55 protein-coding genes (1 of these 55 only partly in view) are annotated in these 55755 nt (G+C 73.7%); 34 read left to right on the top strand and 21 right to left on the bottom strand.

Annotated elements, in window-relative coordinates; translation table 11 throughout:
- Positions 1–115 precede the first annotated feature (115 nt).
- Both ABT106_RS08555 and ABT106_RS08560 read left to right on the top strand, forming a co-directional pair.
- Positions 116–1042, top strand: a complete 927-nt coding sequence (locus ABT106_RS08555; protein ID WP_351274242.1) for a MurR/RpiR family transcriptional regulator — start codon at positions 116–118, stop codon at positions 1040–1042.
- A 331-nt stretch (positions 1043–1373) separates the two neighbouring features.
- The gene (locus tag ABT106_RS08560; protein WP_351274245.1) at positions 1374–1751 is read left to right on the top strand and encodes a hypothetical protein; all 378 of its coding nucleotides are present in this window, start codon (positions 1374–1376) and stop codon (positions 1749–1751) included.
- Between the two features lie 38 nt (positions 1752–1789).
- Here the strand turns inward: ABT106_RS08560 and ABT106_RS08565 are convergent, their stop codons facing one another.
- On the bottom strand, positions 1790–2164 hold the full coding sequence (locus tag ABT106_RS08565) for a toxin Doc (RefSeq protein ID WP_351274248.1): 375 nt from the start codon (positions 2162–2164) through the stop codon (positions 1790–1792).
- Positions 2165–2362: 198 nt separating this feature from the next.
- Positions 2363–3208: a S1 family peptidase gene (locus ABT106_RS08570; RefSeq protein WP_351274251.1), complete on the bottom strand. Its 846-nt coding sequence runs from the start codon at positions 3206–3208 to the stop codon at positions 2363–2365.
- 595 nt (positions 3209–3803) lie between these two features.
- On the opposite strand from ABT106_RS08570, the gene ABT106_RS08575 reads away from it, so the two are divergent.
- Complete coding sequence (locus ABT106_RS08575) at positions 3804–4307, top strand: hypothetical protein (RefSeq protein ID WP_351274253.1); 504 nt, start codon at positions 3804–3806, stop codon at positions 4305–4307.
- Positions 4308–4430: 123 nt separating this feature from the next.
- Here the strand turns inward: ABT106_RS08575 and ABT106_RS08580 are convergent, their stop codons facing one another.
- Complete coding sequence (locus tag ABT106_RS08580) at positions 4431–5660, bottom strand: sensor histidine kinase (protein WP_351274255.1); 1230 nt, start codon at positions 5658–5660, stop codon at positions 4431–4433.
- A gap of 222 nt (positions 5661–5882) precedes the next feature.
- Here ABT106_RS08580 and ABT106_RS08585 point away from each other — a divergent pair, with 222 nt between their 5' ends.
- From ABT106_RS08585 to ABT106_RS08595, 3 genes are all read left to right on the top strand, one after another.
- Entirely contained in the window at positions 5883–6341 is a 459-nt protein-coding gene (locus ABT106_RS08585; protein ID WP_351274258.1) for a hypothetical protein, read from the top strand.
- A 438-nt stretch (positions 6342–6779) separates the two neighbouring features.
- Positions 6780–6989 carry a hypothetical protein gene (locus ABT106_RS08590; RefSeq protein WP_351274260.1) on the top strand — a complete coding sequence of 70 codons (210 nt, stop codon included), beginning with the start codon at positions 6780–6782 and terminating at the stop codon, positions 6987–6989.
- A gap of 202 nt (positions 6990–7191) precedes the next feature.
- Entirely contained in the window at positions 7192–8520 is a 1329-nt protein-coding gene (locus ABT106_RS08595) for a Gfo/Idh/MocA family protein (protein ID WP_351274263.1), read from the top strand.
- A 9-nt stretch (positions 8521–8529) separates the two neighbouring features.
- Here the strand turns inward: ABT106_RS08595 and ABT106_RS08600 are convergent, their stop codons facing one another.
- Complete coding sequence (locus ABT106_RS08600) at positions 8530–10011, bottom strand: UDP-N-acetylmuramoyl-L-alanyl-D-glutamate--2,6-diaminopimelate ligase (RefSeq protein WP_351274266.1); 1482 nt, start codon at positions 10009–10011, stop codon at positions 8530–8532.
- A 119-nt stretch (positions 10012–10130) separates the two neighbouring features.
- Positions 10131–10283 carry a hypothetical protein gene (locus ABT106_RS08605; protein WP_351274269.1) on the bottom strand — a complete coding sequence of 51 codons (153 nt, stop codon included), beginning with the start codon at positions 10281–10283 and terminating at the stop codon, positions 10131–10133.
- A 207-nt stretch (positions 10284–10490) separates the two neighbouring features.
- Between ABT106_RS08605 and ABT106_RS08610 the strand changes: the two genes are divergently transcribed.
- Positions 10491–11399 (top strand): aldo/keto reductase, encoded by a 909-nt coding sequence (locus tag ABT106_RS08610; protein WP_502979270.1) that lies wholly within the window; start codon positions 10491–10493, stop codon positions 11397–11399.
- Positions 11400–11502: 103 nt separating this feature from the next.
- Positions 11503–12009 carry a DinB family protein gene (locus ABT106_RS08615; protein ID WP_351274274.1) on the top strand — a complete coding sequence of 169 codons (507 nt, stop codon included), beginning with the start codon at positions 11503–11505 and terminating at the stop codon, positions 12007–12009.
- A 69-nt stretch (positions 12010–12078) separates the two neighbouring features.
- On the opposite strand, the gene ABT106_RS08620 is transcribed toward ABT106_RS08615, so the two are convergent.
- Both ABT106_RS08620 and ABT106_RS08625 read right to left on the bottom strand, forming a co-directional pair.
- Positions 12079–12618, bottom strand: coding sequence for an EF-hand domain-containing protein (locus ABT106_RS08620; protein WP_351274276.1), 540 nt, complete (start codon positions 12616–12618; stop codon positions 12079–12081).
- 140 nt (positions 12619–12758) lie between these two features.
- Positions 12759–13235, bottom strand: coding sequence for an SRPBCC family protein (locus ABT106_RS08625; RefSeq protein ID WP_351274279.1), 477 nt, complete (start codon positions 13233–13235; stop codon positions 12759–12761).
- Between the two features lie 153 nt (positions 13236–13388).
- Between ABT106_RS08625 and ABT106_RS08630 the strand changes: the two genes are divergently transcribed.
- The 6 genes from ABT106_RS08630 to ABT106_RS08655 all read left to right on the top strand — a co-directional run bounded on the left by ABT106_RS08630 (position 13389) and on the right by ABT106_RS08655 (position 22050).
- Positions 13389–14126, top strand: a complete 738-nt coding sequence (locus ABT106_RS08630) for an SAM-dependent methyltransferase (protein WP_351274282.1) — start codon at positions 13389–13391, stop codon at positions 14124–14126.
- 354 nt (positions 14127–14480) lie between these two features.
- The gene (locus ABT106_RS08635; protein WP_351274285.1) at positions 14481–16523 is read left to right on the top strand and encodes a dynamin family protein; all 2043 of its coding nucleotides are present in this window, start codon (positions 14481–14483) and stop codon (positions 16521–16523) included.
- The gene (locus ABT106_RS08640; protein ID WP_351274287.1) at positions 16520–17455 is read left to right on the top strand and encodes a hypothetical protein; all 936 of its coding nucleotides are present in this window, start codon (positions 16520–16522) and stop codon (positions 17453–17455) included. Before ABT106_RS08635 ends, ABT106_RS08640 begins: the two co-directional genes overlap by 4 nt.
- Positions 17448–18080, top strand: a complete 633-nt coding sequence (locus ABT106_RS08645) for a hypothetical protein (RefSeq protein ID WP_351274290.1) — start codon at positions 17448–17450, stop codon at positions 18078–18080. Before ABT106_RS08640 ends, ABT106_RS08645 begins: the two co-directional genes overlap by 8 nt.
- Positions 18077–19696, top strand: coding sequence for a dynamin family protein (locus ABT106_RS08650; protein ID WP_351274293.1), 1620 nt, complete (start codon positions 18077–18079; stop codon positions 19694–19696). The genes ABT106_RS08645 and ABT106_RS08650 overlap by 4 nt, the downstream gene beginning before the upstream one ends.
- On the top strand, positions 19693–22050 hold the full coding sequence (locus ABT106_RS08655) for an Hsp70 family protein (protein ID WP_351274296.1): 2358 nt from the start codon (positions 19693–19695) through the stop codon (positions 22048–22050). The genes ABT106_RS08650 and ABT106_RS08655 overlap by 4 nt, the downstream gene beginning before the upstream one ends.
- Positions 22051–22270: 220 nt before the next feature.
- Here ABT106_RS08655 and ABT106_RS08660 read toward each other — a convergent pair whose 3' ends face one another.
- On the bottom strand, positions 22271–23086 hold the full coding sequence (locus ABT106_RS08660; protein WP_351274298.1) for a CAP domain-containing protein: 816 nt from the start codon (positions 23084–23086) through the stop codon (positions 22271–22273).
- A 547-nt stretch (positions 23087–23633) separates the two neighbouring features.
- Here ABT106_RS08660 and ABT106_RS08665 point away from each other — a divergent pair.
- From ABT106_RS08665 to ABT106_RS08675, 3 genes are all read left to right on the top strand, one after another.
- A complete protein-coding gene (locus tag ABT106_RS08665; protein WP_351274301.1) occupies positions 23634–23798 on the top strand; it encodes a hypothetical protein in 165 nt (54 codons plus the stop codon).
- Between the two features lie 186 nt (positions 23799–23984).
- Positions 23985–24584: an OsmC family protein gene (locus ABT106_RS08670; RefSeq protein ID WP_351274304.1), complete on the top strand. Its 600-nt coding sequence runs from the start codon at positions 23985–23987 to the stop codon at positions 24582–24584.
- Positions 24585–24721: 137 nt separating this feature from the next.
- Entirely contained in the window at positions 24722–25063 is a 342-nt protein-coding gene (locus ABT106_RS08675; RefSeq protein ID WP_351274306.1) for a DUF5713 family protein, read from the top strand.
- Positions 25064–25171: 108 nt separating this feature from the next.
- Here the strand turns inward: ABT106_RS08675 and ABT106_RS08680 are convergent, their stop codons facing one another.
- The 4 genes from ABT106_RS08680 to ABT106_RS08695 form a co-directional block, all read right to left on the bottom strand.
- Entirely contained in the window at positions 25172–26056 is an 885-nt protein-coding gene (locus tag ABT106_RS08680; protein ID WP_351274308.1) for an alpha/beta fold hydrolase, read from the bottom strand.
- A 250-nt stretch (positions 26057–26306) separates the two neighbouring features.
- On the bottom strand, positions 26307–27239 hold the full coding sequence (locus ABT106_RS08685) for an ABC-2 membrane transporter-related protein (protein WP_351274311.1): 933 nt from the start codon (positions 27237–27239) through the stop codon (positions 26307–26309).
- Positions 27236–28123, bottom strand: a complete 888-nt coding sequence (locus ABT106_RS08690; protein WP_351274313.1) for an ABC transporter ATP-binding protein — start codon at positions 28121–28123, stop codon at positions 27236–27238. Before ABT106_RS08690 ends, ABT106_RS08685 begins: the two co-directional genes overlap by 4 nt.
- Positions 28120–28509: a GntR family transcriptional regulator gene (locus ABT106_RS08695; protein WP_351274316.1), complete on the bottom strand. Its 390-nt coding sequence runs from the start codon at positions 28507–28509 to the stop codon at positions 28120–28122. The genes ABT106_RS08690 and ABT106_RS08695 overlap by 4 nt, the downstream gene beginning before the upstream one ends.
- A 167-nt stretch (positions 28510–28676) precedes the next feature.
- Between ABT106_RS08695 and ABT106_RS08700 the strand changes: the two genes are divergently transcribed.
- The 3 genes from ABT106_RS08700 to ABT106_RS08710 all read left to right on the top strand — a co-directional run bounded on the left by ABT106_RS08700 (position 28677) and on the right by ABT106_RS08710 (position 32808).
- Positions 28677–29372, top strand: coding sequence for a FadR/GntR family transcriptional regulator (locus ABT106_RS08700; protein WP_351274318.1), 696 nt, complete (start codon positions 28677–28679; stop codon positions 29370–29372).
- The gene (locus tag ABT106_RS08705) at positions 29369–30760 is read left to right on the top strand and encodes a tocopherol cyclase family protein (protein ID WP_351274321.1); all 1392 of its coding nucleotides are present in this window, start codon (positions 29369–29371) and stop codon (positions 30758–30760) included. Before ABT106_RS08700 ends, ABT106_RS08705 begins: the two co-directional genes overlap by 4 nt.
- Before the next feature lie 119 nt (positions 30761–30879).
- A complete protein-coding gene (locus ABT106_RS08710) occupies positions 30880–32808 on the top strand; it encodes a GMC family oxidoreductase (protein ID WP_351274323.1) in 1929 nt (642 codons plus the stop codon).
- On the opposite strand, the gene ABT106_RS08715 is transcribed toward ABT106_RS08710, so the two are convergent.
- Positions 32796–33470 carry a GNAT family N-acetyltransferase gene (locus ABT106_RS08715; RefSeq protein ID WP_351274326.1) on the bottom strand — a complete coding sequence of 225 codons (675 nt, stop codon included), beginning with the start codon at positions 33468–33470 and terminating at the stop codon, positions 32796–32798. The two genes, ABT106_RS08710 and ABT106_RS08715, sit on opposite strands and share 13 nt — an antisense overlap.
- A gap of 238 nt (positions 33471–33708) precedes the next feature.
- Between ABT106_RS08715 and ABT106_RS08720 the strand changes: the two genes are divergently transcribed.
- Complete coding sequence (locus ABT106_RS08720; protein ID WP_351274329.1) at positions 33709–34125, top strand: hypothetical protein; 417 nt, start codon at positions 33709–33711, stop codon at positions 34123–34125.
- A gap of 76 nt (positions 34126–34201) precedes the next feature.
- On the opposite strand, the gene ABT106_RS08725 is transcribed toward ABT106_RS08720, so the two are convergent.
- Positions 34202–36217: an ATP-binding cassette domain-containing protein gene (locus tag ABT106_RS08725; RefSeq protein ID WP_351274332.1), complete on the bottom strand. Its 2016-nt coding sequence runs from the start codon at positions 36215–36217 to the stop codon at positions 34202–34204.
- 619 nt (positions 36218–36836) lie between these two features.
- Between ABT106_RS08725 and ABT106_RS08730 the strand changes: the two genes are divergently transcribed.
- The 3 genes from ABT106_RS08730 (at position 36837) to ABT106_RS08740 (ending at position 38573) form a co-directional block, all read left to right on the top strand.
- Positions 36837–37379 carry a GNAT family N-acetyltransferase gene (locus tag ABT106_RS08730; protein ID WP_351274334.1) on the top strand — a complete coding sequence of 181 codons (543 nt, stop codon included), beginning with the start codon at positions 36837–36839 and terminating at the stop codon, positions 37377–37379.
- A 254-nt stretch (positions 37380–37633) separates the two neighbouring features.
- Positions 37634–38008: a hypothetical protein gene (locus ABT106_RS08735; RefSeq protein WP_351274337.1), complete on the top strand. Its 375-nt coding sequence runs from the start codon at positions 37634–37636 to the stop codon at positions 38006–38008.
- 190 nt (positions 38009–38198) lie between these two features.
- Positions 38199–38573 carry an ArsR/SmtB family transcription factor gene (locus ABT106_RS08740; protein WP_351274340.1) on the top strand — a complete coding sequence of 125 codons (375 nt, stop codon included), beginning with the start codon at positions 38199–38201 and terminating at the stop codon, positions 38571–38573.
- A gap of 74 nt (positions 38574–38647) precedes the next feature.
- On the opposite strand, the gene ABT106_RS08745 is transcribed toward ABT106_RS08740, so the two are convergent.
- Together ABT106_RS08745 and ABT106_RS08750 are read right to left on the bottom strand one after the other, a co-directional pair.
- Positions 38648–38830, bottom strand: a complete 183-nt coding sequence (locus ABT106_RS08745) for a hypothetical protein (protein ID WP_351274342.1) — start codon at positions 38828–38830, stop codon at positions 38648–38650.
- A 290-nt stretch (positions 38831–39120) separates the two neighbouring features.
- Entirely contained in the window at positions 39121–39324 is a 204-nt protein-coding gene (locus tag ABT106_RS08750; RefSeq protein ID WP_351274344.1) for a hypothetical protein, read from the bottom strand.
- Between the two features lie 123 nt (positions 39325–39447).
- On the opposite strand from ABT106_RS08750, the gene ABT106_RS08755 reads away from it, so the two are divergent.
- Positions 39448–40293 carry a helix-turn-helix transcriptional regulator gene (locus ABT106_RS08755; RefSeq protein WP_351274346.1) on the top strand — a complete coding sequence of 282 codons (846 nt, stop codon included), beginning with the start codon at positions 39448–39450 and terminating at the stop codon, positions 40291–40293.
- 60 nt (positions 40294–40353) lie between these two features.
- On the opposite strand, the gene ABT106_RS08760 is transcribed toward ABT106_RS08755, so the two are convergent.
- Both ABT106_RS08760 and ABT106_RS08765 read right to left on the bottom strand, forming a co-directional pair.
- Complete coding sequence (locus ABT106_RS08760; protein WP_351274349.1) at positions 40354–41220, bottom strand: hypothetical protein; 867 nt, start codon at positions 41218–41220, stop codon at positions 40354–40356.
- Positions 41217–41561 (bottom strand): PadR family transcriptional regulator, encoded by a 345-nt coding sequence (locus ABT106_RS08765; RefSeq protein ID WP_351274352.1) that lies wholly within the window; start codon positions 41559–41561, stop codon positions 41217–41219. Before ABT106_RS08765 ends, ABT106_RS08760 begins: the two co-directional genes overlap by 4 nt.
- 290 nt (positions 41562–41851) lie before the next feature.
- Between ABT106_RS08765 and ABT106_RS08770 the strand changes: the two genes are divergently transcribed.
- From ABT106_RS08770 to ABT106_RS08785, 4 genes are all read left to right on the top strand, one after another.
- Positions 41852–42388 carry a hypothetical protein gene (locus ABT106_RS08770; RefSeq protein ID WP_351274354.1) on the top strand — a complete coding sequence of 179 codons (537 nt, stop codon included), beginning with the start codon at positions 41852–41854 and terminating at the stop codon, positions 42386–42388.
- Positions 42389–42544: 156 nt separating this feature from the next.
- Positions 42545–43390: a DUF4097 family beta strand repeat-containing protein gene (locus ABT106_RS08775; RefSeq protein ID WP_351274356.1), complete on the top strand. Its 846-nt coding sequence runs from the start codon at positions 42545–42547 to the stop codon at positions 43388–43390.
- A gap of 116 nt (positions 43391–43506) precedes the next feature.
- Positions 43507–44490: an ATP-binding cassette domain-containing protein gene (locus ABT106_RS08780; RefSeq protein ID WP_351274406.1), complete on the top strand. Its 984-nt coding sequence runs from the start codon at positions 43507–43509 to the stop codon at positions 44488–44490.
- Positions 44487–45278 carry an ABC transporter permease gene (locus tag ABT106_RS08785; protein ID WP_351274359.1) on the top strand — a complete coding sequence of 264 codons (792 nt, stop codon included), beginning with the start codon at positions 44487–44489 and terminating at the stop codon, positions 45276–45278. The genes ABT106_RS08780 and ABT106_RS08785 overlap by 4 nt, the downstream gene beginning before the upstream one ends.
- A gap of 349 nt (positions 45279–45627) precedes the next feature.
- Here the strand turns inward: ABT106_RS08785 and metX are convergent, their stop codons facing one another.
- Both metX and ABT106_RS08795 read right to left on the bottom strand, forming a co-directional pair.
- Positions 45628–46821, bottom strand: coding sequence for a homoserine O-acetyltransferase MetX (metX, locus tag ABT106_RS08790; protein ID WP_351274409.1), 1194 nt, complete (start codon positions 46819–46821; stop codon positions 45628–45630).
- Complete coding sequence (locus ABT106_RS08795; protein WP_351274361.1) at positions 46818–48179, bottom strand: bifunctional o-acetylhomoserine/o-acetylserine sulfhydrylase; 1362 nt, start codon at positions 48177–48179, stop codon at positions 46818–46820. Before ABT106_RS08795 ends, metX begins: the two co-directional genes overlap by 4 nt.
- A 519-nt stretch (positions 48180–48698) precedes the next feature.
- Here ABT106_RS08795 and ABT106_RS08800 point away from each other — a divergent pair.
- Both ABT106_RS08800 and ABT106_RS08805 read left to right on the top strand, forming a co-directional pair.
- Positions 48699–50384, top strand: coding sequence for a ribonuclease J (locus ABT106_RS08800; RefSeq protein WP_351274364.1), 1686 nt, complete (start codon positions 48699–48701; stop codon positions 50382–50384).
- Positions 50385–50544: 160 nt separating this feature from the next.
- The gene (locus ABT106_RS08805) at positions 50545–51312 is read left to right on the top strand and encodes a TetR/AcrR family transcriptional regulator (RefSeq protein ID WP_351274367.1); all 768 of its coding nucleotides are present in this window, start codon (positions 50545–50547) and stop codon (positions 51310–51312) included.
- Positions 51313–51452: 140 nt separating this feature from the next.
- Here the strand turns inward: ABT106_RS08805 and ABT106_RS08810 are convergent, their stop codons facing one another.
- Positions 51453–51845 (bottom strand): hypothetical protein, encoded by a 393-nt coding sequence (locus tag ABT106_RS08810; RefSeq protein WP_351274370.1) that lies wholly within the window; start codon positions 51843–51845, stop codon positions 51453–51455.
- Positions 51846–52068: 223 nt separating this feature from the next.
- On the opposite strand from ABT106_RS08810, the gene ABT106_RS08815 reads away from it, so the two are divergent.
- From ABT106_RS08815 to ABT106_RS08825, 3 genes are all read left to right on the top strand, one after another.
- Positions 52069–53523 (top strand): hypothetical protein, encoded by a 1455-nt coding sequence (locus ABT106_RS08815; RefSeq protein WP_351274373.1) that lies wholly within the window; start codon positions 52069–52071, stop codon positions 53521–53523.
- Between the two features lie 63 nt (positions 53524–53586).
- The gene (locus ABT106_RS08820; RefSeq protein WP_351274375.1) at positions 53587–54858 is read left to right on the top strand and encodes an AAA family ATPase; all 1272 of its coding nucleotides are present in this window, start codon (positions 53587–53589) and stop codon (positions 54856–54858) included.
- A protein-coding gene (locus ABT106_RS08825; RefSeq protein WP_351274378.1) for a vWA domain-containing protein crosses the window boundary here: on the top strand, positions 54855–55755 show its 5' portion. 452 nt of this gene lie beyond the right edge of the window; the window shows 901 of its 1353 coding nt (coding positions 1–901); its start codon is at positions 54855–54857; its stop codon lies off the right edge, out of view. Before ABT106_RS08820 ends, ABT106_RS08825 begins: the two co-directional genes overlap by 4 nt.

Below are 55755 nucleotides of genomic sequence, written 5' to 3' on the forward strand. Positions count from 1 at the left end.
GGAGGCAGCCGGAGCCGGGGCGGCCGCCGGCGCCCGTACCGGCCGTCCGGCGCGTCGGCGACCACAGGGCGTGAGCTATGTTTGAACGCGAGTGACATGAGAAGGAGGCCCGCCGGTGTCATCGGGGCAGCAGGCACGCGCACAGGCGGCCGCGATCACGCCGAGCGGCCGGCAGCCGCAGGGACCGGAGCGGGGCAAGCCCCCCGCGGACCGGCTCCTCGCGCTCTTCGACGGCCACCGGCTCTCCCCGGGGCAGCGCCGGATCGCGCAGTACCTGATCGACCACCTCACCGAGGCCGCGTTCCTGTCGATCACCGAGCTCGCCGAGCGGGTCGGCGTCAGCCAGCCGTCGGTGACCCGCTTCGCCGCCTCCCTCGGGTTCAGCGGCTACCCGGCCCTGCGGGACGTGCTCCAGCCGATCGCGCTGAGCGCGGTGGCCGGCTCCCCGGACCTCCGCGAGCAGATCCGCCGCAACGAGCTGCAGGCGGCCGTCGACGCCGAGATCGAGAACCTGGAGAACGTGCGCCGGCTGCTCGCCGACACCAACCAGGTCCTCGACATCGGCCGCGAACTGGCGGCCTCGGTGCCGCTGACCGTGCTCGGGCTGCGGATCTCGGTCTCCCTGGCGGAGTACTTCGCGTACGCGGCCCGGCGCATCCACCCCGACGTACGGCTGGTGACCCGCGGCGGCAGCGTCGCCTTCGACGCCCTCCTCCAGTCCCGGGCGGCCGGCGGGACCTGGGTCCTGGCCTTCGCCATGCCGCGGCACGCCAAGGAGACCCTGGCGGCGATCCGGGCCGCGCGCAGCACGGGGCTGCGCGTCGTGCTGATCACGGACCCCACTCTGGGGCCCCTGGTGGACGAAGCGGACGTGTCGCTGACCGCGGGGACCGGGTCGCGCCTGGTGTTCGACTCGTACGCGGCGCCCGGGATGCTCTCGGCGGCTCTGCTCCAAGCCATGGCCGACGCCGACCCGGAGCGTACGCAGGCACGTCTCGAAAGCTACGAGCAGGTCGCCGACCAGCACGGATTCTTCCTGTAGCAGCCGGTCACGGCTGTTTGACCGCGGAGGATATTCAAACCTACTGGTGCATGAAATTTTTCATACGCTTGCTTACTCGACGGTATATATGTTTACTGGCGGCGGCGCTCCGGATCCACCAGATGCCAAGGAAGGCGTCCCCACGCCCTCCTGAAGAGACACCCGGCACGACGAACCTCCTCAGGTCGCGGCCCCGGGTGCCGAGTCCAGGCTTTCGGATCCCGCCGAGCGCCCCGGCGGCCTCGGTCAACCCCTGGGCCGAGGCCGCCCACCCGCACGTCCCACCCCGCACGTCTCGATCAGAGTTCGACACCCCTCGGAAGTGACGAGAATGCCCCAGACCGCCACCATCACGCGCAGCCCGGACTGGCCCCTCCAGGTCAAGGCCCCCGGGACCCACGACTGGGAACGCACGGCCTCCCGCTGGCTCAGGGACCTCCTCCCGGCCCGCTACGGCAGCTACCTGACGCTGAACCGCCACCACGCGATCCTCGTCCGGCACGTGCAGCTCCAGCTCCAGCACGAGATACGCGCGGTCCGGGTGGCGCTCCAGACCAGCCGGGCCGAGCTGCCCACGCTGGGCGTGGCCGAGTCCGTCATCGAGAACACCATCCGCATGTACGCGGTGGAACTCGAGCAGCTCAGCCGCCTCGCCCGCGGCGTCCGCCTCGTCGACGAGGCCCTGAAGGCCGCACCGCGCAAGCGCTGACGCGGCCCGCGGCGCCCCCGGCCGGGGGCGGGTGCGGCTCACGTCCGCCAGGAGCGCAGGCGGTCCGCCACGTCGAAGACGCTCACGCGCAGCAGTCGGATGTCGGTGACGAGCTCGCGCCACTGCTCGTACGGGGCGTCGACCGCCCCGCCGCCCGAGGCGTCGACGTAGGCGACGGCCACCCCGTACGCGAAGTACTCGTTGTGGTCGGGGAGCGGCCGCAGCAGGACGATCGCCTCCAGGAGCGCCGCCGCCCGCCAGTAGGCGTCGGGGTCGTCCACGTGCAGGCTGGGGGTGTTCACCCGGTGCCGGGCGACGGCCGCGACGAGCGCGGAGTGGTCGGCGACCTCCACGTCCTTGAAGAGGGCCTCCTGACGCTCCAGCAGCCAGCGGTGGTCGATGTGCAGTTCCACGCGCCTCACGCCGCCCGGGAGCCCGGGCGGCCGCTGGCGCCGGCGCGTGGGCGGAGGGTGGCGTGCGGGGGGACGGTGGTCTCGGCCATCCCCCGAGTATCCACGTCCGCGCCCCGCGCCGGAGCCGTTTCGGGTCCGGCCGCGGAGCGGCGGGCGCCGTGCCGCCCCGCGGCGTGGGTGCGGGGCGGCGCGGGAACGCTACGGCCTCGGCAGCACGCAGCCGGGGCGGTTCAGGTCGATCGCGTTGCCGGGGCCTATGCACGGGACCACGGTGTACGTCTGCTGCGCGTAGTTGATGCCCCTGCGCACCGTCACCCGTCCGCTCTCGTCCACCTCGCACGGGTTGTTGTCGGTGCAGCGGCCGCCGCTCTCGTTGCCCGTGTTGTTCACGGCGACGACCTTGCCGCTGGTCGTGTCGATCACGGGGGAGCCGGAGGTGCCGCCGATGGTGTTGCAGGAGGAGGTGTAGCGGACCGAGTCCTTCCAGGTCCAGGCGCCCTCCTTGAGGCGGTACGCGAAGCCGTCCACGGCGCAGGTGTAGGTCCGCTTCCAGTAGCCGGACACGACCTTGACCGCCGAACCCTGCGCGGGACGCACGTCGTTGAGCGTGAGCGCGGCGATCCCGTACTGGCTCTGGATCTGGGCGTACGTCGTGGTCAGCTGGTAGAGCGACAGGTCCGTGTCGGTCATCGTCGCGTACGAGATCTTGCTCGCCCGGAGCGTGGCGACCTTGGAGCCCGACGCGTTGAGCAGGGAGAACGAGCGGGTGGAGGGGCGGTCCTTGACGACCTCACCGGCCGCCGGGAAGCCGGTCTCCAGACAGTGGCCGTTGGACAGGACCAGCGCGGGATCGTTCGGCTGGGAGGCGGGGGCGCGGACGACGGAACCGGAACAGTTGCTGAGCGCCACGGTTCCCGCGTAGGTGACGGCGGGGGCGGGCGCGGCCGGGGCGGGCGGTGTGACCGGCGCGGCGGCCATGGCCGGGGCACCCGCGGCTCCCACTAAGAGCAGGGAGAGCAGGGCGCCGGCGAGAGGCTTGTTCATGTGGGGGTTCCCCTCAGAGGACGATGCGACCGAAGAACCTTCGGTTGTCATGCGCATTGTTGGGATACCTGCCCGAACTGACAAGAACGCCTCGTAGGTTGGGCAGGCAGGCAGGCGGGCGGTGGCGGTTTCGCGGCGGTGCGCCGGGACCACGGCGCGGCGCCACGGCGCGGCACGGCCCACGGGCCGGCACGGCGCTGCCACCAGTCCGGTGTGGTGGCCGAAACCCGCTTCCGGTGATCTTGGTCGTCCGACCGGCCCGGGCTGCGGGCGGGGACGCGCCGCCGCCCGGTGCCCACGTCGCCGCTCCGGCGGCTCCAGAGCCGCCGGAGCGGGCCGTCGGGGCGTCCATCGTGGTCAGCGCGATGCGAGGGCGAAGAGGGCATCGGTACGCGGCACGGGCCGCCGCGGCGCCCGCGACCCGCGACGGCCGCCGGGCGACGGCGTCCCGGTTCCGGGCGCGCTCGCGTGCGGTGAACGGTCCGGTCTCAGGCTCTGGCCGAAAACAGCATGATCTCGCTACCGCAAAGGTGTTCCATACCGCACCCTTTGCCTCCTACGGTCGGTGCAGCACAGTTCCGGACCAGGAGGCAGCGTGGAGCGCGAGATCGGCATCGATGAACTGGTGGCGGCGATGAAGGCCGTCGACGAGGCGGGTCGGCTCTTCGAGGACGCCCTCGCCGTGTACGGGGCGCGCGGTCCCAAGCGGACCGGAGACGACTTCAAGGTGGCGGGCGGCCCGGTCCAGACGCTCCAGGGCGCCGAGGAGATGGCCCGCGGCGCGCGCAGGCACCTCGCGGATCTCGCGCTGATCGTCGGGTACGCGGCGGCCGGTGTCGAGGACCCCGTGGACGGCCGGATCGAGGCGGTCCGCAAGGGATTCACCGGCGTCTCCGTCGGCGGCTCCCGCATGGCCCGCCCGCTGCTCGAACCGACCGTACGGGGGCTGCGGCTCCTGCTGACCGTGGACCTCTTCGAGCCCGAGTTCCGGGAGGCGGTCGAGGAGGTCGTCCGCGCGGAGAAGGCCACGTATCCCGATCCCGCGGCCTTCCGGGTTCCCGCGTCCGCTGCCGCCCGGTCCGTGGCCCGCCCCGCCTGAGCCGCCACGCCGTCCGAAGCGTCAGCGGTCCGCGCCGCCCTTGTCCGCGGGGTCGGGGCCGCGGTCATCCGCCGCGAACACCGGTCCGGGAACTGGCGGGCGCCACCGCGGCGGACCGCGCCGTCAGGCCGGGGGCCACTGGTCCTCCCGGGGTATGAGGGCCTCCAGCGGCAGTGTCACGGACACCGCGTACCCGCCCTCCGGCCGCGGGCCCGTCTCCAGGGTGCCGCCGAGGGCCGCCACCCGTTCGCGCATGCCGACCAGGCCGTCGCCACCGCCGTCCGTGGTACCCGGCGCGGGACCGTCCGAGGACGGGCCGTCGTCCTCCACCCGCACGTCCAGCGCGCGCGACCGCCAGACCAGGCGGACGCGCGCGGAACGTCCGCCCGAGTGCCGTAGGACGTTGGCCAGCGCCTCCTGGACGATGCGGAACGCGGCGAGGTCCACGCCGGGTGGCAGGGGCCGGGCCGTTCCCTCGGCCGTCACCTCCACGGCGAGCCCGTCCGCCGCGGCCTGTTCGACCAGTTCGGGGATCCGGTCGAGCCCTGGGGCGGGCGCCCGCGGCGCCTCGCCGGGGGCGCGCAAGATGTCGAGAACCTGCCGGACCTCGCCCAGTGCCTCCTTGCCGGTCTCCTTGATGGTGGTCAAGGCCGCACGGGCCTGCTCGGGATCGGTGTCGAGGAGAGCCAGCCCCACCCCGGCCTGCACGTTGATCACAGAGATGCCGTGGGCCAGGACGTCGTGCAGCTCCCGGGTGATGCGCAGCCGCGCCTCGTCCACGCGCGTCCGCTCGGCGGCCACGCGCGCGGCCCGCTCGCGAGACCACTGCTCCCGGCGTACGCGCACCAGCTCGAACAACGCGAGCACGCCGAGGATCCACCCCCCGGCCCCCGCGTCCCGGACCCAGGACGCCGGTCCGTCGCCGGGAGGCGGAAGCCACCGGTAGAGCCAGTGCCCGACCAGCAGGTGTCCGGCCCAGACCAGCCCGACGGATCCCCAGGCCGCCCACCGGTGTCCGGCGACGACGGCCGCGAAGCAGGCCACGCCGAGACTGAGGAACTCGGGACCGCGGGGGAACCCCGCCCCGAGGTAGGCCAGAGTGACGGCGGAGACGCCGAAGGCCACGGCCACCGGGTGCCGGTGGCGCAGGAGCAGCAGAGCGGGCCCGAGCAGCAGCAGGAGCCGGCCGAACCAGTCCAGCGTGACCCGGCCGGTCTGTGCCTGCCCGGCCCACCAGGCCCCGAGCTGCGCCAGAACGGCGACGGCCAGCGTCGAGCGCCAGGCCGGGCCCCGCCCGGTCCGCTCCACCCATCGCCGCCACGGAGAACCGGGGCGCTCACGCTGCTCTCCCATACCCGCCACGCTAGACCTCGCCCGCCGTCACCGGCGTCACCCCGACGTAGCGTCTGCGACATCCACCCCAGGTAGTACACGGGGACGGAAGGTGGGGACGGACGGTGGGGACGGACGGTGGGGACCGTGGTGCCCCGCGCCGACGGACCCCGCCTCCGGTGCGTCGGGGAACCATGGATAGAGTCCCGTGCTTGTTTGAATCGAAGTGAAGCGGGGGATGGGATGAGCGCGAAACTGCGGGAGACCGCAGACGAGTTGGCGGACGTGTTGTGGCGGGAGCACACCGTCTACCGCGACCGAACGGGGTGCGTCGTCATCCGGGGGGAGCACGTCGAGCGGTGGATCAGCCTGTCCACCGGCGCCGGGCGCGACGAGGTGCTCCTGCGGGCCGGCCGGATACTGGACGGCGGGACGACGGCACCGGCCCGCACCGAGGCGGTCGCCAGCCTTTCCGCCGGCACGACCGCACTCGCGGCGGTCTGTCGCAGGCTGCTGGCCGAGACGGCACCCGGCCCGTCCCGCCCGGCGCGCCCGTCTGCACGGCGTGACCGGCGTAACCGGCGGCCCCGCCGGTCGGCGAGCGGGCGCGGCCGCCACACCGGCCTCGTCTCCTGGCTGGTCGTGGCCTGCGTGGCAGGACTCATCGGCCTCTACGTCGCCGGCCGGACCGGAGTGCTGTAGCCGTGGTCCTGCGGGGCGGGGCGGGGCGGGTCTCGTGCGAGTCGGTCGAGGTCCCGTCCCGCCCCGTACCGCCCCGTACCGCCGTACGGGCACGATCGTTTTGAGCGAATCGAACTTTATGATTGATGGATCTTGACGATCGGAATCTGGCTCCATGGAGTCGGCGCGGCCTCACCCAGCCGCAAGGAGTGCCCCAGATGCCTGGTCGCCGCCCGCGAATCCTGCTCGCCATGGCCCCCGAACTCGGCCCCCGGCTGTTGGACGAGACCGTCGCCCAACGGCTGCGCGCAGTGGCCGAGTTCGATCCGAAGGTCGTCGCCGACGACTGCGCCAGACCCGAGGTGGCAGCCGCTCTCGCGGAGGCCGAGGTGCTGCTCACCTTCTGGAGCGCGCCCGCCGTCGACGCCCGCGCGCTCGCGCGCACCCCGCCTCAGAGCGGTGGTGCACGCCGCCGGCTCCGTCAAACAGCTCGTGACCGAAGCCTGCTGGGACCGCGGCGTCGTGGTGTCCTCCGCGGTCGCGCAGCAGCCGGACCGCCGCCGCGCCCACCGCGCGCTTGGGCGGCGGAACTCCAGCGTGCGGGCACAGCGCTCCGACCCGGCCGCGAGGGCGGCCGCGGCGAAGCCCGCCCCCGGCCGCTCCGCGTGAACGCGCACGCCTCGTCCCCTGTTGCCCCGTTCGTGAGGGCTGCTCTACACGTCCCTCGCGTCCCCCGCGTTCCCTGGTGAATGTATTGAACGATCGCTCTTTACGTTCGTTTCGACCACTCGCCGCGTCTCTCCCCGGATCCGCCGACGGGGGAGGAGCATGAGCGGGGCAGACCGCCTCGCTGCTCCGGGAAGTGGGTCAGATGTCCTCAGTGGTCACTCTCGCCGTCATCGGTGCCGGAGACCGGGGAGCCGGCCACGCCCGCTGGGCGCTGGCGCATCCCGGCCGCGCGAAGGTGGTGGCCGTCGCGGAGCCGCGCGAGCCCCGCAGGAACCGGCTGGCGGCCGCACACGGCCTTGCCTCCGCCGCGGCCGTGGACGACTGGCGGACGCTGGCCGGCCGCGGCCGGATCGCGGACGCGGTGCTGATCTGCACCCTGGACCGCGAACACCTGGAGCCGGTGCTCGCGTTCGCCGCCCTCGGTTACCACATCATGCTCGAGAAACCGATGGCGCCGGACGAGGACGGGTGCCGGCGGATCGTCGCCGCGGTGGAGGAGACCGGAGTGGTCCTGGCCGTAGGCCACGTCCTGCGCTACACGCCCTACACGGAGGCGCTGAAACGCGTCGTCGGCTCGGGCCGTCTCGGTGACGTCGTCAGCGTCCAGCACCTGGAGCCGGTCGGCTTCTGGCACCAGGCCCACTCGTTCGTACGGGGGAACTGGCGCCGCGAGGACGAGGGCACCTCCATGCTGATGGCGAAGTCCTGCCACGACCTGGACTGGCTGCAATACGTGCTCGGCCGCCCGCCGGTGCGGGTCTCCAGCTTCGGCCGCCTCTCCCACTTCCGGCCCGAGCACAAGCCGGCCGGAGCCGCGGACCGGTGTCTGGACTGCGCGGTCGAAGCGAACTGCCCGTACTCCGCCCCGCGCGAGTACGGCGGACGGCTCGCGGCCGGCCGGCACGGGTGGCCCCTGAGCGCGGTGCTCGACGAGTTCACCCCGCGGGCCCTCGCGGCCGCCCTGCGGGACGGCCCGTACGGGCGGTGCGTGTACGCCTGCGACAACGACGTGGTCGACCACCAGGTCGTCGCCATGGAGTTCGCCTCCGGGGCGACCGCCACCTTCACCATGACGGCCTTCACCGAGCGGGCGGACCGCCAGACCCGGGTCTTCGGGACCAGGGCCGAACTGCGGGGCGACGGCCGGAGCCTGCGGCTCTACGACTTCCTGACCCGTACCGAGGAGCACATCGACCCCGGCGCCGGAGGACCGATGGACGCGGGCGGCGGTCACGGAGGCGGTGACACGGGTCTCATGGACGCGTTCGTGGCCGCCGTGGCCACGGGGAACCCCGCCCTCGTGAAGTCGGGCCCCCGGGAATCCCTGGCCAGCCACCTGACCGTACTGGCCGCAGAACGCGCCCGGCTGGCCGGAACCGTCGAGACCCTGGACCCCGAAGAGTCCCTGGACCCCGAAGAGTCCCCGGGCCCCGAAGAGCCCCCGGGCCCCGCCAGCCCGACGGGCTCGTGACGGCAGACGTCAGGGCTGCGCCAGCTCCCGTACCGTGGCCATGTCGCTGAACGGGAGCAGTTCCTCGCCGACGATCTGGTGCGGTTCGCTGCCCTTCCCGGCGATCAGGATCGTGTCCTCCGGGCCCGCCGTGGACAGTGCGAAGGCGATGGCCTGGCGGCGGTCGGCGTCGCGGTGGTAGGGGGTTCCGGTCGCCGTGAGACCCGGGACGACCTGGTCCAGGATGGCTTCGGGGTCCTCGTTGCGCGGGTTGTCCGAGGTCAGGACGCACAGGTCGGAGTGGGTTCCGGCGATCTGGCCCATCTCGGCGCGCTTGGTGGTGTCGCGGTCCCCGCCACAGCCGAAGACCGTGATCACCCGGCCACGGGCGAAACCGCGGATGGTGGTCAGGACCTTGTCCAGGGAGTCGGGGGAGTGGGCGTAGTCCACGATCACCGAGGTGCCCAGCGGCGTCCGGAAGCGCTCCAGGCGGCCCGGTACCGGAGGCATCCGTTCGAGCGCGTCGACCAGGGGGCCCAGCTCGTGACCCAGTACGTGACAGGCCGCCACGGTGGCCAGCGCGTTGGCCACCGAGAAGCGGCCGGGGACCGGGATCGACGCCGGGTAGGCGCGCCCGCCGTGGTGCAGGGTGAACCGGGTGCCCGCGGCGCTCACCTCGAGGTCGGTGGCCCGGTAGTCCGCCGGGGAGTCCAGGGCGTACGTGGTCACCGCACCCGGCATCATCGCCACGATGCCCGCGCCCACAGGGTCGTCGGCGTTGACCACCGCGCGCCGGCACAGGCCCTGGAAGAGCCGCAGTTTGGCGTCCCGGTAGTCGGCCATCGTGCCGTGGTCGTCCAGGTGGTCCTGGGTCAGGTTGGTGAAGACGCCGACGTCGATGAACGTACGGTCCACCCGGTGGGTCAGCAGTGCCATCGAGGTGGCCTCCAGCACCACGCTGGCGGCCCCGCGGTCGCGCATGTACCCCAGCAGGTACTGGAGGTCCGGCGATTCCGGAGTGGTCAGCACCGAGCGCGGCATCGGGATCGGCTCGTCGCCGATCCGGCTCCCGGCGGTGCCGATGACCCCCACCTTCGACCCCTCGGAGAGCCGCAGGACGGACTCGACCATGTACGACACGGAGGTCTTCCCGTTCGTGCCGGTGATCGCCACCATGTCCATCTGCCGGCCGGGCTCGCCGAAGTAGCGGGAGGTCACCACCGCGGCGGCGGTCCGGGTGTCGGGGACGCGTACGGCGCAGGTACCCGGCGGCCAGACCGCGGCGGGCAGCGAGGGTTCGCTTCCGTCGACCAGGACGGCGGCGGCCCCCCGGGCCAGTGCCGGCGAGACGGAGCCGGGGCCGCCCTCCCGGTGTCCGGGTACGGCGATGAACAGCGAGCCGGGGGTCACCCGGTCGGCGTCGAACGTGGTTCCCGCGGTGATCAACGTCGTGTCGGGATCACCCTGGAGGACGTGGTACTCCTGCCCGGCCAGCAAATCGCTCAGCTTCACAATGATCCCTTCGAGGGGGCTCGGCCCGGGGCGTGCGGCCGTAGCCAGGCGGCAGCGCCGGCGGCATGCCGGAAAGCTGCTGTGGTGATGTGGAGCGGAGGGGCCTGGGGCGCGAAGCGCTAGCCGTGGCCGTGCAAGGCGACACGGCGGGTCTCGGGCGCCGCGGCGAAGGCCGCGCGGGCCGGGTCGACGACGGCCGGAACCCCGGCGGCCGGACACGTCACGAAGGCGGCCTGGCGAAGGCGCTGCCTCGAAGAACGTGTGTGACCCATGGGCCGAGTGTACGGCCCACCCAGCGACCCCCGGCCCACGGCGGACCGGCCCGCAGGCCGCACCGGACACCACCCCGGGGCCACCGGCGGGACAGCCCATAGGGTGGGCGCGTGGCGGCGAACCTGAACGTAAACGAAAACGGCGACGCGAAGAGCGGCGCGAACACGCATGCGGCCATGACGGGCGACCGGGTGCTGTACGGCTGCATGGGCCTCGGCGGGAGCTGGGAACCCGGCCCGTACGAGCCGGCGGACATCGACGCGGCCGAGGCCGCCGTCGAGGCGGCCCTCGACAGCGGGATCACCACCTTCGACCACGCCGACATCTACCGGCACGGGAAGGCCGAGGCGGTGTTCGGCGAGGTGCTCGCGCGTACGCCCGGGCTGCGCGAGCGGATCACCCTGCAGACCAAGTGCGGGATCCGCCTGGCCGGCGAGGACGGCCCCGGCCGCTACGACCTGCGCGGCCCGAGCATCGTCCGGCGCGTGGAGGAGAGCCTGACCCGGCTGCGCACCGATGTGATCGACGTGCTCCTGCTGCACCGACCCGACCCCCTGGCCGACCCGGACGAGACCGCGGCGGCGCTGATGTCCCTGCACCGGCAGGGCCTCGTCCGCGCCTTCGGGGTGTCCAACATGGGCACGCCGCAGATCACCGCCCTCCAGGCCCGGCTCGATGTACCGCTCGTCGCCAACCAACTGGAGATGAGCCTGCACAGCCGCGACTGGGTCGAGGCCGGAGTCCTGCTCAACACCCCCGCGTACGCGGCCAACGGTTTCCCCTTCGGCACGCTGGAACACTGCCGCGACCACGGCATCCGCCTCCAGGCGTGGGGCGCACTGGCGCAGGGGCGTTTCACCGGCCGCGAGAGCACGCCCGCCGAACACGCCACCGCGGACCTCCTGGCCGCCCTCGCCCGCAAGAAGGACACGACCCCCGAGGCGGTCCTGCTCTGGTGGCTGGCCCGGCACCCCGCGGGCATCGCCCCCGTCATCGGCAGCGCCCGCCCGGACCGCATCCGCGCCTGCCGCGACGCCGCCGTCCGCGAGCCCGACCTCACGCACGAGGAGTGGTACGAACTCTGGATCACCGCGCGGGCCACCCCGCTCCCCTGACCGGAGCGGACCGGTTCGGTCCTGTCCGGTCCTGTCCGGTCCTGTCCCGTTCGGCCGTAGGAAACCGCCGGGCCGAACGCCACGACACCCGTGATGATGGACCGTGATCGATGAGCAGCGGACCCCTCCCGTTCTGTCGGGTGACGAGCGAGCCACACTGACCAGCGTCCTGCAGGGGCAGCGCGACACCCTGATGATGAAGTGCGCGGGGCTGAGCGCGGAGCAGTTGCGCAGGAAGACGGTCGCACCGTCGGACCTGACCCTGCTCGGCCTGGTGCGCCATCTCGCGGAGGTCGAGCGGAGCTGGTTCCGCAACGTCCTGGCGGGCGAGGGCGTGCCGTCGCACTTCCCGAAGAACGAGGCCAACGAGTGGACGGAGTTCCACGTCGACGATGCGGACCCGGCCGCCTCCTTCGCGATCTGGGAGGAGGCGTGCGCCCGGTCGAGGGCGATCGTGGACGCCGCCGGATCCCTCGACGCGGTGGGCCGCTCGGAGGGGCGTACATACTCGCTGCACTACATCCTGGCCCACATGATCGAGGAGTACGCCCGGCACAACGGGCACGCGGACCTGCTGCGCGAGTCGATCGACGGGACGACCGGGGAGTGACTCCGGGCGTTCCCGACCTCGTCCACGTCAGCGAACTCGCCTGGGCACCACCTGATGTGACGACACCCCCTAGCCCGCGAAGCGGCCGCAGAGCCAGTTCCCCGGTTCCGCGGGGTCGTCGCTGATCCAGAACTGGCGCCACAGGATGGCGAACTCCTCGCGGCTGAGGTGGCCGTCGCCGTTCAGGTCGAGGAGCTCGAAGACGCCGGTCATGTCGACGGGCTGTCCGTTCCAGGTCTCCACGAGCCTGAGGTGCTCCTCCGGGGAGATGACCCCGTCGCCGTTGGAATCCACGGCGTCGAAGACGGTATCGGCGGTCGCGGTGACGTCCGCGACCATCGCGGGCAGTCTGTCGACGAGGGAGAGCAGCTCACCCATGTCGACCGCGCCGTCCCCGTTGGCGTCCCCGGCTTCCAGGAGGGCTGCCCACCAGCCCATCAGCAGCGTCTCCATCCGCGCTCGCAGTTCCGTGCCCGGGCCCACCCCCGGCAGCAGGCTCCACCGGGCGACGAGCGCCGCGAAGTCCTCCTCGCGCAGAAAACCGTCACCGTCCGCGTCGAACGCGGCGAACATCCCCTTGAGCTTGCGCTCCTGAAACACGCTGGCCACGAGCGGCCTCCCTCGATGCCGAACCGAACCGAGAACCGCCGCCGACCGCTGTTCAACGGGTGGCGGTCGGCGCGTAACTATAGGTCGGGGCGCGCCGCCGGTCCCACGGGCACATATGCCCGAACATTCACCCCGCCGGGTCAAGGCCGGGCGGCCGCGCCTTCCACGTACGACGCCAGGTTGGCCAGGGAGGAGGCGATCCCCGCCTCGTGGTCCGCTTGACCGATGCCGGGCGGCACGTCCGTCGCCGTGACGGTGACCTCGGTCCCGCCGTCGGTGGCGGCGAGGCTCCAGGTCATCGTCATGGCCCCCGCGTACGAGGGATCGTCGGCCTCGAACACCGCCCGCTGCACCACGCGCTCCGGCGGTACCAGTTCCGCGAAGCCCACGTCAACGACGTCCGTCGCCTCGGAGGTCTTGCCGGGGCTGTCGGCGGAGTCGAGGTAGGTGAGCACCATCCGGAACCCGCCGCCCGGCCGGGGGTCCCACCGCTCGACGCGCCCGCGCATGCCGTCCGGCGGCAGCCAGGCTTCCAGCGACTCCCGGTCGAGGAGGGCGTCGTAGACGGTCTCCGGTGGAGCCGCGATCACCCGGCCGGCGCGGTCGGTCCTGTTCATGGTCCCGATACTAGGCCGGGTCGCGTGGTCGGAGCCGCGTCCGGCGGGCCGTGGGATCAGAGCCGCGTCCGGCCGTGGGATCGGCGCACGAGGCCCGCCCCCGCGGCGGATAACGACGTGCGCGCGACCACGGGGCGCTGGCAGGCTGCGCCGGTGAACCGCGAACAGATCTCCAGACTCGCCCATGCCGGCCACCCGATCAAAGCCCCGCTCGACGACGACTCGGTGCGACGGCTGCTGGCGCACGGTGCCCCACGCGGCGACGAACGGGTACTCGACCTCGGGTGCGGCGGCGCCGAATGGCTCCTGCGGACTCTGACCACGCACCCGCGCGTCCGGGCCGAGGGCGTGGACATCTCCGAGGAGGACCTCCGGCAGGCGCGCGAGGCCGCGATCCGGCTCGGTGTCGGAGCCCGGCTGGAACTGCACCACCAGGAGGCCGTGGACTTCCGTTCCCCGCGACCGTTCGACCTGGTGCTCAGCGTCGGAGCCACGCACGCCTTCGGCGGCGTGCTGCCCACCCTCGCGGCGGCGCGCAGGCACCTGGCGCCGGGCGGACGCGTCGTGATCGGCGAGGGCTTCTGGGAACGCGAGCCGTCCCGGGAGGCCGTCGGGATGCTCGGGGACTTCACCGATCTGGCCGACACCGTGGACCGCGTCGTCGCCGACGGGTGGACCCCCGTGCACGGGCACGTCAGCACGCGCCGCGAACTGGACGACTACGAGTGGGCGTGCTGGGGCTCGCTGGCCTCCTGGGCGCTGGACCACCCCGCCCACCCGGACGCCGCGCGAGTGCGCGAGACGGCGCAGGCCCGCCGTACCGAATGGCTCCGCGTCTACCGGGACACGTGGGGGTTCGTCACCCTCGTCCTGCGCCCGGCCTCCGGCTGACCCGGCACCGGCCGCCGGGGGTCGGTGGGTGGTGCGCCGTGGTCCGCCAGCCGTCCGCCAGCCGTCCGCCAGCCGTCCGCCGGTGGTCCGCCGGTGGTCCGCCGGTCGGTTCCGCGGACGACCGAAGCTTCCTGAGGTCCGGGCGGTGCGAGGAACCGCTCCCCGTAGGCCCCCCGCCTCACGCCCGCCTCCGCCCCCCGGGCGACCGGCCGCGCGGCCGCACCGGGGAATCGGGTGGAACGCCGGACCCCCGGCGGGGTGGGGAGGTAGGTTCTGCCCTGCGGCCACCCTCCGTGAGGGGCAACGGGGGCCGCTGCGCGCGCGGCGCGCCGATACCGGCTGGGGGCTGCCCGTATGGACGACTACGGTGCGATCAGAACCGACATACTCGCGGCCCTGACCGAGGCCGCCGACACCGCTCACCGGGCTGAGGCCGAGAACACCGCCCGGTCCCTCGAGGAGGCCCGCGACGGCCTTCAGGACGACGTGCTCCGCGTCGTCGTGCTCGGCGAGTTCAAGGCCGGCAAGTCCAGCCTGCTCAACGCGCTCCTCGACGACGTGGGTGAACCGCCCTTGCTGCCCGAGGCCGAGGAGATCGCCACCAGCGTCGCCGCCTCCGTCGCGTACGGCGACCCGGAGCGGATCGATGTCCTCCACATGGCCGGCGACAACGAAGGCGACGACATCGACGGCGGCGGCGCCGACGAAGGCGCTGCCGCCGCTGCCACCACCGTGCTCGTGGACCGCCACGGACTCCGCGAGCACGGCACGGAGGGCGGGAACCCGCAGAACCGCCGGGGCGTCCTCGCCGTACGCATCCACACGCCCAGCCCGCGGCTGCGCCAAGGACTCGTCCTCGTCGACACCCCCGGACTCGGCGGCCCCCACCCGGAACACAACGTGGCCACCCGCGCCGCCCTGCCCGGTGCGGACGCCGTGCTGCTGGCCCTGGACGCCACCCAACCCGTCCTGCGCAGCCACCTGGATACCGTCCGGCAAGCCGCGTCGGCCATCAACTCCTCCGACACCCCCGACGCGCTCCTCTTCGCCCTCACCAAGACCGACCAACGGGGCTACGAGGAGATCCTGGCCGACACCCGCGCCAAACTCGCCACCGCGACCGGCCGGCCCGCCGCCGACCTGCTCGTCGTCCCCGTATCCGCCCGCGCGCACCAGGCGTACCTGCGGTACAGGGACGCGGAGGACCTCGACGCGGGCAACCTCGCCGGCCTGTGGGACGGTCTGTGGGCCGCTCTCGGCCACCGTGGGGTGCCGCGCGTCCTCGGCGGGGCACTCGACACGCTCGACCGCGCGGTCCAGGCCCTGATCGAACCGGTCGACGGGCAGGTCCGGGCCCTTGAGGACGGCACCCGGCGCACGGTCGGGGAACTCCGCGCGCAGGCCCTGCGACGTCAGGCCAGGCTGGCCGAACTCCAGAAGGGCAAGGCGCAGTGGCGCGGCCTGCTGCGCGAGCGCGTGGAGACCATGCAGGACGCACTGCGCAGGGACGCCGACGAGCGTCACGCCCAGGTATGGGACCGCTTCGAGAGCCAGTACCTGGAGGAGGACGCCTACCTCACCGATCCGCAGCGCCTCGTCGGGCAACTGACCGCCGACGCCGCCCAGGTCATCGGCGAGGTCAACGAGCAGGCCGACACCAGGACCGCGATCGTACTGGCCCAGACGGTCGCCGAGACCGGGCTCGCCCTGGGGGCCGTCCGGCCCGCCGCGGTGTCCGCCGCCGCCTCCCGCGACCTCGTCGTGAAGGGCAGGCTCGGCGACCGGCATCGCTCGGGACGGTTCAAACGCAGGCTGCGGGACCTCTCCTTCGGCGGCTCCATCGGTACCACCACGGGCGCGTTCGTGGGCAGCGTCTTCCCCGTCGTCGGTACGGCCCTGGGCGCCGCGGTCGGCAGCCTCGTCGGCATGGTCTCCGGCTGGCGAAGCGCCGGCCGCGACCTCCGCAACGAGGACCGCCGCTTCGACCGCACGAGCCTGCGCACGCAGTTGCAGCCGCTGAAGCGCCGTCAGGCCAACCACCTCGCCGACTCGGTGAAGGAGATCGTCAAGGAGTTCCGCAAGCTGGCGGAGGAGGAGATGGAGGACCGGATCGAGCAGGAACGCGAGAGCAACAGACTGCTCATCGCCGGCCTCAAGACGGCCGAGGAGCACACCACCCGGACCGCCGGCGCCCAACTCGCCCTCCTCCGAGCCCGCCTGGAGCCCCTGCTGACGCTGCGCGCGCGCACCGACGAGCTCGCCGCCCGTACCCTGGCCTTCCGCGCCGCCTGCGTGCTGCGCGCGAAGGGCCTCGGCCACCCGGGCCACCCGGACGGGGGCACGGCGGACGCCGCGCCCGACGGCGCCGACGACCTCGCCTGGGCGGAGGGGCCGTGACCGACTCCTACGACTACGCGGCCCCGGACGACCACGCCGAGAACCACACCACCCCGGACGACTACGCGGACCGCGACTCCTCCGGCGGGTACACCGCGTACGACGACACCGCGTACGAGGGGCCGTCGTACACGGAGGCGCCCGCGTACGAAAACGGCGGCGGAGCCTCCGTGTACGACGGCCCGTCCGACGCGGTACCGGCCGCGCCGGCCGACCCGTACCGGCTGGACGACGCCCCGGACGGCGCCCCGCACCCCGACGACCCGTACCCGTACCCGTACGACCTCGACGGGCCGGAGACCGACCCGGCGGCGGACGGTGCGGGAACGCCGCCCGGGTACCGCGAGGGCGATTCCGTGGTCGGCGACCCCGCGGCCGCCGCCCTGTACTGGCACGAGCAGGAACAGCCCTTCAGCTGCGCGGTCGTGGCCCAGGAGTACGTTCTGGACCGGGTCACCGGGACCGACCGTGCCGAGGCCGATCTGGCCGATCTCGCCGCCGAGAAGGGGTGGTACCACCCCGGGGGCGGCACCGCCATCGACGACATGGCCCGGCTGCTCGAACACCACGGTGTGACCGTCACCGCCCGCGACGGGGCGGACCTCGTCGACCTGCGCGACGCCCTCGCCGACGGGGACCACGTCATCGTGCCCGTCGACTCCGGCGAGATCCTCGGCCCGGAGGACAAGAGCCCCGTCGACCTCGAGGGGGTGAACCGCATCCCCGGTCAGGACGGCGCCGACCACGTCGTCGTGGTGACCGCGGTCGACTACAGCGATCCGAGCCGGCCCGTCGTGGTCCTCAACGACTCCGGTCACCCTGGCGGCGCCGGAGTCCGCGTGCCCATGGAAACCTTCTACCGTGCCTGGACCGACTCCGGACACCACATGGTCCGGGCCGAGGGCACCCCGCGGACGGACACCGATGACTGAGCCGCTCACGTCCAAAGCCCCCACCCCCCAAGCCCCCACCTCCGGAGCCGACGGCGGCACCCGCACGGGCGCGCTCATGCGGGACCTCCGTCGCACCGCCCTCTTCCGCAGCCTGCTGCCGATGGAGGCGAACATCGCGTGGCCGATCCCGCTGCGCCGCCCCGACGGCGACGGCCGCTCCGCCGTCTTCCTCCGCTTCGCCCTGTTCGCCGGGGACCGCGACCCGTCCGGGCGGGGCGTGCTCGTCCGCCCGCCGTTCGCCACGCTCACCGTCGCCCGCCGAACCGGCCGGATCGTCGAGTACGCCGACCTCCGCTTCACCCGGCCCTGGCCCGCCACTGTCGCCGACGCGCCGGTCGGCCGCTTCCCCGGGGAAGGTCTCCCGGCCACGGTGGGGGAGTACAAGCAGCTCCGCCACCGCCTGCTCACCCGCTACGACGAACTCCTGGACGCCCTCGACACCGGACGCTCCCTCCCGGCCGAGGCCGCCCGGGACTTCTCCGAACTGCTCGGCCTGCTCGTCGAACCCGGACTGGAGCCCTACCTGCGCGCCCTCGGACCGGGCTTCTTCACCCGTTTCCTCGGCCCCGGCCCGTCCGCCGCCGACCAGCCGGACCGCCGTTGACGTCCGTCCGTCCGCTCCGGGCGCGCGCCGAGGCCGCGTTCACCACCGGCCTCGGCGCGGCCGAAGGTCCCCCGGCCCTGCGACCCCTCGCGAGCGCCCTGCGCTCCGCCCGGGAACGGATGTCCCACCCGCTGCGCGTCGCCCTGGTGGGCCGGGTCAGCTCCGGCAAGTCCACCCTGATCAACGCCCTCCTCGGCCAGGACATCGCACCGACCGGAATCACCGACCTCACCTTCACGGTCACCTGGCTGACCCACGGCCCTGAGCGCACCGTGACCGCGCACTTCCTCGACGGCCGCCCGCCCGTCCCCTTCGACCCCGGCGACCTGGCCGTGCTGGCCGGCGCCGACCGGGGCACCGGCAGCGCCCGGCCACCGGAAGGCATCGACCATCTCACCGTCACCGACCCCCACCCGCGCCTCGCCGCCCTCGACCTCATCGACACCCCGGGCCTGGACTCGACGTTCGACGGGGACTCCCTGACCACCCTGCGCCTCCTCGGCCGCACCGGCACCGAAGTCCGCGAGACCTCCGCGGCCCACGCGGGCCGGGCGGACGCGCTGATCGTGGTGGCGCCCTGGCAGGGCCTCGCCGAGAACCTGCGGACGCTCCTCGCCGAACTGCGGGGACCGGGCTTCGCGGAGCACGGCCCGGTCTCCACCGTCGCCGTCCTCACCAAGGTCGAACAGCTGTGGCCCGCCCATGCCGACCCGCTGCGCCGCGGAGCCGAACTGGCCGCCGCCACCATGGCGGTGCCCGGCACCGACCGGGTCCTCTTCGCCGTCCGACCGGTGGCCGGGCGCCTCGCCCACGGAGCCGCGGTCCTGACGCAGGACCAGCTCGCCGACCTGTTCGCCCTCGCCCCGCTGGTGGACCGGCCCAGTTCCCGACCGGACCAGGACGAGCTGGCAGTCCGGCTCGGCCGGGGCCCCCAGTGGGAGCAGGACCCCGCCGTGGACCTCCCCCTACCGCCGGACCGCCGCCGCGTCCTCAGCCGCGGCCTCACCCCGTACGGCGTCCACCTCGCCTGCCGGCTCCTGCGTCACGAAGGGGTGACCGACCTGCCCGCGCTGAGCCGCGCCCTGCTCGCGCGCAGCGGTATCGGAGCCTTCAGCGACCTGCTGGAGCACCACTTCGGCGGCCACGCCGACCTGGTCCGGCTGCGCGGCCGTCTCGACCACGTCTACGAGGTGCACGCCCGCCCGGCGGCCCGGCTGTCCGAACCGGACCGGGACCGTGCCGACGCCGCGCTCACCCCACTGTTCGAACTCGACCGCGGGGAAAGCGGGTTCCTCGCCCTGGACGTGCTGCGCGACCACTACGCCGGCCTGCTGGACCTGGCCGCCGAGCACGCCGCGGAACTGCCCCGCGTGCTGGGCGAGCACGGGGCCCCCGCGGCCGACCGGCTCGGCCTGCCCGCCACGGCGGACCCGGCCGAGCTGCGGGCCGCCGCCCACCGGGGCCGCGTCCGCTGGGCGGCCGCCGCCGCCGACCCCGCCCACGGCGGGCGCACCCGGCGCGCGGTGGCCGTCGTACTGCGCGCCTACGAGGAGCTCGCCGCGGCCCACCCCGAAGCCCCCGGCCGTACCGCGGCGCAAGCGGAGCACGTACGGTGAGCCGCCCGCCGACCCTGGTCGCCGACATCGGATACGCGCACACCAGGGGCGCCGTCGTCGGCGACGGCCGGACCACCCTGCTGCGCGAACCGGCGGGCGGCTCCCCGCTGTGGCCGACCGCCGTGGCCCTCGCCCCCGGCCGGCCCGAAGACCCGCTGATCGCGGGGACGCCGGCCGTCCACCGCCGCCGCCTCGCCCCGGAGTCCTACCGGCACGACTTCCTGCGCGACCTCGGGCACAAGCGGCCGCTGTGGATCGGCGGCCGCGAGTTCCCTGCCCGTGCCTGCGTCGGCGCCGTGCTCGCCGCACTGCGCGCGGAAGCCGAGCGGACCTGCGGCTCGGAGGTCCGCGACCTGCTCCTCGCCTGCCCGGGCCACTTCCTGCCCGGAGGCTGGGACCGACGCCGGGACTCCCTGCGCCGGGCGGCGAAGGAGGCCGGCTTCAGGAAGGTCTCGCTGCTGGCCGCGCCGGTCGCAGCCGCCCTCGCACCACTCGACCGGCCCGCCTTCGCACCCGGCGACACGGTCCTCGTCTACGACCTAGGCGCCGGCAGCTTCGACACCGCGCTGGTCCGCTTCCACTCGGGCGGCGCGGTCCGCCTCAAGGGATTCCCGATGGCACTGGACTTCCACGGCGGGGCCGACCTCGACGCGCTGATCGCCGCCGACGTACGGCGCGGCCTGCCCCCGGGCCTGCTCCAGATCATGACGGGCGCCGGACGGGCCGCGGCCGACCCCGCCGCGGCCGGCACCCTCGCGGCCGACCCTCTCGCGGCCGCACAGACCGGCCAGCTCCTCGCCGACTTCGCCCGCGGCATCAAGCACCGGCTCAGTTTCGAGGAGGTGGCCTCCGACGTCCTGTTCCCGGGAGCACCGCCCTACACCCTGGACCGGAAGCGGTTCACCGAGCTGGCCGCCGAACTCCTGGCGGACACGCTGGCCTGTAGCCGAAGGCTCATCGAGGGCAACGGAGTGGATCCCGGCGGCCTCGCAGGCGTGATCGCCACCGGGGGAGTCACCCGCCTGCCGTTCGTCACCGAGTGGCTGGCCACGGTCTTCGGCGTCCGCCCGCACCAGCCGCAGGACGCCGAGCTGGCGGTCGTCACCGGAGCCACCGCGTGGCTCGGCAGAGACGCCCGCCGCCTGCGCCCGGAGGCTCCCGGGCCCCACCGCACGCCGCTCAGCTGGCCCGTCCCGCGCGGCGGAGCCCGGCTCGAACGCTGGCTCACCTCCCGGGGGGCCGAGTTCCGCGGCGGCCAGCCGCTGGCCCTGCTGCGCGACTCCGACGGCGCGCAATGGCGGCTGGACGCTCCGGAACTGGCCTCCGGCGTCGTCGTCGACCTGCACGCCGAGCCCGGGCAGCTGATCACCGCCGGGCACTGGCCCCTGACGGCGGGCCCACTGCCGCCGCCCGAGGTCCCCTCGGCCACCGGCCCCGTCCTCGGCCCGCCCCTCACGGCCCACCGGCTTCGGCACGGGGGCCCGGTGCAGTGGATCGCCTTCCACCCGGGCGGCACGGAACTGGCCGCCGCGGGCGGCGGCGCCGGGGTACGCGTCCACGGCGTGCCGCCGGGCTCCGGGGACGTGGAGGAGATCGGCACGCCCGGCGAGGTGCTCTCGCTCGCCTACCGGCGCGACGGCCGGCAACTGCTGTGCGCGGTCAGCGAGACGGGGCCGGACGGCTCGGCCGGCTCCGTCCGGCTGTACGACACCGCGACACGGGAGCTGATCCGGGAGTTCGGCCGCCAGAGACTGGTCTACCAGGCCGTCTTCAGTCCCGATGGCCTGACGGTGGCCACCAGCGCGGCCGACCGGACGGTACGGATCTTCCGGGCCGGGACCGGTGTCCTGCTCCAGGAACTCCGGTATCCCGGGAGGGCGGTGGGCCTGGCCTTCGCCGCGGACGGCCGTACGCTGGCCGCCGCCTGCGCCGACGGCGTCCGGCTCCACGACCTGCTCTCCCGGCAGGTGAGGCACATCTGCTTCGACGGTGAAGCCGTATGGCTCGCGTTCAGCCCGGACGGGAAGCGGATCGCGGTGTCCCGGCGCCATGAGGGCCAGGGGGGCGAGAAGACGAGCTCGGTCCTCGTCCACGGGGTCGAGGACGGAGCCCGGATCGCCTCCCTCCCGCCGGTCGCGACGATCAACTCGATCGAGTTCAGCCCGGACGGATCCCTTGTCGCCGTCGGCGGCGACGACGGCCGGGTCCGGCTCCACTCCACAGAGGACTGGGGAGTCCGGCAGGTCCTCGAACACGACTCCCCGGTCTGGAGCCTCGCCTTCGCCCCCCGCGGCACGGCCCTGGCCGTCGGCACCCACGGCGGCACGGTCACCGTCTGGACCGGGGCGCCCTAGCGGACGCGACGCCACCGGGGCCCGCGACCACCGGGTGTAGGACTCGGCCCCGGAGTACGTACAGGTGCGGGCCGCGGTGTCGACGTCGTACCGGACGACCCCCGCGTTCCAGCAGCCGCGGACGGACCCGGGGAACGCCGTCTCCCCGGCCTGGTCCGCCCGCAGGGCCGCGATCAGCGCCTCCCGGTCGAACCGGCGGCGCCCGCCCCGCCGCGGCGGGTCAGCGCGCGGCGCCGAAGTCCTGCGTCCAGTAGTGGCCCGGCTGCGCGAGGCCGATGCCGATCTCCTTGTAAGAGCAGTCGAGGATGTTCCGCTTGTGGCCGGGGCTGTTCATCCAGCCCTCCATGACCTTCTCGGGGGTGCTGTAGCCGTAGGCGACGTTCTCGCCGTACGTCCTCCACTCGTACCCCGCCCGGGTGATGCGCCCGCCCGGGTCGGAACCGTCGGAGCCGGTGTGGGACATGGTGCTGTTCGCGGCCATGTCCGCGCTGTGGTCCTGCGCGGCCTTCGTGAGCTTCGCGTTGAGCGTGAGCACCGGACACCCGACGGCCGCGCGCTCCTTGTTGACGAGCGCGAGCACCTCGGCCTGGGCACCGGAGGGCGCTCCGGTGTCCTTCGGCGCGGCGGGCTGGGTCGCCTGCTTCGTGGGCTGTGCGGGCTTTACGGGCTTTACGGGCTTTGCGGTCCGCGCCGGTTCGGCCGGTCGCGACGTCGGCGGGGCGGGCGCGGCGGCGGGCTCCGCGGGCCGTTCGGCGACCGGCGGGGCGGCGGGCTCGGCCGGGGCCGGGGCCTCGGCGCCGGGGCCTGCCGGGGAGCCGTCCTGGGCCGGGGCTTCCGAGGGCGGCTGCGGGGCGGGCCGGCCGAAGGGGTTGTCCTGCCAGGGGTTGGTGTCCTGCCGGGCCGCGGTGGCCCGGATCGGCCCGGTGTCCTGTGTGTCCAGGCAGGCCATGGCCGCGCCGGGCACACCCACGACGGCCAGGGCCCCGACGGCTATGACCATCTTCCGGTGGTGCGCTGTCTTACGGTGCTTCTTCATGCGTGACCTCACTCGGTGATCCCGAAGCTCCCGGCGCCGGACCGCGAAGGCGCCGGAGGAGCCGCCATTCTCAGAAGGGCGGCAGCGGCCTGGCAAGTTTCGCCGGCCGGGCCGCTCGGGACTTCCCGGGCCGGACTTGAAACGGCCGGGAGGTCGTGCATGCGTGCGGGGCGGCGAGCGCGTCGGAACCTGACAGGCCGCTAGAACCGTCTCTCGACAGTCACGTTGGAACGAAGGAAGTGGAAGTCACTGATTCCGTTCCCGGCGGTATGAGGCATGTCAGTGTCAAAAAGGTGCAAAGGATGAAATGTCGACGGCTGATGAGCCTCATGAGACCCGCCGGGCCGACAGGTACGCCGTGACGCATGTCACGGACCGCGAGGCGAACCGGACGCCGACGCACCCCTCGCCCCGTCGAGGGGCCCCTCCCGTACGGCGGGGTCGGGTGGCTCGCGTCCGGCCGAAGCTCTGGAGTTCCTCAAGGCGCGCTTGGAGGGCCGGCCCGGAGGGGCATCTCCCCTGCACGACGGCAAGGGGGGTGGGGCACGTGGAGTTCCTGATGATCATGGGGATCGCGCTCGTCGTGGTGTTCCTCGCGACGATGTTCGGCGGCGGCGGCGGCGGCGGTGGTGGCAGCGGCCGAGACCGGGGCCGGGGCGGCGGTCACCGGTGCGGCGGCGGATCGTCCTGCGGGGGTGGCGGAGGCTACTGACGAGCGGGCCGGGCGGGAAACGGGGCGATACTCGGCTACGGCTACGGCTACGGCTACGGATACGGATACGGGCGGCGCGTACTCACCGTCTCCGAGCCGGACGACGTATCCGCTCCACGCGGCCAACTCCGCCCCGGCGGTGCGGCATTGAGCCCCGTGGCCTTCGCTGGACGTAGTGTTCCGGCCATGACGATCACACCGGCCCGGACGCCCGGCCTCGCCGAACACCTCAAGGACAAGGCCGTAGCCATGCGCGCCGCCGCTGCCCGACGACCCCGCGACACCGACTGGGACGAGGAGATCGGGGCGGTGTGCGTCGCCGATGACGCGACCGGCGTGCGCAAGGTGCGCATCGGCGACTGGTCGCTCATCGGGGACGGCGGCCCGGACATCGGCGGCTTCGGGCTCGGACCCTCCTCGCCGGAGCTGCTCTGCGCGGTGATCAGCACCTGCCTGACGCACACGGTGCTGTGCATAGCGGCCCTGGACGGCATCGCCCTCGACCGGGTCGAGGTACGGGTCCGGGCCCGCAACAACGACGCCCGCTTCTTCGAGGTGGCCTCGGAGGCCCCGGCCGTGCCGTACGACCTCACGGCGGCCGTCCTGCTCACCGGCCCGCTCTCGGCCGGGCAGAGCGCCGCGCTCCTCGCGGCGGCCGACGAGCGCTGCCCGATGCTGAGGATGGTGCGCTCCCGGCACGGCATCGAACTCCGCGCCGTCGCGCCCGACGACGCCACCGACGCCGTCGGGACCACCGACCGAGCGGCCGGCGTCCCGCGTCGGTGACCAGGTCCGGCGTGGTGCGAGATGTGGGTCCTGCCGCTCCCGGTCGTCAGCGCATCGTGCCTCTCCCCTCGGACCCGGGTTGTCAGTCGCATGGTGCAGGATCAGCGCGTCAGTTCTCCGAAGGGACGGGAAAACCGGTGTCGATCACGAACCAACAGGTCAACGGGCATGTGTTCCTGCGCGCGCTGTACGAGGACGCGTACTACCCGGATCGCGTCCTCGACAAGGGACGCGCCGTCCTGCTGGGTCTGTGCGAGCGGATCGAGGCCGAACGGCCCGCGGACCTGGCGGCGCTGTACCTGCTCACGAAGGCGGCGACGGAGGCGTTCAACGACCTGGAGACCGAGTTCGAGGCCGCGGGAAGCGAGATCGAGACCGTCGCGCGCGAGGAGATAGCGGAGGACTTCGGCTTCGTGGCGTCGGCCTACGGGTTCGGGGACGCGGACGTGGAGGAGCTGATCGCCGCACGCGAGTGGTGACGGCCGCGGGGGCATCGGGAGCCGTGCCCCCGTGCCCCCGCCTGCCTCGCCGTAGGCGCCTGCCGCCGCCCGGCGCCGGCGGGCCTGACGGCGCCGCGTACGGGTGGGTCAGTGGCCGGCGGGCCGCAGTACCTCACGGAGGGTCCGCGCGAACGCCTCCGGCTCGCCCTGCTGCCCGAATTCGCCGCCGAGGAAGCCGCCGTGGTGGCTGGGGAAGAGGGTCAAACCGGTGCCCAGCCCGTCGGCGACAGCGGCCGCGGCGCGAGCCGGGAACTGGCCCTCGGACTCCTTGCCGGCGGCCACGACGATACGTGTCGTGGCAGCGCGCAGGGCGCCGAGGTCGGGCCGGTATCCCGTACAGCCGCGCATGTTCTGGCCCAGCAGCGGGTCGTCGCGCGAACCGTCGTCCTCGGTCGGCAGGCCGAAGAGGGCGGGGTCGGGGGCGGGCTCGTCCGCCCAGTCCGCGGGGAACGGTCCCTGCCGTCCGGCCACGGCGATGAACTTCGCCATCGCGGGACCCATCCCGTCGCGCTGGTACGTCGTGTGGATGTCCGCGCAGACCTCCAGCGCCGCCACACGGTCCGGCAGGACCTGCGCCGTCGGCGGCTCGTGCGCGACCAGGGTGCGCACGAGGTCCGGATGCCGTGCCACCAGATCGAGCGCGTTGACGGCGCCACCGCTGCTGGCGAACACGTCCACAGGGCCGGAGCCGAGCGCCTCGATGACCCGCCGCAGGTCGTCGGCGTGCTCCTCGGGCGTCGACTCGGCGGCGCCGTCCGTACGGCTGCTGCGGCCGGTCCCCCGGGGGTCGTAGGTGACGACGGTCCGGTCGGTGAAGTACGACGCCAGCGTGAGGAAGCCGCTGGCGTCCATGGGCGAGCCGATGAGGAACAGGGCCGGGCCGCCGGCCCCGCCGTCCGGGAGGCCGCCGCGGACGTAGTAACGGAGCGTTGCGCCGGTGGCGTGCAGCGTGTGGGTCATGAGCTCGGTCATGGTGTCTCCTCGCAATGCGTACGGTCAGAAGGAGAGACTGGCGGTCCCGCCGGAAATCATCGCCCGGATCCGTACGTATTCATCCCGGTCCGCTCTCGTCACGCATCGGCGCGAAAGTTCGAACGTTCAACGGATCGGGTCCGGGCGGCCCGCCCGTGCCCCGCCCCCGGAACCGTTGCCTCACGCCGCGCCGGTGGGGGCACCCGGGCGTGTGTTCCGGGGCAGGCGTTCGGGAGCCTGTTGCGCGTGGTCAGCCGCGCCGGGCGCGCAGCAGGCGGAAGGCCGCGTAGAGGAGGCCGGCCGTCAGGGCCAGGATGATGCCGGATTCAAGGAGCTGCGTCGGCCAGTAGTGGGAGAGCGGATGGAAGTCGGCGTACCGCGCGGTGACGTTCGTGAGGGCCTTGCACACACCCGCTTCGGGATCCCCCTCGAAGCAGGTGTACCCGGGCAGCCGCTCGCCCGTGGACGTGAGGACTCCGATGTCCGTCAGGTAGGCGGAGGGCGGCAGCGGCTGACCGGTACCGCCGCCGAGGGGCACGGTGGCGGTCTCCACGGCGAGGAACGACCACCGGAAGGAACCCGACGTCAGGAGGACGAGGCCCGTGACCAGCCCGGTGACGGCCATGGCGGCGAGGGTGCGCCGGATCAGCTGCCCCACGAGGGCGCCGACGGCCACGCCGAGCAGGCAGGAGGCGACGAGCACCGGGCCCGCGGCCTCGTACGGTCCCTGGTCGTGCCAGTACAGCCGGTACGTGCCGGACACCCTGGCCCAGCCGAGGCGGTAGAGCCCGACCAGCGCGGCCGAGCCGAGCACCGTGACCGCGGAGGCCACCAGTACCTTCGAGCCGAGCCAGGCCCTCGGGGTGGCCGACTGGGTCAGGGCGAGCCGCCAGGTGCCGCTCTCCACCTCGCGCGCCAGCATCGGCCCGGCCACGAAGGCCCCGATCAGCGGGGGCAGGAACCGCAGGCCGTCGCCCGCGTACTGCACGCACAGCCGCAGCAGGTCGTACCCGTGGTTCGGCCCGGTGACGTACCGGCCGGCGGCGTCCGGGGAGTTGGCCCACAGGCGCAGGGCGACCACGGCGACGAGCCCGGCCGCCAGGGCTCCGGCCACCGTCCGCAGCACGCGCCGGTGCTGGCGTACCGCGACCCAGTAGGGGCCCGTCAGGGCGAGCGTGCTCATGCCCCCACCCCCTCGGCCGTGCGTGAGGCGCCGGCGGTGAACACCGGAGCGCCGGGGGAACGCAGGTGCGCGAGCAGGAGATCCTCCAGGGACGGTTCGGCCGTCTGCCAGGTCCGGGTGTCCACCGGGCCCCGCGGCCGCACGAGCGCGATGAGCTGCCGGCCCGTGATCCGGGTCTCGACGACGGTGTGCGCAGCGAGTGCGTCGGAGGCGGCGGCCGGGCCGGTGAGCAGGCGGTGCGCCGCGACGACCTCCTCGACGGGGCCGAAGACGCGGACCCGGCCGCCGTCGAGGAGGAGCAGGTGGTCGCAGGCACCCTCCAGCTCGGTGAGGATGTGCGAGGACATCACCACGGACGTGCCGTTCTCGGCGGCGTCGGCCATCAGCACGCCCATGAGCTGGTGCCGGGCGAGCGGGTCCAGGTCGGCCATCGGCTCGTCCAGCAGGAGCAGCCCGGGGCGTTTGCCGAGGGCCAGGGCCAGCGCGAGGCGCGTGCGCTGGCCGCCGGAGAGCGAGCGGACCCGCGACCGCGGGTCGAGCGGACCGCCCTCGACGATCCGCCGCGCCGTCTCCGCGTTCCAGCGGCCCGGGTTGAGCTCACGGCCCATGCGCAGGGTCTCGCCCACGGTGAGCTGCGGGTAGAGGGGTTTGTCCTGGGCCACGTACGCCAGCGTCTCGCGGGACGCGGAGCGGATGACGCCCTCCGTCGGCCGGGCCAGTCCGGCCGCGAGCGTCAGCAGGCTGGACTTGCCCGCCCCGTTGGGTCCGACGAGGGCGCAGACCCGGCCTTCGGGCAGCCTCAGGGAGACGTCGCGCAGCGCCCAGGTGCCTCGGCGCCCGTGGCGCAGTCCGAGACCCTCCGCCTCGATCACGGTTTCCGTCATGCGTCGCCGTCCCCCTTGAACTGCTGTTCCAGTACGGATGTGAAGAGTGCCGCCACGTCGTCCCGTTCCATCCCCGCGGCCTGGGCGCGCCGCGCCCAGTCGGCGAGTTCATCGCGCAGCGGGGAATCGGCGGCCGAGCCGCCCAGGGACCGCCTGATGAAGGTGCCCAAACCCCGCTTCGCCTCGACGAGCCCTTCGCGCTCCAGTTCGCGGTAGGCCTTGAGGACGGTGTTCGGGTTGATGGCCGTGGCCTCCACGACCTCGCGCGCGGTCGGCAGTTTGTCGCCGGGCTCCAACAGGCCCAGACGTAGCGCCTGTTTGGTCTGCTGGACGATCTGGAGGTACGTGGCGATGCCGCTGCGCCGGTCGATCCGGTACTCCAGCACGACAGCACCACCCTTTCACTAGGTAAGTAGTGGAAGAGTCGTACACGGGGCGCTTCCTGTCAACCGGGGCCGCCGGTAGGGCTGATGGGCGGGCCGGCACTCTTGACGCCTCCAGTGGCGTAGTGGTCTAGTGGCTGAGCCACTGATCCACTGTTGAGGAGGTTGGCGTGCAAGCGCTGCCGCGCGAGACGGTCGTCGACGCACTGGAGGAAAGGCTGCGTGAGGACATCCTCAACGGCCATCACCAGAAAGGGAGTTATTTGCCGCCCGAACGGGAACTCTCGGAGGGCTACGGGGTCACCCGCACCACCCTGAAACACGCCTTCGAGCGTCTGGTCCAGGCCGGACTGCTGGAGACCAGGCACGGAGTCGGCACCCGGGTGCGCGACTACGCGCGCCTCGGCGGGGCCGACCTGCTGCCCGCCCTCATCCGGCACGGCCCCGACTGGTCGAGGGAGGTCTTCGAAGTGCGCCGCGGCATCGGCTCCCTGATCGCCTCGCGCGCCGCGGCGAAGGCGACCGTCGCCCAGATCACCGAGCTGCGCGCGCTCCTCGCCGCGGTACGGGAGGCCGAGGGCGGTGCGGGCGCCCAGCTCGCCGACGTCGAGGTGCACCGCGCGCTCGCACGGGCCACCGGTAACCGCGTCTACGTACTCCTCACCAACACCCTCTTCAACGCGTACCTGCCCCTGCGCGGCGCACTGGTCGCGCCGTTCACCGACGCGGACGCCGCCTGCGCACGGCTGCGGCCCGTCGTGGAAGCGGTGGCCGCGCGCGACGAGCGGGCGGCCCACGCCGCGGCGGACGCCTACCTGACCGCGACCGAACGGATCATGCTCGACGACCTCGGGGCCGGCCGGTGAGCGGCGGCCGCGGCACGGTCTTCACGGAAACCATGCTCGGCTGCGTCCGGCTCGCCGACGAGGACTTCGGCCGGGCCGTCCGCCTCGACCTGCGGGCCGAAGCCGGCCGCGTGCTCGATCCGCGGAGCACGACACCGGCACGCCTGACCGGCCGGGTCCGGATCGCCGGCCGCGCCGACGACCCGGCGGCCGAAGGGGAGATGGAGATCTCACCACTGGCCCGCCGCCGGATCCGCTACCGGCTGGCGTTCACCCTGGACGGCCGCCGTGTCGAACTCGACGGATGGAAGTCGGTCGGTCTCCGCCACCCCCTGACGTCCCTCACCGTACTGCCCTGCGTGCTGCACGCCGACGGGAAGCGGATCGGCGAGGGCGTGCTGCGGTTCCCCCTGGCGACGGGCCTCGTACCGTTCCTGAGCAGTTTCCGCTTCCCCCGGCAGGACGACGCAGGCCGGCACATGGCCCCCCGCTGGAAGGGCGAGCCGGGAAGGACCGAGGTCTGGTACACCACGCTCACCGACCCGGCCACCGGCTCCGGCGTCTGGGTGCACCACGAGCTGACCGCCCCCGCCGACGGCTCCGCGGCCTTCGCCCACGGATGGGCAGCCGTGTTCCCCCGGAACGGCCCCGTGCGGCACGCCCGCTTCGGACCGGAACCGTGGGAGCACCCGACCGAGGGCTACGCCGCCGCCGGAGCCCTCGCCCGGCCCGGCCGGATCACCGGATCGGCGGGAGCCCTCGCCTGGGACCTCACCGAACGCTCCGGAGGCACCCCGCTCTACACCTTCCCCCGCTGGTCCTGGCGGCGCCCGCTGCTGCCCGCCGCCCAGATGCTGCCCGCGGCCGCCGCGTCGTACGAAGGCCACGTCACCTACGGCGACCAGACGCTGATCCTCCGGGACGCCCCGGGAGCCTCCGCCCGGATCTACGGACACGGCAACGCGGAGCGCTGGGCCTGGCTCCACGCGGACCTCGGCCACGGAGACGTCCTGGAGATCGTCGCCGCCGTCTCCACCCGCCCCGGCCTGCGACGCCTGCCCCCGCTGGTCTTCCTGCGGCTGCGCCGCTCGGGCCGCACCTGGCCCCGCCGCCCCGAGCGCACCGCCGTCGGCTGGGCGGGCGCGGGCCGCTTCCGGGCCCGCCTGGGGCTCCCCGTCTGGACCGTGACGGGCCGCGCCGGCCTGCGCCGCATCCGCGTCGAGGTCACCCAGCCCGCCGAACGCACCCTGACCCTGGACTACGCCGACCCGGACGGCACACCGGCCGTCTGCCGCAACAGCGAGCGGGCGGACGCCGAGGTACGCCTGGAGCGCTGGTGGGGACGCTGGCGCCCGGAAGCCACCTGGCACCTCGAGGGCACGGCCCACGCCGAGGTCGGCGAGCACTGAACCCCCGCCGTCCGCCGGCCCGTGCGTCCGCGAACTCCGTGCGTCCGCAACTCCGCAAGTCCTGACGTCTGTACGTCCATCCGGCCCCGCCCCACCCCGCCGTCACCGAAAGGCGCGCGATGACCCGACCGACCGTTCCCGCCCGCACCGCACACGGACCGCTCGCAGGACTCGTCGCCGCGCTCCTCGCCGACGACCGGTCGACGCCCTGGACCGCACGCGTGCCCGCCCGGCTCGAATCCGTCCTGGCCACGATGCCCGTACCCGCCCGGGCCGCATTCCGAGCGGCCGCCGGCGCGGTCGACGGCTACGCCCTGGCGCGCACCGGCCGCCGGCTCGCCGCCCTGGACGCCGACGCCCGCGAGTCGGTGCTGGCCGCCCTGGCCGCCCGACCCGCCCTGCTGCCCCTGCTGGACGTGCTCAAAGTGCCCGTACTCCTCGCGGCCGGAACCGAGCGGATGCTCCACCACGGCGCGCGCGGCCTGCCGTTCGCCCCGCCGGACGATCCGCCGCTGGACTGCACACCGGCCCCGCACTGGCCCGCGCGCGCCACGGCCGACGCCGTCGTGATCGGCTCCGGGGCGGGCGGAGCCATGGCCGCGCGGACGCTGGCACGCGCCGGGCTGAGCGTGGTCGTGCTCGAAGAGGGCCACCACCACTCCACGGCGTCGTTCGGCCGCCGGACCCCGCTGGACCGCTTCGGGGAGCTGTACCGGGACGGCGGCGCGACCGTGGCCGTGGGCAGCCCGCCGCTGGTCGTGCCGGTCGGGCGGGCCGTGGGCGGCACCACCGTCGTCAACTCCGGTACCTGCTACCGGACTCCCCGGCACGTCCTGGACCGCTGGAGCTCGACGTTCGGCTTCCATCTCGCCGATGGTTTCGGCCCGCTGCTGGACGAGGTCGAGCGCACGCTGCGGGTGGCCACCCAGCCGATGGACGTCCTGGGCGAGAACGGCCGGCTCGCCCTCGCGGGCGCCGAGCGGCTCGGCTGGACCGCGGCCCCGCTGCGGCGCAACGCGCCGGGCTGCAAAGGGTCCTGCCAGTGCGTGGTCGGCTGCCCCACCGGGGCGAAGCAGAGCGTTCAGCTGTCGGTCCTGCCCGACGCGTGCGCGGCCGGAGCCCGCATCGTCACCGGCGCCCGTGTGCGCCGGATCCTCACCGAGCCGGACCCGCCGGGCGGCGGAACACCGCGAGCCTCCGGCGTACTCGTACGACGCGAGGACGGCACCGAGTTCGAGATCCTCAGCCCGTGCGTCGTCGTCGCCGCGGGCGCCCTGCAGTCACCCCAACTGCTGCGCCGCTCCGGCCTGGGCGGCCACCCGCGCACCGGCCGGAACCTGAGCGTGCACCCCGCCACCAGCGTGGCGGGCCGGTTCACCGAGCCGGTGACCGCCTGGGAGGGCGTACTGCAGAGTGCCGGAGTGGAGCAGTTGCACGACCGGGGCATCCTCATCGAAGCCACCGCCACACCCCCGGGCATGGGCAGTTTCGTACTCCCCGGGGCCGGACGGGAGCTGCGCGCGGAACTGGAAGGGGCCGGCCATCTGGCCACCCTCGGTGCCATGATCGCCGACCGGCCGTCGGGCCGCGTCCTGGGCCGCGGCCGCACCCTGCTCCGCTACGACCTGGACCCCCGAGACGCGGGCCGGCTCATGACGGCCGTACGGGCCATGGGCCGGCTCCTCTTCGCCGCCGGAGCCGTGGAAGTCCTCACCGGGATCCCCTCGGCCCCCCGCGCCCGTTCCCTGGACGAACTCGACTGCCTGCTCACACAGGTGACGGCCCGCCAACTCCACCTGTCGGCCTTCCACCCCACCGGAACCGTCGCCGCCGGCGGCGACCCGCAGACCGCACCGGCCGACGCCCTGGGGCGCCTTCGCGGCGTACGGGGCGTACTGGCCGCCGACGGATCCGTGCTCCCGAGCTGCCCCGAGGTCAACCCGCAGCTGTCCGTCATGGCCGCGGCCCTGGCCGTCACCGAGGCCCACGTGGACGGCCGGGACCGAGCGGCGGCGCCGCGCCCCGGGACACCGGTTCAGGTTCCGTGACGGAGAGCGGGCCCGCCCGCTCCGGGGGCGGGGTCGCGCCACATGGCCCACAGCGTCGGGCCGCCGTCCGGCAGCCGGATCTCCCGGGTGACGCGGAAGGCGAACCGTTCGTAGAAGGGGACGTTCGACGCCTTGCTGGACTCGAGGTAGGCGGGCAGGCCGAGACGGTCGCAGTGGGCGGTCTGCTCCCGCACCAGGGCCGAACCCGCACCCGCTCCCTGCACCCGTGGATCGGTCCCCAGGCTCGTCAGGTACCAGTGCGGCGCCTCCGGATGGGCCTCCTGCAAGGAGTTCTCCACGTCCGCGGCCCGTCGCAGCCCGTCCATCCCGAAGACGCGCGCGTAGTGCGGCAGGGCTGCCAGCTCCCGCACCGCCGAGGGCTTCCACCGGCCGGGACCCGACCACAGCGCGGCCGCCAGCAGCTGTCCCCGAGCGGTGGCGGCCACCCGCACACCGCCGGCCCGGGGCCGCTGCTGGCGCTGGAGCAGCGTGAAGAAGCGGGAGAGCCCGAGCTCCCGGCCGGACGGGTCGGGGAGCATCCACGCCATGACCGGGTCATCGGCGAAGGCGCGGGCCAGGACTCCGGCGATGGCGCCCGGCTCGTCCGGGCGCGCGCGGCGGATCCCGTAACCGTCGGACAGGGGCGCTGTAGGTGCGTTCATCGGACCACGGTAGGCAGCGGGACCGGGGCGCCGCCGCCGTCCGCCCGCGGACACGCGGAAGAACCGCCCGATGCCGCCCCCGATCCCACTGATCCCGATCCGCTGACGCGCCGCTTACGGGCGGTCAGGCGAAAGTGGGGGGTTGTCACATCTCCAGGGGGAAGTACCGATGCCCGTCCGAGTCCGCCAGGCCACCACCCGCGGTGCCGGCGCCAGCCCTTCGCCGGAACGGCGGTCAGTGACCCGCCTGCGCCTCACCTGCCTGTACGGCGGCGTGTTCATGGCGGTCGGGACGGTCCTGCTCGCCGTCGTCTCCGTGTTCGCGGTCCAAGCGGTGAACAAGGGGCGCGAGCCGGTCCTCGGTCTGGCGGCCGGGACGTCCGTCGTCGTACGCGACAGTGCCTGCCCGCTTCCGGTCGCCGGCCCCGACGCGCGAGCGGTGGACGGCGTGCTGAACTCGTGCCTGAACCACCGGCGGCAGCAGACGCGGGACTCGCTGGTCTCGTCCTCGCTGCCGGCCCTGGCAGCCCTCGCCGTACTGTCGGCCGCCGCCGGGTCCGCCATGGCCGGGTACGCGCTGTCACCCCTGCGACGCACCACCCGCACGGTACGACGGGCCTGCGCGCGGGAGGACTGGTTCGCTTCCCGGGCCTGACGGCCGGCCCGGGGCGCTCACGTCCGGTGGCGCTACCGACGCCGCGCTCGCCGAACACCCGGACCCGGACGCGGGCTCACGTACGGTCCTCCGCCGGTGTGTCCGTGGCCCGGTCGCGCTGGGCGGGGAGGCTGTCGGCGAACGCCGCGGCCTGCACCGTGTACGCGGCACGGAAGTCGCCGGTGCCGGCGCGGGCGTCCTCGTCCATCAGCTCGGCGAAGGTGCCGGACTCGGCCACTCGCCCGTCCTTCAGGACGTGGATGACGTCGGCGTGACGTACGGAGTGCAGCCGGTGCGTGATCAGCACGATCGTCTGGCCGGTCGCGGCGAGGGCCCGGATCTGGTCGAAGACCTTCTGCTCCGCCATCGCGTCGAGGGCGCTCGTCGGCTCGTCGACCACGAGGATCTCGGCGTCCTTGTACTTCGCCCGGCTGATCCCGATCTTCTGCCACTGGCCGCCCGAGATCTGGTGCCCGCCCCGGTAGCCGCGCGCCAGCAGTGTGCCCAGCCCGCGGGGCAGCTCCGCGAGGACGCCGTCGGCGCCGGAGTAGGCGGCCGCGCTCTCCACGGCCCGGTCGTCGATCGGAAGGGTGGGCCGGCCGATGCCGACGTTGACGCGGAACGTGAACGGCCAGTGGTAGAACGACTGGCTCATCAGGGCCACCCGGGCGAAGATCTGCCCGCGGTCGGCGGCGGCCGCGTCGACGCCGTCCCACCAGATCGTTCCGCCGCCCTCGTCCGGGAGGTACAGACCGGCCAGGAGCTTGATCAGCGTGGACTTGCCGGAGCCGTTCTCGCCGACGAGGGCGATGACCTTCCCCATGGGGAAGGTCAGGGACACGTCGCGCAGGGTCGGCTCCAGCGGCGTGCCGCCACCCCCGGGGTAGGTGAACGTGACCTTCTCGAAGCGGACCTCCCGCAGGCGCTCCGGCAGTGCCTCGCCGGTGGCGGGGATGGCCCGGGCGCCGGCCTCGACGCACAGGCGCTCGTAGTCGGCGACGAACAGCGACTCCTGGTGCAGGTCGGTGATCTGCGTGACGAGCCCGTCGAGGCTGGAGACCCCGGTCCGGATCGCGAGGACCGCCGTCCCCGCGACCGCGAAGTCCATCCGGCCGCTCCACAGCAGCAGCCCGAGCGCCCCGTAGGTGAGGAGGGTCGCGATCCCGCCGGCGCCGTCGGCCCTGAGGCCGATGCGGGCGGCGTTGCGGGCCAGGCGGGTCTGCTCGCGCTCGCTGGTCTGCGCCATGCTCCGGAAGTGGCCGAGCAGGAACGGGCCGACCTCGTGCACGCGGACCTCGGCGGCCGCCTCCTGCTGCGTCAGGAGCTGGCCCAGCAGGTGGCCGGCGCGTGCGTGCTGCACGAAGGTGTGGAACGAGATGTAGCGCTGCTTGGAGATCGTCAGCGAACTCCACGCGCTCGGCAGGGTCATCAGCACGAGCAACGGCAACAGCCCCGGATGGAGCACGGTGAGGACGCCGGCCGCGGCGACCAGGGAGATCGCCGAGTTCAGGGTGTTGGTGCACTGCCGGATCATCCGGCGCGCGGAGTCGGCGCCGTAGCGGGCGGCGTCCAGCAGCCGGTGGAACTCGTCGTCCTCGATCGCCGCCAGCTCCACCCGGTGCACCAGCCCGAGGTACCGCTCGGTCGCCACCCGCTGGACCTTCGGCTCCAGCGCACCGGTCGCCGCCGTCGACGCGGACCGCAGCAGCGAGCCGATCAGCGCCGTCACCGCGACGACCACGAGCGCGGGCACCGCGCGGGCCAGCCGCTCGTTGGTCGAGCCGCCGGACAGGATGTGGCCCAGCACGCCGTTGACCGCGACCAGCCCCACGGCCTGGGAGACGCCGCGGCCGAGTTCGGCGCCGAGGACCACGCGCAGGGAGCGGGCATCGGCGCGGTGCGCGAGCCGCACCCCCATGGCGGCCAACCGCGGCATGCCCTTCGCCATGTCCCACAGACCGAGCTTCAGCCAGGCGCCCTCGTGGCGCTCCCAGCCGATGTCGTAGGCCAGTTCCCCGCCGAACAGCAGCCGCTCCGAGTCCGACACGTTCGGCGCGTCGGGCTGTTCCGGGCGGTCCTGATCCAGGCTCATTCCCCCCACCCCGTATCCGGTCGTGACGAGCGGCTGCCGCGGCCGCCGGAGGCGGTCCGCGCGGGGGCGGGGACGGGAACGGGGACGGGAACGGGGATGGGATGCACGAGGTCCTCCGGAAGGGGGGTGAAGGGCGGAGCGGCGCGGGGTGGGGAGTCGCAACCCCCTCGAAGATCATGAGACGTGGCATCGATCGCGGGGAGGGAAGGAAGCGAGTACAGCGCAGAGCGGGAGGCGCGGCAGCCGGATCTGGACGACCTGGTCGAGGGGTGCGGCCCAGGTGCCGGAAGGCACGCGTCGGGGCGCCCGGTCCCGTCAACGGGGTTCCGCGGCGCGTAGGTTGGCCGGAAGCGGTCGGTGAGGGCGCCCCAGCGCGGAAACCACTTGCGCTGACGGGGGCGGGAACCGAACGTGCCCGGCGGGGACGGCTCAGGACCTCGGGAGGAGATCGCGCAGGCCGGAACGGAACGTGGGGCGGTCCAGAAGGGACGGGCCGGATCACGGCGGTCGCGCCGTCGGCCGCCCGGGTGCGGTGCGCTGCGAGGGCGACCTGCCCGACCGGCCGGAGGGGCCGCCCGGATATCCTGCCTCGTCCTGACCAGGCCAGGGAGGCCCCGCCATGCGTAGCACCACGCCGTCCTTTCCCGAGCGGATCGAGCTCTCGGGGGAGGGCCTCGTCTTGCGGGACTGGACGGAATCGGACCTGGCCGCGATGCCGGGGCTGTTCGACCACCCCGACATCGCGCACTGGACCCCGATCGTCTCGCCCTTCGACGAAGCGGCCGCCCTCGCGCGGCTGGAGCGGGCCCGCCGGCTGCGGGCGGAGGGTACGGCCGTTCTGCTCGCCATCACCGTCGACGGCGGCGCGCCGCTCGGCGAGGTCATGCTGCGGCGTGCTCCCGAGGGTACGGAGCTCGGCTACGCGGTCGGTCCGGCGCACCGCGGCCAGGGGCTGGCGGTGCGTGCGGTACGGGTGATGGCCGCGTACGCCTTCGAGCGGCTGGACGCGGAGCAGGTGATCCTGGAGCTGGAAGCCGAGAACGCCGCCAGCGTCGGCGTGGCCACCAAGGCGGGCTTCGGACTGCTCGACGTACCGCTGATCACCGGTGAGGAGAAGGGGCGGCCATACGCCCTCCAGACGTGGGGGCTCAACCGCCCCTGACCGAAGCGGCACCGCTCCTTTTCGGACGCCCGGGGAAGTCGTCCCCGCCCACGGGCCCGGCGTCGCCGTAGGTGGGATCGGCGGAGTGGGGCCGGGCGGCCCCTCAGGCGCAGGTGGAAATCTCGCCAAAGGCTCCGTTTTCCTCCCCGTGGCGCACGCGATCACTAGCGTGGTGGGCGCAAACGGTCCGGTGCCGGGGCGGGCAGACGACGCGGGCGCCGGGCGTCGACGGAAAAGCGAGGGAGTGGGCGTCGATGGCGAATGTGGAAGTTTCCCTGAAGGAAACGATGACCTCGATCGAGGGTGCGCTGGGGGTCGCGCTGGTGGACTACAGCAGCGGCATGGCACTGGGGACGCTCGGCGGCGGGAAGGAACTGGACCTGTCGGTCGCCGCCGCCGGGAACACCGATGTGATCCGGGCGAAGGTCCGGACCATGGAAATGCTGGGCATGCAGGACGAGATCGAGGACCTGCTCATCACCCTCGGCACCCAGTACCACCTGATCCGGCTGCTGAAGGGACGCGGCAGCAACGGGCTGTTCCTGTACGTGGTCCTCGACAAGGCCAACTCCAACCTGGCGATGGCACGTCACCAGCTCAAGCGCATCGAAGCGAACCTGGAGGTCTGACCTCGGTGTTCACGGGCCCACGCATGCCCACGAGTTGAAGAAATCTTCAACTCGGCACATCCAAATCTGCTCATACGCGGCGCGCGTGGGTCCGTCGGGGGGAAGGCTGGACGACGACGGCCGCGCCGCCGCCCGGCCACCCCGTCGCCTCCTCCCCTTCGACCCCTCAACAGCAGGAGAATGCGTGGGAATGCAGGTCCCCCTGTACCAGGCGAAGGCCGAGTTCTTCCGGATGCTCGGGCACCCCGTCCGCATCCGCGTCCTGGAACTCCTGCAGAGCGGACCGATGCCCGTACGCGAGCTCCTCGCCGAGATCGACATAGAGCCGTCCAACCTGTCCCAGCAGCTGGGAGTCCTGCGCCGCTCCGGCATCGTCGTCTCCATCCGCGACGGGTCGACCGTCAGCTACGCCCTGGCGGGAGGCGACGTCGCCGAACTCCTCCGCGCGGCTCGGCGCATCCTCACCGAGCTGCTCGTCGGCCAGAGCGAACTCCTCGCGGAGCTACGGCAGGTGGGACCCGAACCCAGCCGCGCGGACTCGGCCGCGGACACCGGACGGCCCTGACGCCGAAGAAGGGCGCGCCGCCCCGTCGGCCGGAGGCGACACGGGGCCGCCGCAGGCGCGTCCGGGCGTCCCGCTCAGAGGTTGTCCCACAGCCTGCGCCAGAAGTTGGCGCGCACGTCACGCAGCCAGTGGCCGGTGTCGCAGTGGAGCGTGCGGACCACGGGGAAGCGCTGCGGCACGGGGCGCCCGCACCACTGGCACGGCTTCGTGCGCCGAGCGGGGGAGCCCGGCGTCCGGGCGCGGTTCGTCTCGTTCATGGGTCCCAGTGAACCGGCCGCCGGCCCGCGTCGCCTCGGTCACCGTACTCAGCCGCCCCGTGCCTCGTACTCAGGCCGCGGCCGTCCGCCCACGGGCACACCGCGCACGGCGCGCCGAACAGGACCAGGCCCCGGGACGATCGTCCCGGGGCCCGGTGGTCCACTTCGCTGACCACCCCGTTCAACGACCGGACGCGCCAGGTGTCACGGCCGGTCCGCGCCGAGCCCGCGACGGCACCCCGGGCGGGCCCGTCACTCAGGCGGCTCTCGTGGGGCGGGGCCGGGCGGCGTCAGTCGGGACGGGCGGCGAGACGGGAAGCGAGACGGAACCTCAGGTCACCCGCAGCCCGGCGGATCTCCTCGGGCTGCCGGTCGTCGTCCAGCATTCCGAGGAGCACCATCAAGGCCCGCGCCTCGTCCGCGCTGATCAGCTTCAGACGCGGCTCCGTCACGCTGTCGAGAAGTACGTCCAGTAGGTCCAGGGTCTCGTCCATACGGAGAACAACGTCCGGCGCCCGGCGTGCGTTACCCGCCCGTAGGCCCAGGTGCGCCGGTCCGCCCGTGCCGGGGTGTGATGCACCCGGGCACGGCCTCCGGAGGGCGGCTAGCCTCGGGGCGTGAACGGCAACGACCTCGGGGACTTCCTCCGCTCCCACCGCGCCCGCCTGCTGCCCGACGACGTGGGGCTGGCCTCCTGCGGTGTCCGCCGGGTGGCGGGGCTGCGCCGCGAGGAGGTCGCCGTGCTGGCCGGCATGAACAGCGACTACTACGCCCGCCTGGAACAGGGGCGCGAGCGGTGGCCCTCACCCCAGATCCTCGACGCGATCAGTGCCGCGCTGCGGATGGACGGGGAAGCACGGGGACACCTCTACCGGCTGGCGGGCACCACACCCGGCGGCGCTGCCCGGCCGGCGCCGAAGGAGGCCACCAGCGCCCCGCTGCGGCAACTCCTGGACGGCTGGGAGCACACGCCGGCGTTCGTGCTGAACCCGGCGACCGACCTCCTCGCCGCGAACACCCTGGCCGACGCCCTGTTCTCACCGTTCGAGCGGGCGGACAACCTCGCCCGGATGACCTTCCTCGACCCGGCGGCGCGCCGGTTCTTCGCACACTGGGACCGGGCGGCGGAAGCGGTCGTGGCCGCGCTGCGCCACGCCACCGGGCTCGACCCGCACTACCCGCGCCTGCACGACGTGGTGGCCTCCCTCGGTGAGCTGAGCGAGGAGTTCCCCCCGCTCTGGTCCTCGCACACCGTCCGGGGGAAGACCTTCGACGCCAAGGAGATCGTCCACCCCGACGCCGGGCCCCTCTCGCTCACGTTCCAGTCCTTCGACGTCCGCGGCGCCCCCGGTCAGCAAATGGTGGTCTACCAGGCCGAGCCGGGGAGCCCCAGCGCTCAGGGACTCGCCCTGCTCGGCAGCCTCCACGCCACCCGCCGACGGGAGACGGCCGCGGAGCGGTAGTGCCCGTCCGCGCCCGCGCCCGCACCCCCGGCCGCGGCCTGAGGGCGCGGGTTCCGGGACTCACGCCGAGGGCGAGGCCGTCGCTCCGCGTCGGCGGCGGATGCTCACGGCGGCCGCCATCGGCAGACCGATCGCGAGCGGCAGGACCGCCGTCTCCGCCGTCCCGCCGAACACGCCGACCACGGCGAAGGGCAGGCTCGCCAGCAGCACGGCGGGACCCGTACGCAGCCGGGCGAATGCCCGACGGCCGGCCAGCAGCAGCCCCGCGGCCGCCGGTACGGCGAAGTACAGCACGCCCTGCGGGTGCGGCAGCGGCCACCACGACGGCGCCAGGGCCAGGGCCGCCGCCCCCGCCAGCGCGACGGGCACCCCGGTCGCCGCCGAGCGCAGGCGCAGGACGGGCCGCGCGTCCGGCGGGCAGAGCAGGGCGGTCAGAGTCAGGAGCAGCGTCGGGCCGCTGAGGACGAGCGCGAACTCGATCCCCAGTCCCGGCCGGAAGACCTGCACGGCCATGCTCGCCGCGATGCCCGCCAGTACCGTCCGGGTACCCGCCGTCCAGCGGCCGGTCAGGGCCAGGACCGCGCCCACGAGGGCCGCGATGCCGCCCGCCCCCGTCAGGACCGCGGGGGCGATCTCCCCGATCCGGCCGGTGACGCGGAGGGTGGAGAGCGTCAGTCTCGTCAGGTGCATCGCGTTCAGGCCCACCGCGATGACGGCGAACGGGGCCAGGGCCGCGAGGAGCCGCCCGGCGCGCCCCGCCGAGCCGATCCCGAGCCGCATGCGCAGGGCGTGCCCGGCGACGTCGGCGGCCTCGCGAATCCGTGCCGGCCGGCTCGCGCCGTCCGTGGCCTCGCGGTAGGCGTCGGCTATCTCGTCGCCGAACGTGTGCCGGTAGGCGGCCGGGTAGAGCTTCAGCAGGGCGTTCACGCGGTGACCGCCTTGCCGGGGCCGCCGAGTTCCAGACGCCGGATCGCCTCTTGGGCGGTGTGCGCGATACGGGCCGCGTCGGCGGCCAGGACCTCGCGTCCGCGCGGAGCCAGCGCGTAGCTGCGGCGCCGGCGTCCGTCGACGACCTCCTCCTCGTGGACGGCGATGAGTTCCTGTTCGAGCAGGCGCTCCAGGGCTCCGTAGAGCGTTCCGGTACGCATCTTCGTGCGGCCTTCCGAGATCTTCTCGACCTCCTGGGCGATCGCGTATCCGTGCCGTGGGGCGTCGGCGATCGCGGTGAGGATGAGCAGGGTCGGCTCGCGCAGCGGTTGACTGTTCACACGGATCACCATAGCTCGGTGTCCGGCATATGTCGATGACCGAGCTATGGGTCGGCGCGGCCGCCGCCCGGCTCGGAATCGGGTGGCCCTACGTGGCGCCACTCGGGCGCCGGGTGGCGCCATCTGAGGGGCATGCGGAATTGGAGGGGTGCGTGGGCGCGCGTGGCGCCAGGGTGAGCCAAAGATCTGTGAGTGTGTTGTTGCAGGTCAGGGGACTGTCTTCAGATTTCGCCCCGCAAGAGTCGGCGGCGGCCTTGCCGGTGGTGCCATTGTGGTGCCATGATGGCGCCATGGACCTGACCCCGTATGTCGACACCCTCCGCCGTGAGCTCGCGGTGGCCGCCGAGGCCGGTGGGGAAGACGCCCGAGAGCTGGCCGAGCGGCTCACCGCCCCTCTGGAATCGGCGGCCCGCCTGACCATGCTCCACGTGCTCTCCGACGCCATGAACGAGATCACCCGTGAGCTCGCCCCCGGCTCGGTCGACGTACGGTTGCGCGGGCTCGACCCCGACTTCGTCGTGACACTGCCGCCCGCCGCCGCCGGCGGCCTCGCCGAGCCGGCCGCGTCCGTCGAAGCGAACCTGGCGCAGGCGCAGGCGCAGGCGCAGGCGCCCGCGGACGGCGACGAAGGGGGCACCGCCCGCGTCAACCTGCGCCTGCCGGCCCACCTCAAAGCGCGCGCCGAGGAGGCCGCGGGCCGCGAGGGCCTGTCGGTCAACGCATGGCTGGTCCGGGCCGTGTCGGCCGCGGTCGACGGCGCGGGCGCACCGCGCACGCCGGAGCGGACCCGCACCATCGGACAGAGCTTCACCGGCTGGGTGCGCTGAGGGGTGGCGTCGCACGCGCTCCCGCCGCGGGCGGACCTCCGGGCGAACGGAACGACCTCGACGACGCCCCCCAGCTGACATCCCGCCCGATCCACCTCACCCACACCACGTCCCACCAGCGGGGACGACCCAAGGACACACGAGGACGGAACAGCCATGCCTTCTTTCGACACTCCCGAACCGATTTCGGCCACCGCCCACGTGGACGCCGGTTCCATCCGGTTCACCGCGGGGGACCGCCCCGACACGGTCGTGGAGGTGCGGCCCCGCGACCCGGAGAAGGAGCAGGACGTACGGTCGGCCGACCAGACCGACGTCACGTACGCGAGCGGTGTCCTGACCGTGCGGACGCCCAAGCCGCGCTACCTCTTCGGGCGCACCGGCACCGTCGACGTGACGGTCGAACTGCCCACGGGCTCGCGCGTCGACATGACCGGCGCCTGGGCCCAGGTGCTCGGCGAGGGCCGGCTCGGCGAGGTCCGCGTGAAGACCTCGTCCGGTGATGTCCGCCTCGACACGACCGGTCCGCTCCGGCTCACCGCCTCCCACGGCTCGATCACCGTCGACCGGATCGAGGGCCCCGCCGAGATCAGCACCAGCTCGGGCAGCCTCCGCATCGGCACCGTCGACGGTTCCGCCGTCCTGAAGAACGCGCACGGCACCACCACCGTCGGCGCCGCGACCGGCGACCTGCGGGTGAACGGAGCCAACGGCGACATCGACATCACGCGCGCCGAGGGCTCGGTCACCGCCACCACCGCCCACGGCACCCTGCGCGTCGCCGAAGTCGTGCGCGGCACCGTCCGGTTGGAGACCTCCTACGGAGCCATCGAGGTCGGCATCCGTGAGGGAACCGCCGCCTGGCTCGACGTCAGCTCCGGCCAGGGGCAGGTCCGCAACACGCTCACCGCCTCCGACAGCCCCGAGAAGTCCGAGGACACCGTCGAGGTCCGGGCCCGGACGCGCTACGGCAACATCGACGTCCGCCGCGCCCGGCTCTGAGCACCCGGCTCGCGCACTCGCCCGTCCCTCGTTCGTCCCTCGTTCGTCCCCGCCCGTCCCTTGGCAGTCCCCTTCCCACATGAACGGAGGGCTCCGTGCCTTCATCTGTCATGCCCATGCCTATTCCTGCTCCCAAGAACGCGGGCGATCCGCGGCCACCCGCCGCCGTCTCCGCGGTCGGGCTGCGCAAGTCGTACGGCGACAAGACCGTGCTCGACGGCATCGACCTGCACATCCCGCCCGGGTCCGTGTTCGCGCTGCTCGGGCCGAACGGTGCGGGCAAGACCACGGTCGTGAAGATCCTCTCCACGTTGGTCTCCGCCGACGGGGGACAGGCCCGGGTCGCCGGCCACGACGTCGCCGCGTCACCCGACGGGGTGCGGGCCGCGATCGGTGTCACCGGTCAGTTCTCCGCCGTCGACGGTCTGATCACCGGCGAGGAGAACATGCTGCTCATGGCGGACCTGCACCACCTGTCGAAGGACGAGGGGCGGCGTACCACAGCCGAGTTGCTGGAGCGGTTCGACCTGGTCGAGGCGGCCAGGAAGCCGGCCTCCACCTACTCCGGCGGTATGAAGCGCCGCCTGGACATCGCCATGACCCTGGTCGGCGACCCGCGGATCATCTTCCTCGACGAGCCGACCACCGGCCTCGACCCGCGCTCCCGCCACACCATGTGGCAGATCATCCGCGAACTGGTCACCGGCGGCGTCACCGTCTTCCTCACCACCCAGTACCTGGAGGAGGCGGACGAGCTCGCCGACCGCATCGCCGTGCTCCACGACGGCAGGATCGCCGCCCAGGGCAGCGCCGAAGAGCTGAAGCGGCTCGTCCCCGGCGGACACGTACGGCTGCGCTTCGCCGACCCCGCCGCCTACCGGTCCGCGGCCCTCGCCCTCCACGACGCCGTCCGGGACGACGAGGCCCTGGCGCTCCAGATCCCCAGCGACGGCAGCCAGCGCGCGCTGCGCGCCGTCCTGGACCGGCTCGACACCGCCGGCGTCGAGGCCGACGAACTGACCGTCCACACCCCCGACCTCGACGACGTGTTCTTCGCCCTCACCGCCGCCACCGACCAGCGCAAGGAAGACCTCCGATGAGCTCCCTGTCCCTCGCCGTCCGCGACTCGTCCACGATGCTGCGCCGCAACCTCCTGCACGCGCGGCGCTACCCCTCCCTCACCCTGAACCTCCTGCTCACCCCGATCGTCCTGCTGCTGCTCTTCGTCTACGTCTTCGGCGACGTGATGAGCGCGGGCATCGGCGGCGGCGGCGCCGACCGCTCCCGGTACATCGCGTACGTCGTCCCGGGCATCGTGCTGATGACCATCGGCGGCACCGTCGTCGGGACCGCGGTGTCCGTCTCCAACGACATGACCGAGGGCATCATCGCCCGCTTCCGCACGATGGCGATCCACCGCGGGTCCGTGCTCATCGGGCACGTCGTCGGCAGCGTGCTCCAGTCGGTCATGAGCGTGCTCCTCGTGGGCCTCGTCGCCGTGGCCATCGGCTTCCGGTCCACGGACGCCACGGCCCTGGAGTGGCTGGCGGCGTTCGGGCTGCTCGCACTCGTCGCCATGGCACTCACCTGGATCGCGGTCGGGATGGGCATGGTCAGCCCGAACGCCGAGGCGGCCAGCAACAACGCGCTGCCGCTGATCGTCCTGCCGCTCATCTCGAGCGCCTTCGTCCCGATCGCCGCGATGCCGGGCTGGTTCCAGCCCATCGCCCAGTACCAGCCCTTCACCCCCGCCATCGAAACCCTGCGCGGCCTTCTCCTGGGCAGCGAGATCGGCCACAACGGGTGGCTCGCGGTCGCCTGGTGCCTGGCCCTCTCCGCGCTCGGCTACTCCTGGTCGAGGTCCGTCTTCAACCGCGATCCCAAGTAGCACCGGGAGGAACGGACGGGCCGCTTCCCGCGGCACCCCCGCCCAGCCCGAGGGCGGCGTACACCGACACCCCGTCGGCGCACGCCGCCCCTTCCGGCGCGCGGCCCGATCCGCCGGTCTGCGGGGCTTCCGGCTCCGGGAGCCCCGGTCGCCCCCGTGGCCCCGTGACCCTCCGGGTCAGTACGCCTGGACCACCGGCGGGTGGAGCCGGGCGAATCCCTCCTGGCGGTGGTACGGGACGTAGCGGCGGGGAGCCGTCAAGGCCGCCGTCCGGCGCCCTTGTCCTCGACACCTGAACCGCTCCGGGCGACCGCCCCGGCCGGGGCGGGGGCCGGGGGCCGGGCGGGCCTCAGCCGAGCCCGGCGGCAACGCCCGCCGGGTCCCGTACGCCGTCCAGCAGCTCCCGCACGAGCGCGGCGACCTGACCCGTCTCGATGAGGAACCCGTCGTGCCCCCACGGCGAACCGATCACCCGGACCCCGTCGGCCGAGGGGATCCCCGCCGCCAGCTCCTGCTGCTGCGACAGCGGATAGAGGCGGTCGGAGTCGACGCCCGCCACCAGGGTCCTCGCCGTGACCCGCCCGAGGGCGGCCCTGGTCCCGCCCCGCCCCCGGCCGATGTCGTGGGCGTTCATCGCCTCGGCGAGCACGACGTAACTCGCCGCGTCGAAGCGCCGCACCAGCTTGCCGGCCTGGTGGTCGAGATAGGACTCGACCTGGTAGCGGCCGCCGAGCCAGGGGTCCTCGCCGACCTGCGGACGGTGGCCGAAGCGGGCGTCGAACTCCCGGGCGCCGCGGTAGGTGATGTGGGCGATGCGCCGGGCGACACCGAGGCCCGCGTGCGGCCCCAGGCCCGCGCCGGCGTCGTGGTAGTCACCTCCCCGCCAGTGCGGATCGGCGCGGATCGCGTGGACCTGAGCACTGGCCCAGGCGATCTGGTCGCCGCTCGCCACCGCCGGGCAGGCGAGCAGCAGCAGCGCCGCCACGCGCCGCGGACGGGACACGGCCCACTCCAGCGCCCGCATCCCGCCCATGGAGCCGCCGACCACGAGCGCCCAGCGCTCGATGCCCAGCGCGTCGGCCAGCCCGGCCTCGGCGAGGACCTGGTCGCGCTGGGTCAGCCGGGGGAAGGAACCGGCCCAGCGCCGCCCGTCGGGGCGGAGCGAGGCCGGCCCCGTGCTTCCCTGACAGCCCCCCAGCACGTTCGGCGCCACCACGAACCAGCGGTCCGTGTCGAGCGCCCGCCCCGGCCCGACCAGCCCCTCCCACCAGCCGGGCGTCGGGTGACCGGGCCCGGCCGGGCCGGCGACATGGCTGTCGCCGGTGAGCGCGTGCAGGACGAGGACCGCGTTCGAGCCGTCGGCCGCGAGACGCCCCCACGTCTCGAACGCCACCTCCGCGTGCGGGAGTCGCCCGCCGGCCTCCAGCGGCAGCGGGCCGGCCGGCCGGTGCCACTGCCGGCGTCCCGGCGGATCCCCCTCCCGCCACGCACCGGTGGCGGGAGGGAGGTCAGCCGCCGGGGCGCTCGCCCCGGCGGTGTTCAGGACGCCTCCTTCGCGGCGCGGAAGCCGGCCTCCAGGTCCGCTTTGAGGTCGGCCAGGTTCTCGATGCCGACGGACAGGCGCACCAGCCCCGGGGAGGTACCGGTGGCGGCGAGCTGCGCGTCGTCGAGCTGGCTGTGGGTGGTGGAGGCGGGATGGATGATCAGGCTCCGGACGTCGCCGATGTTGGCGAGGTGGCTGAAGAGCTCGACACCGTCCACGAAGCGCTTGCCCGCCTCGACGCCGCCCCGCAGCTCGAAGGCGAGCACGGCCCCGGCACCGCGCGGGAGGTAGCGGCGCCCGGCCTCGTACCAGCGGTTCGAGACCAGCCCGGGGTAGTGGACGGCCGAGACCTCGTCGCGCCGCTCCAGCCACTCGGCCAGCGCCTGTGCGTTGGAGGTGTGCCGTTCCAGACGCAGGCTCAGGGTCTCCACGCCCTGCAGGAGCAGGAAGGCCGAGTGCGGGGCGATGGCCGGGCCGAGGTCGCGCAGCAGCTGCACCCGCAGCTTGACGGCGTACGCGCCGGGCCCCAGGGCGTCCCAGTACCGCAGGCCGTGGTAGCTGGGGTCCGGCTCGCTGAAGTCGGGGAAGCGCTCGGAGTGCGCGCCGAAGTCGAAGGTGCCGGCGTCGACGACGACTCCGCCGATGGTGGTGCCGTGGCCGCCGAGGAACTTGGTCGCCGAGTGCACGACGACGTCGGCGCCGTGCTCGATGGGGCGCAGGAGGAAGGGCGTCGGCACGGTGTTGTCGACGATCAGCGGGAGCCCGGCCTCGTGGGCGACGTCGGCGACCGCGCGGATGTCGAGCACGTTGCCGCGCGGGTTGCCGAGGGTCTCCGCGAACAGGGCCTTGGTCCCGGGGCGCACGGCGGCCCGCCAGGCGTCGAGGTCGTCCGGATCCTCGACGAAGGACACCTCGATGCCGAACTTCGGCAGGGTGTGCCGGAAGAGGTTGTACGTGCCGCCGTAGAGGGACGCGCTGGAGACGATGTGGTCGCCGGAACTCGCCAGGTTCAGGATGGCGAGGGCCTCCGCGGCCTGCCCGGAGGAGAGGGCCACGGCGGCCACGCCGCCCTCGAGCGCGGCGATCCGCTGCTCGAACACGTCCTGGGTGGGGTTGTGGATGCGGGTGTAGATGTTCCCCGGTTCGGCGAGGGAGAAGAGGTCGGCCGCGTGCTGGGTGTCGCGGAAGACGAACGAGGTGGTCTGGTAGATCGGGACCGCCCGCGCACCCGTGGCCGGGTCCGGGGTCGCGCCGGCGTGCAGCTGCTTGGTCTCGAAGGACCAGGCGGAGGTGTCGGGTCCGGTGGACTCGTCCTCGGGGGTGTGGCCCGCGGTGACGGCGTCGATCGGCTGGCTCATGGTTCTCCTCGGTACACGTGCGGTGCCCGCAGGGGCAGGGTGGGGCCGGACGGGCGGCGGGGCACGGGAAGGCGGCGTACGAAGCCCCGGCGGGGCTCTCGCGCGGAATAAAGCGGAAGAAGGACGTGGCACGGGGCCGTCACCGCGGCGCGTGCGCGAGACCCGCGAACGGGCGGCACGGTGCGACGGAAAAGGAGGGAGGGACGACCCGGGGGCTGTGGCGCCGAATCAGCGGGCGGCGGGACAGCCCGTGGTCGTGACACGCACGTAGTCAACGTGGCGGCGGGTCACGAGTACGGTCATGGGGCCCAGGTAACCACAGTCGGACAGCACGCACCAGCGCCTTCCGCAACCCCGCCGGGGATTCACCGCGGCCGAACCGCCCCGCCGTCCCGCCGCCGGACGCCCTGGGCGGAGCAGGGCGCGGGGCGGCCGAATCCGGACTCCGGCCCCACCACGGACCGGCCGCTGGACCGGTCAAAGGATGGGCTCACCAGCGACCTCCTATAACGTCAGCGTATGAGTCATCCGCATCCCGAACTGAAAACCGCCCCGCCGCTGCCGGCAAACGGGCTGAGAGTCATCGCCCTGGGCGGCCTGGGCGAAATCGGCCGTAACATGACCGTCTTCGAGTACGCCGGCAAGCTGCTCATCGTCGACTGCGGCGTGCTGTTCCCCGAGGAGCACCAGCCGGGGGTCGACGTCATCCTCCCGGACTTCACATCGATCCGGGACCGGCTGGACGACATCGTGGCCGTGGTGCTGACCCACGGACACGAGGACCACATCGGTGGAGTGCCGTACCTGCTGCGCGAGCGGGCCGACATCCCCGTGGTCGGCTCGAAGCTGACGCTGGCGTTCCTGGAGGCGAAACTCAAGGAGCACGGCATCAAGCCCCGCACCGTACGGGTCCGCGAGGGCGACCGGCGCGGCTTCGGCCCCTTCAACTGCGAGTTCGTGGCGGTCAACCACTCCATCCCGGACGGCCTCGCCGTCGCCATCCGCACCGGCGCCGGAATGGTGCTGCACACGGGTGACTTCAAGATGGACCAGTTCCCCCTGGACGAGCGCATCACCGACCTCCGTGCCTTCGCCCGGCTCGGCGAGGAGGGGGTCGACCTCTTCCTCACCGACTCCACCAACGCCGAGGTCCCCGGCTTCACCACCTCCGAGTGCGAGCTCAACCCGGCGATCGAGCAGGTCCTGCGGACCGCGCCGCGGCGCGTGATCGTCTCCAGCTTCGCCAGTCACGTGCACCGGATCCAGCAGGTGCTGGACGCCGCCCACCAGCACGGGCGCAAGGTCGCTTTCGTCGGGCGGTCGATGGTCCGCAACATGGGCATCGCACGTGAACTGGGCTATCTGAAGGTCCCGTCCGGCCTGGTCGTGAACATGAAGGAGCTGGAGAAGCTCCCCGACCACAAGATCGCGCTGGTGTGCACCGGCTCCCAGGGCGAGCCGATGGCGGCCCTGTCGCGCATGGCCAACCGCGACCACGTGATCCGCATCGGAAAGGGCGACACCGTCCTGCTCGCCAGCTCCCTGATCCCCGGTAACGAGAACGCGATCTACCGGGTGATCAACGGTCTGACCCGCTGGGGCGCCAACGTCGTCCACAAGGGCAACGCCAAGGTGCACGTCTCCGGACACGCCAGCGCCGGTGAGCTCGTCTACTGCTACAACATCGTCAAGCCCCGCAACGTGATGCCGGTGCACGGCGAGTGGCGCCACCTGCGCGCCAACGGTGACCTGGCCATCCGCACCGGCGTCGACCCCGACCGGGTCGTCATCGCCGAGGACGGGGTCGTCGTCGACCTCGTCGACGGACGCGCCTCCATCACCGGCAAGGTTCCCGCCGGCTACGTCTACGTCGACGGCATGACGGTGGGCGGTGCCACCGAGGCGTCCCTCAAGGACCGCGTCACGCTGGCGCAGGAGGGCGTGGTCACCGTGGTGGCCATCGTCGACGCCAACACCGGAAGCCTGGCCGAGGCCCCCGACTTCCTGGCCCGCGGCTTCGAGCACGACGACACCACCTTCGCCCCCGTGATCCCGGTGATCGAGAAGGTCCTGGCCACCGCGGCGTCAGAGGGTGTCGGGGACGCGGTCCAGCTCGAGCAGCTCATCGCCCGTGCGGTGGCGAACTGGGCGTTCCGCACCCACCGGCGCAAGCCCCTCATCATCCCGGTGATCATCGACGCGTGACCGCGTCGGTGAGGGCGCCGTTTCCGGAGCCCTCCGCGTTTCCGGAGTCCTCCGTCGGCCGGTCTCCCTCGGACACCAACTGTGTACACCGTACTCTTTTGAGGGTACGGTGTACACAGTTGTCGGCGGGGCTCCGGCCCGCGAACCGAGGAGCGCAACCATGACCACCTCCGAAAGCTCAGGCGGCGGCGACGTCTCCCGCAGCCTCGAACTCCTGTGGGGGACCGGCGAGCGCCCGACCCGCGGTCCCAAGCCCGGCCTGACGCTGGAGCGCATCGTCGCGACCGCCGTGGCCGTCGCCGACGCCGAAGGGCTCGAAGCGGTCTCGATGCGGCGCGTGTCCACCGAACTGGGAACCGGCGCCATGTCCCTGTACCGCTACCTCCCGGGGAAGGCCGAGCTGCTGGACCTGATGCTCGACCAGGTCCAGGCCGAAGCCGAAGGGACGCTGGAGGAAGCCCGGACCTGGCGCGAGGCCCTGCACTCCGCCGCCCACGCCTCCCTCGCCCTCTACCACCGCCATCGCTGGCTCCTCCACGTCAACCAGGCCCGCCCGGTGATGGGCCCCCACGCGGTCCGCGCACTGGAGCGGACCCTGGCCCACATCCAGGACATGGAGGGCCTGAGCGACCAGGAACTGATGTCGGTGATCATCACCGTGGAGGGGTACGTCACCGGAGTGGCCCGCACCCACGTCCACGCCGTCGAGGCCCAGCGCAGCGGTGCCATGAGCACGGAGGAGTTCTGGCAGGCCCAGACGCCGGTACTCGCACGGGCCATGGGCGGCGGCTCCTACCCGACGATGGCGGCCCTCGACGAGGACGCCTTCGCGGCCGGCGTCGACCACTTCGGCTTCGGCCTGCGATGCCTGCTGGACGGCTTCGAAGCGCTCGTGGCCTCCCGGTCGGGACGCCTCGACGCAGGATGAGGCGGCGGGCCGGGCGGCGGGTTACGGGAGGCTACGGACGCCGAGCCGGCCCGGCCGACGGCCCGTTGACCGCCGCCCGCGTCTCCCCGCTCCTCGCCCCCCCCGCTCCTCGCCCCCCGGCCGCCGGGTCGCGAACGCCGTCAGCAGGGAGAGAAGAGCCCCTGGTCCACGTCGTCGAGGACGAACCCGTTGTCGAAGCGGACGCGGACCGTGACGAGGAGCCCCCGCTTCTGATGGGCGATCCACTCGGGCTCCAGGGCGGCGACCTTCTCCACGAGCTGCCGCCTGCTCCCCGCGGGCATCTCACGGCCGAAGGAGTCGAGGAGCGACGCGAGCCGCTGGTACTCACGGACCCCCTCGCTCTCGTGCCGGTGCTCGACCACCCGCTCGACGACGCCCTCGGCGCCCGCCGCGAGCGACAGCGATCCGGTGATGCCCGCCATCGCCGTCGGCGAGCCGTCCACCGGCGCCACCGAACCGATCAGCCTGGTTCCCGCCGCCAGCCGAACCCGCTGGCCTTCCGTCAGGGTCATCGCTTCTTCATCCCTCGGATCGGTACACGCCGGACCCGGGGCCGGCCGCCCGCCACGGATGTCCGGGCGGGGCGGGGCGAACCCCGGGGGATGCCAGTATCGGTCCCGGACCGGGCCTCCCTGCAATTGCCTGGCGGCCCGGCCGAGCGCCGGATACGATCCCGGAGATGATCACTTCCGCCGCTCACAGATCGGGGGACCCGTCCGCGCAAGGTGAGGGCTGATGCCCCATCAGAGCGCGAACCGGGATTCCCGCCCTTCCCACTGGCTGCGCGTGCGCGAGTTCGCCGTGCCGCCGTCCATGATCGAGACTGCCACCGCCCGCCGCTGCGCCGGGGACTGGGCGGGCGCGTGCGCCGCCGCACACATCGACGTCGACCTCGACCTGCGCCACCTGGCACGCCGTCACGGCCACGACCTCGCGGCCCGGATCCGGGCCGACCTCCGTCACCTCGCCCCCGACCTGCTGCGCTGGCACATGCCGAGGATCGCCCCCGACGGGCTCCTGCGCCCCGGGCTGACCTTCTCCCTGGCCCGGTACGACGTACCGGGGCGTCCCGGCGATCACCCCGTTCACCTGGTCGTCCGTACTCCGCCCGCCTGGGCGGACGCCGGCCAGCGGATCAGCCTCGCACTGTGGGACGCAGCCCGCCCCGAAGCCGGCCCCGCCCGCCATCCGCATCCCCGGCCCAACCGGCGGTTCCGCCTCGACCTGCACCGACACCTGTGGGACGCGCGCAGGACCGACGCGCTCCGAGTCCGGGCCGGCGCCGACGTCCGGGCCGGCGCCGACCGGCAGGATCCCGTACGCGGCCCCCGGAACCCGGAGGCACCGGAGCCGCCGGAGACACTGGTGCCGCCGGTGCCACTGCCGCCGGGACGCCACTGCGCCGTCGGCCGGTGGGCGGCCGAGGCCGGCCTCCTGCTCCGCGCCGAAGGACGGACCACCGGCACCGGAACCGTCACGGTGAGGCTCGGGGACGGGCACCGGCTGGTCCTGGCCCTCGACCTCGACGGCGCCCCGGACCCGGGTCCGCACGCCCTCCGGATCGCGGAGGCGCCGGCGGACGGCAGCGCCGCCGCGCTACCGGTCCTGCCCGACGCGGCGACCTGGATGCTGCCCGACCTGGAACTGCTGCGCACCGGCGCGATCGACGCCGGCCGGCTGCACCCCCTCGTCGCCGCGGCCCTCGCACCGGACCACGCGCCCGGCGACGCCTCCCGGCGCCCCGGACGCGCCGGGGAACCGCGCCCCGTGGACTGCCGGGGGGCCCGGCACCGCATCGGCCTGGTCGACGGGGTGCTGACCGCACTCGACCACGACCCCGCCGAGATCCGCAGGGAGGAACTCCTGGTCGCGCTGACCGGTACGCCGCTTCCCTGCCTCCAGGCCATCGACGAGGCACACCGGCGCCCCGACTGCCTCACCGGCGTCCGCGAGCGCCTGCACCACGGAGACACCGCGGGCGCCCTGGCCGTCGTCGAGGGCCTGTTGGGGCCCGCGGCGGTCCTGCGCGCCGGCGCCCTGCACGACGAACTGGCGGCGGCCGCGGCGCGCCGGATCACCTACGGCCTGTTCCGGGCCGGTCTCTGCGGCCCCGGGCCCCGCGTCATCGGCCCGATTCCCCCGCGCCCGCGCGGGCACGGCTTCCCTTCGCGCGGCGCGACCTTCCGCTGACCGGGAGACCCGCGTCCCCCGCCCGCCCGCACCACTCCCACCACGAACCCCAAGGTGACTCACATGCCCGAACACATCCCGCCCGCCTCTCCTGAGGCCCCGACCGGCCCGGACCGCACCGCCGCGCCCGACCCGCTCGACGTCGCCGGCGCGCTGCTGGCCCTGCTGCGCGACACCGCCACCGAACCACGCCCCGACGCTCAACTGGAGGCCCTGACCCTCGCGGTCGCCGCCGACCTGCCCGTCCTCCTGTGGGGTGAGCCGGGCATCGGCAAGACCGCGGCCCTGACCCAGCTCGCCGCGTCCCTGGAACTCCCGCTGACCACGGTCATCGCCAGCGTGCACGAACCGTCCGACTTCTCCGGTCTGCCGGTCATCGGAGACGACCCGGCGGAGCAGGGCGTCCCCATGGCCCCGCCGGACTGGGCGGTACGACTCGTCCGGGCCGGGCGGGGTCTGCTCTTCCTGGACGAGCTGTCCACCGCGCCGCCGGCCGTGCAGGCCGCCCTGCTCCGCCTCGTCCTCGAGCGCCGCATCGGAACCCTCCAACTGCCGCCCGGAGTACGGATCGTGGCCGCCGCCAACCCCCGCTCCTCGGCGGCCGACGGCTGGGAGCTGAGCCCGCCCCTGGCCAACCGGTTCGTCCACCTCCAGTGGATCCACGACCACGACGTCGTCGTACGGGGCCTCGGCGGGACCTGGCCCCGGGCCACGCTGCCGCGCCTCGACCCGGACAAGCTCACCCAAGCCGTCGACTACGCCCGCCGCGCGGTGTGCGGACTCCTCACCGCCCGCCCCACCCTCGTCCACCGGCTCCCCGGCGGCGAGGCCCGCCGCGGCGGCGCCTGGCCCTCGCCCCGCAGCTGGGATACGACGCTGCGCCTCGTCGCCTTCGCGACCGCGGCCGGAGCCTCCCGCGAGGTGCTGTCCCTGCTGGTCAGAGGAGCCGTGGGGGACGGGCCCGGGCTGGAACTGCTGGCGAGCCTGGACCGGCTCGACCTCCCCGACCCCGAGACGCTCCTCGCCGACCCGGGGCGTGCCGTCCTGCCCGAGCGGGGCGATCTGAGGCAGGCCGTGCTCGACGGTGTGGTGGACGCGGTCCGCAAGCGTCCGGAGAAGTCCCGCTGGGACGCGGCGTGGGCGCTGCTGGTCCGCGCGGTGCAGACCGGTGCGCCGGACCTGGTGGTCGTCCCCGCGAGCACGCTCGCCGCGCTGCGGCGAGAGGACTGGGACGTCCCGGACGCGATCGACGGGCTCGCCGGGGTCGTGTCGGTGTCCCGCCGGGCGGAGCACGCGGCGGCCCGGGTGGCGGTCGCCGCACAGGGCGGCCGATGAGCCCGCGCGGACCGGAGCTGCCGGAGGCCCCCGAGGCGCAGGCGGCGCACGTGCCTCCGGTGCCACAACCGGCGCCGGCGCCGGCAGCGGCGCTCGACCGGAACCCGCACGCGGACCCTGACCCGCACCTGGCCCCGCACCTGGACCTGGAGAAGCTCTACGCGGCACGGCTGCAGGCCGCCCGGGCCCGGCCGTACCTGGCGACGGCACTGTTCGCCCTGCACCTCGTGGAGGCACGGCGGGTGCCGACGATGGCGGTCGACCGGTACTGGCGGTGCTACGTCTCACCGGCCTTCGTCGCCCGGACGCCCGTGGAGGAACTGGCCGGGGTGTGGGTGCACGAGGTGTCGCACCTCCTGCGCGACCACCACGGGCGCAGCGACCGGGTCGCGCGGGAACGCGGCCTGACCGGCCCGGGGGAACGGCTGCGGATGAACATCGCCGCGGACTGCGAGATCAACGACGACGCGTTCGGCGACGGGCTGGTCCGGCCCGAGGGCGCGGTCGGGCCGGAGTTCCTCGGGCTGCCGGTGGGGGAGCTGATGGAGGACTACCTGCGCCGGTTCAGCCTGGGCGCGGGTACGGAACGCCTGGCGTGGCTCGACTGCGGCAGTGGCGCCGACGGGCTGGAACGGGAGTGGGACCTGGGACCGGACGGTGCGGACGGCCTCAGCGAGCAGGAGCGGGACGCGGTCCGGTTCCGGGTCGCCCAGGGCATCAACGCCCGTCCCGGAGACGCCCCGAAGGCGTGGAAGCGGTGGGCGCAGGACGCGTTCCACCCGCCCCAGCCGTGGCGGGACCTGCTGGGAGCGGCCGTCCGGTCGGCGGCCTCGGGGTCGGGCGCCGGCGAGGACTACACGTACGGCCGCCCGTCGAGGCGCTCGGCCGGGGTGCCGG

This window comes from Streptomyces sp. NPDC002044 (assembly GCF_040296725.1).
Lineage (GTDB): Bacteria > Actinomycetota > Actinomycetes > Streptomycetales > Streptomycetaceae > Streptomyces > Streptomyces antarcticus.

What these genes read in the sequence shown, in the direction of transcription:
- ABT106_RS08560 (WP_351274245.1), top strand. Translation starts at nt 1,374, where the DNA reads ATGCCCCAGACCGCCACCATCACGCGCAGCCCGGACTGGCCCCTCCAG.
- ABT106_RS08570 (WP_351274251.1), bottom strand. Translation starts at nt 3,208, where the DNA reads ATGAACAAGCCTCTCGCCGGCGCCCTGCTCTCCCTGCTCTTAGTGGGA.
- ABT106_RS08580 (WP_351274255.1), bottom strand. Translation starts at nt 5,660, where the DNA reads ATGGGAGAGCAGCGTGAGCGCCCCGGTTCTCCGTGGCGGCGATGGGTG.
- ABT106_RS08585 (WP_351274258.1), top strand. Translation starts at nt 5,883, where the DNA reads ATGAGCGCGAAACTGCGGGAGACCGCAGACGAGTTGGCGGACGTGTTG.
- ABT106_RS08595 (WP_351274263.1), top strand. Translation starts at nt 7,192, where the DNA reads ATGTCCTCAGTGGTCACTCTCGCCGTCATCGGTGCCGGAGACCGGGGA.
- ABT106_RS08605 (WP_351274269.1), bottom strand. Translation starts at nt 10,283, where the DNA reads ATGGGTCACACACGTTCTTCGAGGCAGCGCCTTCGCCAGGCCGCCTTC.
- ABT106_RS08610 (WP_502979270.1), top strand. Translation starts at nt 10,491, where the DNA reads ATGGGCCTCGGCGGGAGCTGGGAACCCGGCCCGTACGAGCCGGCGGAC.
- ABT106_RS08625 (WP_351274279.1), bottom strand. Translation starts at nt 13,235, where the DNA reads ATGAACAGGACCGACCGCGCCGGCCGGGTGATCGCGGCTCCACCGGAG.
- ABT106_RS08635 (WP_351274285.1), top strand. Translation starts at nt 14,481, where the DNA reads ATGGACGACTACGGTGCGATCAGAACCGACATACTCGCGGCCCTGACC.
- ABT106_RS08645 (WP_351274290.1), top strand. Translation starts at nt 17,448, where the DNA reads ATGACTGAGCCGCTCACGTCCAAAGCCCCCACCCCCCAAGCCCCCACC.
- ABT106_RS08660 (WP_351274298.1), bottom strand. Translation starts at nt 23,086, where the DNA reads ATGAAGAAGCACCGTAAGACAGCGCACCACCGGAAGATGGTCATAGCC.
- ABT106_RS08670 (WP_351274304.1), top strand. Translation starts at nt 23,985, where the DNA reads ATGACGATCACACCGGCCCGGACGCCCGGCCTCGCCGAACACCTCAAG.
- ABT106_RS08680 (WP_351274308.1), bottom strand. Translation starts at nt 26,056, where the DNA reads ATGACCGAGCTCATGACCCACACGCTGCACGCCACCGGCGCAACGCTC.
- ABT106_RS08685 (WP_351274311.1), bottom strand. Translation starts at nt 27,239, where the DNA reads ATGAGCACGCTCGCCCTGACGGGCCCCTACTGGGTCGCGGTACGCCAG.
- ABT106_RS08690 (WP_351274313.1), bottom strand. Translation starts at nt 28,123, where the DNA reads ATGACGGAAACCGTGATCGAGGCGGAGGGTCTCGGACTGCGCCACGGG.
- ABT106_RS08710 (WP_351274323.1), top strand. Translation starts at nt 30,880, where the DNA reads ATGACCCGACCGACCGTTCCCGCCCGCACCGCACACGGACCGCTCGCA.
- ABT106_RS08715 (WP_351274326.1), bottom strand. Translation starts at nt 33,470, where the DNA reads ATGAACGCACCTACAGCGCCCCTGTCCGACGGTTACGGGATCCGCCGC.
- ABT106_RS08725 (WP_351274332.1), bottom strand. Translation starts at nt 36,217, where the DNA reads ATGAGCCTGGATCAGGACCGCCCGGAACAGCCCGACGCGCCGAACGTG.
- ABT106_RS08730 (WP_351274334.1), top strand. Translation starts at nt 36,837, where the DNA reads ATGCGTAGCACCACGCCGTCCTTTCCCGAGCGGATCGAGCTCTCGGGG.
- ABT106_RS08735 (WP_351274337.1), top strand. Translation starts at nt 37,634, where the DNA reads ATGGCGAATGTGGAAGTTTCCCTGAAGGAAACGATGACCTCGATCGAG.
- ABT106_RS08740 (WP_351274340.1), top strand. Translation starts at nt 38,199, where the DNA reads ATGCAGGTCCCCCTGTACCAGGCGAAGGCCGAGTTCTTCCGGATGCTC.
- ABT106_RS08745 (WP_351274342.1), bottom strand. Translation starts at nt 38,830, where the DNA reads ATGAACGAGACGAACCGCGCCCGGACGCCGGGCTCCCCCGCTCGGCGC.
- ABT106_RS08750 (WP_351274344.1), bottom strand. Translation starts at nt 39,324, where the DNA reads ATGGACGAGACCCTGGACCTACTGGACGTACTTCTCGACAGCGTGACG.
- ABT106_RS08770 (WP_351274354.1), top strand. Translation starts at nt 41,852, where the DNA reads ATGGACCTGACCCCGTATGTCGACACCCTCCGCCGTGAGCTCGCGGTG.
- ABT106_RS08775 (WP_351274356.1), top strand. Translation starts at nt 42,545, where the DNA reads ATGCCTTCTTTCGACACTCCCGAACCGATTTCGGCCACCGCCCACGTG.
- ABT106_RS08780 (WP_351274406.1), top strand. Translation starts at nt 43,507, where the DNA reads ATGCCTATTCCTGCTCCCAAGAACGCGGGCGATCCGCGGCCACCCGCC.
- ABT106_RS08785 (WP_351274359.1), top strand. Translation starts at nt 44,487, where the DNA reads ATGAGCTCCCTGTCCCTCGCCGTCCGCGACTCGTCCACGATGCTGCGC.
- ABT106_RS08795 (WP_351274361.1), bottom strand. Translation starts at nt 48,179, where the DNA reads ATGAGCCAGCCGATCGACGCCGTCACCGCGGGCCACACCCCCGAGGAC.
- ABT106_RS08800 (WP_351274364.1), top strand. Translation starts at nt 48,699, where the DNA reads ATGAGTCATCCGCATCCCGAACTGAAAACCGCCCCGCCGCTGCCGGCA.
- ABT106_RS08805 (WP_351274367.1), top strand. Translation starts at nt 50,545, where the DNA reads ATGACCACCTCCGAAAGCTCAGGCGGCGGCGACGTCTCCCGCAGCCTC.
- ABT106_RS08810 (WP_351274370.1), bottom strand. Translation starts at nt 51,845, where the DNA reads ATGACCCTGACGGAAGGCCAGCGGGTTCGGCTGGCGGCGGGAACCAGG.
- ABT106_RS08815 (WP_351274373.1), top strand. Translation starts at nt 52,069, where the DNA reads ATGCCCCATCAGAGCGCGAACCGGGATTCCCGCCCTTCCCACTGGCTG.
- ABT106_RS08820 (WP_351274375.1), top strand. Translation starts at nt 53,587, where the DNA reads ATGCCCGAACACATCCCGCCCGCCTCTCCTGAGGCCCCGACCGGCCCG.